The sequence below is a fragment of the Streptomyces klenkii genome (assembly GCF_003626645.1).
Classification (GTDB): domain Bacteria; phylum Actinomycetota; class Actinomycetes; order Streptomycetales; family Streptomycetaceae; genus Streptomyces; species Streptomyces klenkii.
This window is the reverse complement of record NZ_RBAM01000017.1, coordinates 57,672-108,422: the sequence shown is the minus strand read 5'-3', so window position 1 is coordinate 108,422 and position 50,751 is coordinate 57,672. Positions and strand designations below refer to the sequence as shown.

At 71.0% G+C, this 50,751-nt stretch carries 43 protein-coding genes and 2 tRNA genes; 12 read left to right on the top strand and 33 right to left on the bottom strand.

The features are described from left to right. Positions 1–260 precede the first annotated feature (260 nt). The 15 genes from obgE to folC form a co-directional block, all read right to left on the bottom strand. Complete coding sequence (gene obgE / locus D7231_RS29775; protein WP_120758712.1) at positions 261–1,697, bottom strand: GTPase ObgE; 1,437 nt, start codon at positions 1,695–1,697, stop codon at positions 261–263. 119 nt (positions 1,698–1,816) lie between these two features. Further along, a complete protein-coding gene (gene rpmA / locus D7231_RS29770; protein WP_030366504.1) occupies positions 1,817–2,071 on the bottom strand; it encodes a 50S ribosomal protein L27 in 255 nt (84 codons plus the stop codon). Positions 2,072–2,085: 14 nt separating this feature from the next. Further along, positions 2,086–2,406, bottom strand: coding sequence for a 50S ribosomal protein L21 (gene rplU, locus D7231_RS29765; protein WP_030366503.1), 321 nt, complete (start codon positions 2,404–2,406; stop codon positions 2,086–2,088). A 365-nt stretch (positions 2,407–2,771) separates the two neighbouring features. Continuing rightward, positions 2,772–7,001 (bottom strand): Rne/Rng family ribonuclease, encoded by a 4,230-nt coding sequence (locus D7231_RS29760; RefSeq protein WP_120758711.1) that lies wholly within the window; start codon positions 6,999–7,001, stop codon positions 2,772–2,774. A 224-nt stretch (positions 7,002–7,225) separates the two neighbouring features. After that, a complete protein-coding gene (locus D7231_RS29755; protein ID WP_120758710.1) occupies positions 7,226–8,011 on the bottom strand; it encodes a TIGR03936 family radical SAM-associated protein in 786 nt (261 codons plus the stop codon). Between the two features lie 140 nt (positions 8,012–8,151). Beyond that, positions 8,152–10,077 (bottom strand): TIGR03960 family B12-binding radical SAM protein, encoded by a 1,926-nt coding sequence (locus D7231_RS29750; RefSeq protein ID WP_120758723.1) that lies wholly within the window; start codon positions 10,075–10,077, stop codon positions 8,152–8,154. A 64-nt stretch (positions 10,078–10,141) separates the two neighbouring features. Continuing rightward, on the bottom strand, positions 10,142–11,692 hold the full coding sequence (locus D7231_RS29745) for a CYTH and CHAD domain-containing protein (protein WP_120758709.1): 1,551 nt from the start codon (positions 11,690–11,692) through the stop codon (positions 10,142–10,144). Positions 11,693–11,763: 71 nt separating this feature from the next. After that, positions 11,764–12,963 carry a rod shape-determining protein RodA gene (gene rodA / locus D7231_RS29740; RefSeq protein ID WP_120758708.1) on the bottom strand — a complete coding sequence of 400 codons (1,200 nt, stop codon included), beginning with the start codon at positions 12,961–12,963 and terminating at the stop codon, positions 11,764–11,766. Beyond that, on the bottom strand, positions 12,960–15,098 hold the full coding sequence (gene mrdA / locus D7231_RS29735) for a penicillin-binding protein 2 (protein ID WP_120758707.1): 2,139 nt from the start codon (positions 15,096–15,098) through the stop codon (positions 12,960–12,962). Before mrdA ends, rodA begins: the two co-directional genes overlap by 4 nt. Before the next feature lie 88 nt (positions 15,099–15,186). Further along, positions 15,187–15,825: a rod shape-determining protein MreD gene (gene mreD / locus D7231_RS29730; protein WP_120758706.1), complete on the bottom strand. Its 639-nt coding sequence runs from the start codon at positions 15,823–15,825 to the stop codon at positions 15,187–15,189. Between the two features lie 3 nt (positions 15,826–15,828). Next, on the bottom strand, positions 15,829–16,761 hold the full coding sequence (gene mreC, locus D7231_RS29725; RefSeq protein ID WP_120758705.1) for a rod shape-determining protein MreC: 933 nt from the start codon (positions 16,759–16,761) through the stop codon (positions 15,829–15,831). A gap of 239 nt (positions 16,762–17,000) precedes the next feature. Beyond that, on the bottom strand, positions 17,001–18,020 hold the full coding sequence (locus tag D7231_RS29720; RefSeq protein ID WP_004950903.1) for a rod shape-determining protein: 1,020 nt from the start codon (positions 18,018–18,020) through the stop codon (positions 17,001–17,003). A gap of 296 nt (positions 18,021–18,316) precedes the next feature. Further along, positions 18,317–18,730 carry a nucleoside-diphosphate kinase gene (gene ndk / locus D7231_RS29715; RefSeq protein WP_120758704.1) on the bottom strand — a complete coding sequence of 138 codons (414 nt, stop codon included), beginning with the start codon at positions 18,728–18,730 and terminating at the stop codon, positions 18,317–18,319. Positions 18,731–18,827: 97 nt separating this feature from the next. After that, positions 18,828–19,172 (bottom strand): DUF4233 domain-containing protein, encoded by a 345-nt coding sequence (locus tag D7231_RS29710; RefSeq protein WP_120758703.1) that lies wholly within the window; start codon positions 19,170–19,172, stop codon positions 18,828–18,830. Positions 19,173–19,174: 2 nt separating this feature from the next. Next, complete coding sequence (gene folC, locus D7231_RS29705; RefSeq protein WP_120758702.1) at positions 19,175–20,701, bottom strand: bifunctional tetrahydrofolate synthase/dihydrofolate synthase; 1,527 nt, start codon at positions 20,699–20,701, stop codon at positions 19,175–19,177. Between the two features lie 131 nt (positions 20,702–20,832). Here folC and D7231_RS29700 point away from each other — a divergent pair, with 131 nt between their 5' ends. The 5 genes from D7231_RS29700 to D7231_RS29680 all read left to right on the top strand — a co-directional run bounded on the left by D7231_RS29700 (position 20,833) and on the right by D7231_RS29680 (position 26,790). Beyond that, positions 20,833–21,963, top strand: a complete 1,131-nt coding sequence (locus D7231_RS29700) for a sensor histidine kinase (protein ID WP_241999988.1) — start codon at positions 20,833–20,835, stop codon at positions 21,961–21,963. Beyond that, positions 21,960–22,688 (top strand): response regulator transcription factor, encoded by a 729-nt coding sequence (locus D7231_RS29695; RefSeq protein WP_120758700.1) that lies wholly within the window; start codon positions 21,960–21,962, stop codon positions 22,686–22,688. Before D7231_RS29700 ends, D7231_RS29695 begins: the two co-directional genes overlap by 4 nt. 122 nt (positions 22,689–22,810) lie before the next feature. Further along, positions 22,811–23,941 carry a non-hydrolyzing UDP-N-acetylglucosamine 2-epimerase gene (gene wecB / locus D7231_RS29690; RefSeq protein WP_120758699.1) on the top strand — a complete coding sequence of 377 codons (1,131 nt, stop codon included), beginning with the start codon at positions 22,811–22,813 and terminating at the stop codon, positions 23,939–23,941. A gap of 126 nt (positions 23,942–24,067) precedes the next feature. Further along, positions 24,068–25,432 (top strand): XrtP-associated glycosyltransferase, encoded by a 1,365-nt coding sequence (locus D7231_RS29685; protein ID WP_120758698.1) that lies wholly within the window; start codon positions 24,068–24,070, stop codon positions 25,430–25,432. A 191-nt stretch (positions 25,433–25,623) separates the two neighbouring features. After that, complete coding sequence (locus tag D7231_RS29680) at positions 25,624–26,790, top strand: hypothetical protein (RefSeq protein WP_120758697.1); 1,167 nt, start codon at positions 25,624–25,626, stop codon at positions 26,788–26,790. Between the two features lie 170 nt (positions 26,791–26,960). Here D7231_RS29680 and D7231_RS29675 read toward each other — a convergent pair whose 3' ends face one another. Beyond that, entirely contained in the window at positions 26,961–29,594 is a 2,634-nt protein-coding gene (locus D7231_RS29675) for a valine--tRNA ligase (protein ID WP_120758696.1), read from the bottom strand. A 99-nt stretch (positions 29,595–29,693) separates the two neighbouring features. Here D7231_RS29675 and D7231_RS29670 point away from each other — a divergent pair, with 99 nt between their 5' ends. Together D7231_RS29670 and D7231_RS29665 are read left to right on the top strand one after the other, a co-directional pair. Beyond that, positions 29,694–30,446 carry a hypothetical protein gene (locus D7231_RS29670; protein ID WP_120758695.1) on the top strand — a complete coding sequence of 251 codons (753 nt, stop codon included), beginning with the start codon at positions 29,694–29,696 and terminating at the stop codon, positions 30,444–30,446. A gap of 128 nt (positions 30,447–30,574) precedes the next feature. Further along, on the top strand, positions 30,575–31,501 hold the full coding sequence (locus tag D7231_RS29665; RefSeq protein ID WP_120758694.1) for a hypothetical protein: 927 nt from the start codon (positions 30,575–30,577) through the stop codon (positions 31,499–31,501). A 703-nt stretch (positions 31,502–32,204) separates the two neighbouring features. Here the strand turns inward: D7231_RS29665 and D7231_RS37860 are convergent. After that, positions 32,205–32,633, bottom strand: a complete 429-nt coding sequence (locus D7231_RS37860; protein ID WP_241999990.1) for a hypothetical protein — start codon at positions 32,631–32,633, stop codon at positions 32,205–32,207. Positions 32,634–32,786: 153 nt separating this feature from the next. Between D7231_RS37860 and D7231_RS29655 the strand changes: the two genes are divergently transcribed. Next, on the top strand, positions 32,787–33,020 hold the full coding sequence (locus D7231_RS29655) for a GntR family transcriptional regulator (protein WP_030366482.1): 234 nt from the start codon (positions 32,787–32,789) through the stop codon (positions 33,018–33,020). A gap of 781 nt (positions 33,021–33,801) precedes the next feature. Here D7231_RS29655 and D7231_RS29650 read toward each other — a convergent pair. From D7231_RS29650 to D7231_RS29605, 10 genes are all read right to left on the bottom strand, one after another. Beyond that, positions 33,802–34,323, bottom strand: a complete 522-nt coding sequence (locus tag D7231_RS29650) for a DUF4232 domain-containing protein (RefSeq protein WP_158673832.1) — start codon at positions 34,321–34,323, stop codon at positions 33,802–33,804. 212 nt (positions 34,324–34,535) lie between these two features. Next, positions 34,536–34,931 carry a PIN domain-containing protein gene (locus D7231_RS29645; protein WP_120758692.1) on the bottom strand — a complete coding sequence of 132 codons (396 nt, stop codon included), beginning with the start codon at positions 34,929–34,931 and terminating at the stop codon, positions 34,536–34,538. Beyond that, on the bottom strand, positions 34,928–35,203 hold the full coding sequence (locus tag D7231_RS29640) for a hypothetical protein (protein WP_120758691.1): 276 nt from the start codon (positions 35,201–35,203) through the stop codon (positions 34,928–34,930). The genes D7231_RS29645 and D7231_RS29640 overlap by 4 nt, the downstream gene beginning before the upstream one ends. A gap of 59 nt (positions 35,204–35,262) precedes the next feature. Next, positions 35,263–35,679, bottom strand: coding sequence for an ACT domain-containing protein (locus D7231_RS29635; protein ID WP_120758721.1), 417 nt, complete (start codon positions 35,677–35,679; stop codon positions 35,263–35,265). A gap of 73 nt (positions 35,680–35,752) precedes the next feature. After that, the gene (locus tag D7231_RS29630) at positions 35,753–36,634 is read right to left on the bottom strand and encodes a hypothetical protein (protein ID WP_120758690.1); all 882 of its coding nucleotides are present in this window, start codon (positions 36,632–36,634) and stop codon (positions 35,753–35,755) included. 167 nt (positions 36,635–36,801) lie between these two features. Then, the gene (clpX, locus tag D7231_RS29625; protein ID WP_120758689.1) at positions 36,802–38,091 is read right to left on the bottom strand and encodes an ATP-dependent Clp protease ATP-binding subunit ClpX; all 1,290 of its coding nucleotides are present in this window, start codon (positions 38,089–38,091) and stop codon (positions 36,802–36,804) included. 142 nt (positions 38,092–38,233) lie between these two features. Further along, entirely contained in the window at positions 38,234–38,887 is a 654-nt protein-coding gene (locus D7231_RS29620) for an ATP-dependent Clp protease proteolytic subunit (RefSeq protein ID WP_058044444.1), read from the bottom strand. Positions 38,888–38,982: 95 nt separating this feature from the next. Further along, positions 38,983–39,588 carry an ATP-dependent Clp protease proteolytic subunit gene (locus D7231_RS29615; protein WP_120758688.1) on the bottom strand — a complete coding sequence of 202 codons (606 nt, stop codon included), beginning with the start codon at positions 39,586–39,588 and terminating at the stop codon, positions 38,983–38,985. A 400-nt stretch (positions 39,589–39,988) separates the two neighbouring features. Continuing rightward, positions 39,989–41,365 carry a trigger factor gene (gene tig / locus D7231_RS29610; RefSeq protein WP_120758687.1) on the bottom strand — a complete coding sequence of 459 codons (1,377 nt, stop codon included), beginning with the start codon at positions 41,363–41,365 and terminating at the stop codon, positions 39,989–39,991. 216 nt (positions 41,366–41,581) lie between these two features. Next, positions 41,582–41,658 (bottom strand) — tRNA-Pro (locus tag D7231_RS29605). A gap of 186 nt (positions 41,659–41,844) precedes the next feature. Here D7231_RS29605 and D7231_RS29600 point away from each other — a divergent pair. Beyond that, positions 41,845–41,918, top strand: a tRNA-Gly gene (locus D7231_RS29600). Between the two features lie 116 nt (positions 41,919–42,034). Here D7231_RS29600 and D7231_RS29595 read toward each other — a convergent pair. Next, positions 42,035–42,229, bottom strand: coding sequence for a hypothetical protein (locus D7231_RS29595; protein ID WP_058044441.1), 195 nt, complete (start codon positions 42,227–42,229; stop codon positions 42,035–42,037). 238 nt (positions 42,230–42,467) lie between these two features. Between D7231_RS29595 and D7231_RS29590 the strand changes: the two genes are divergently transcribed. Continuing rightward, on the top strand, positions 42,468–43,553 hold the full coding sequence (locus D7231_RS29590; protein WP_120758686.1) for an acyltransferase family protein: 1,086 nt from the start codon (positions 42,468–42,470) through the stop codon (positions 43,551–43,553). Positions 43,554–43,676: 123 nt separating this feature from the next. Here the strand turns inward: D7231_RS29590 and D7231_RS29585 are convergent, their stop codons facing one another. Both D7231_RS29585 and D7231_RS29580 read right to left on the bottom strand, forming a co-directional pair. Then, on the bottom strand, positions 43,677–44,123 hold the full coding sequence (locus D7231_RS29585; protein ID WP_120758685.1) for an HD domain-containing protein: 447 nt from the start codon (positions 44,121–44,123) through the stop codon (positions 43,677–43,679). Positions 44,124–44,139: 16 nt separating this feature from the next. Beyond that, a complete protein-coding gene (locus D7231_RS29580) occupies positions 44,140–45,279 on the bottom strand; it encodes a PP2C family protein-serine/threonine phosphatase (protein WP_120758684.1) in 1,140 nt (379 codons plus the stop codon). Positions 45,280–45,427: 148 nt separating this feature from the next. On the opposite strand from D7231_RS29580, the gene D7231_RS29575 reads away from it, so the two are divergent. Then, on the top strand, positions 45,428–46,657 hold the full coding sequence (locus D7231_RS29575) for a GNAT family N-acetyltransferase (protein WP_120758683.1): 1,230 nt from the start codon (positions 45,428–45,430) through the stop codon (positions 46,655–46,657). Positions 46,658–46,693: 36 nt separating this feature from the next. Here D7231_RS29575 and D7231_RS29570 read toward each other — a convergent pair whose 3' ends face one another. Both D7231_RS29570 and D7231_RS29565 read right to left on the bottom strand, forming a co-directional pair. Then, complete coding sequence (locus D7231_RS29570) at positions 46,694–47,512, bottom strand: Fpg/Nei family DNA glycosylase (protein ID WP_120758682.1); 819 nt, start codon at positions 47,510–47,512, stop codon at positions 46,694–46,696. Positions 47,513–47,681: 169 nt separating this feature from the next. After that, positions 47,682–48,170, bottom strand: coding sequence for a ribose-5-phosphate isomerase (locus tag D7231_RS29565; RefSeq protein ID WP_120758681.1), 489 nt, complete (start codon positions 48,168–48,170; stop codon positions 47,682–47,684). 189 nt (positions 48,171–48,359) lie between these two features. Between D7231_RS29565 and D7231_RS29560 the strand changes: the two genes are divergently transcribed. Further along, positions 48,360–49,778, top strand: coding sequence for an amino acid permease (locus D7231_RS29560; protein WP_228775432.1), 1,419 nt, complete (start codon positions 48,360–48,362; stop codon positions 49,776–49,778). A gap of 112 nt (positions 49,779–49,890) precedes the next feature. Here D7231_RS29560 and D7231_RS29555 read toward each other — a convergent pair whose 3' ends face one another. Further along, positions 49,891–50,493, bottom strand: coding sequence for a biotin transporter BioY (locus tag D7231_RS29555; protein ID WP_120758679.1), 603 nt, complete (start codon positions 50,491–50,493; stop codon positions 49,891–49,893). Positions 50,494–50,751 lie beyond the last annotated feature (258 nt).

The window sequence follows — 50,751 nt, the reverse complement described above, 5'->3', positions numbered from 1 at the left end:
TGAGCTGGAAGTATGCCGCCCGCTCAGCGGTCAGCTTCTTCCGTCCCTGCGGCCTCCGGTCCCCCCGGATCTGGTGGTCCATCGCATCCCCTGAGCTGGGGTGTTGCGACGACCACTAGAACGGAAGAAACCTCCTGGGGGCCTTACTCATGCCTTGTCGGTCGGCTGCGGGCCGGCACTGGTTGCTCGCGCAGTTCCCCGCGCCCCTTACGGGGCGTGCCGCACGTCGCCGTGCCGCACGCGCCCGGCGCGGGCACCCGTTAGAACGGGTTGAACTCGTCGTACTCCCGGTCCGCCTCGTCCCGCTCCGCGTCGCGGTCGCGGCGCCGCTGCGCCGCCGGCCGCGGGGCCTCCAGGCGGTGGTCCTCGCCACGGCGGCCCAGCATCTCCGCACCGGCGGCCATCGACGGCTCCCAGTCGAAGACGACCGCGTCGTCCTCGGAGCCGATGGCGACGCCGTCGCCCGCGCGGGCACCGGCCTTCAGCAGCTGGTCCTCGACGCCGAGGCGGTTGAGGCGGTCGGCCAGGTAGCCCACGGCCTCGTCGTTGTTGAAGTCGGTCTGGCGCACCCAGCGCTCCGGCTTCTCGCCGCGCACGCGGTAGAGGCCGTCCTCCTCCAGGGTGACGGTGAAGCCCGCGTCGTCGACGGCCTTCGGGCGGATGACGATGCGGGTCGCCTCCTCCTTCGGCTTCGCGGCGCGCGCCTCGGCGACGATGCCGGCCAGCGCGAAGGACAGCTCCTTCAGGCCGTGCCGGGAGACCGCGGAGACCTCGAAGATGCGGTAGCCGCGGGCCTCCAGGTCGGGGCGGATCATGTCCGCGAGGTCCTGGCCGTCGGGGATGTCGACCTTGTTGAGGACGACGATGCGCGGCCGGTCCTCCAGGCCGCCGTACTCCCGCAGCTCCGCCTCGATGACGTCGAGGTCGGTCAGCGGGTCGCGCTCGGACTCCAGCGTCGCGGTGTCCAGGACGTGCACGAGCACCGAGCAGCGCTCGACGTGGCGCAGGAACTCCAGGCCGAGGCCCTTGCCCTGGCTGGCGCCGGGGATCAGGCCGGGCACGTCGGCGATGGTGTAGACGGTCGCACCGGCCGTGACGACGCCCAGGTTCGGGACGAGCGTGGTGAACGGGTAGTCGGCGATCTTCGGCTTGGCCGCGGAGAGCACCGAGATCAGCGAGGACTTGCCGGCGCTCGGGAAGCCGACGAGGGCCACGTCGGCGACGGTCTTGAGCTCCAGGACGACGTCGCCGGTCTGGCCGGGCTCGCCGAGCAGCGCGAAGCCGGGGGCCTTGCGGCGGGCCGAGGCCAGCGCGGCGTTGCCGAGGCCGCCGCGGCCGCCCTGGGCGGCGACGTAGGTGGTGCCCTCGCCGACGAGGTCGGCCAGGACGTTGCCCTTGGCGTCCAGGATGACGGTGCCGTCCGGGACGGGCAGGACGAGGTCGGAGCCGTCCTTGCCGGAGCGGTTGCCGCCCTCGCCGGGCTTGCCGTTGGTGGCCTTGCGGTGCGGGCTGTGGTGGTACTCGAGCAGCGTGGTGACGGACTGGTCCACGACCAGGATCACGTCGCCGCCACGGCCGCCGTTGCCGCCGTCCGGGCCGCCGAGCGGCTTGAACTTCTCCCGGTGCACGGAGGCGCAGCCATGGCCTCCGTTACCCGCGGCGACGTGCAGCTCGACGCGGTCCACGAAGGTGGTCATAGCAGTGTGCCTCCAGATACGTACAGGGGATGTCTCTGTTGTAACGCAGCGAGGGCGGCCCCGCTTCCCCGCAGGGAAGGGAGGTCCGCCCTCGCTTATCGCTCTACGGAAGCCTTGGGTCAGGCAGCCGGAACGATGTTGACGACCTTGCGGCCACGGTGGGTGCCGAACTGCACCGCACCGGCCTCAAGCGCGAACAGGGTGTCGTCGCCGCCGCGACCGACACCGGCGCCCGGGTGGAAGTGGGTGCCGCGCTGGCGGACCAGGATCTCACCGGCGTTGACGAGCTGACCGCCGAAGCGCTTCACGCCGAGCCGCTGAGCGTTGGAATCGCGACCGTTCCGGGTGGACGATGCGCCCTTCTTGTGTGCCATGTCTCCTCAGTCCCTTACTTCGCAGCCGTGGGGATGCCGGTGATCTTCACCGCGGTGTACTGCTGGCGGTGACCGATGCGCTTGCGGTAACCGGTCTTGTTCTTGTACTTCAGGATGTCGATCTTGGCACCCTTGTGGTGGTCGACGATCTCGGCCGAGACCTTGATGCCGGCCAGGACCCACGGGTCGCTGGTGACGTTCTCGCCGTCGACGACGAGCAGCGTCGAGAGCTCGACCGCGTCGCCCACCTTGCCGGTGGAAATCTTGTCAACCTCGACGATGTCGCCGACAGCAACCTTGTGCTGGCGACCGCCGCTACGCACGATTGCGTACACGCGGATCTCACTCTCTCGCTAGTAAAGGGACCTCTGATGCCAGCCGCTCGCACGGGCCGGGGCCCGTGACTGTCCGAGTGGACGAGCGGCCTCTCCCGGCGGACCGGAAGGGGTTTGCTCAGTGGCGTGGTGCCGTAACAGACACCGACCGTCAAGATTACGTGCCCTTGACGAACGGGTCAAACCGGCCGATCACCGGTGCGGCCGTCTTCGCGCGTGGCACGTAGGGCCACGGTGGCCCGGCACCGCCGGACTGCGCCGCGTGGGCCGCTCGCCGTTGCGGCGGATCATTTCTGTCCGCCGCAGCGGCGAGCAACCACTACGTTGCAGTCCGGCGGTGCCCGGCCGGGCTCAGCCGGGAGTGCTTACTCCTCCGCGGAGGCAATCGCCTCCGCCGCCTTCTTCGTCGTCCGCTTGGCCGGGGCCTTCTTGGCCGCCGTCTTCGTGGCGGTCTTCTTGGCTGCCGGCGTCGCGGCCTTCTTGGCGGTCGTCGTCTTCTTGGCCGCCGCCTTCTTGGTGGCGGCCTTCTTCGCCGGAGCCTTCTTCGCAGCCGTCGCCGTCTTCTTGGCGGCCGTCTTGCGGGCGGTCTTCTTGGCCGGGGCCGCAGCCTCGGCCTCCTCGACACCCTCGGAGACGACGCCCTCGGAGACGACGCCCTCGGAAACGGGCTCGGCGACGGGCTCCGCGACCGGCGCGGCGGCCTCGGCCGCCTCCGGTGCCGGCTCGGCCGCAGCCGCGGCCGGGACGACCACGACAGCCGCCTCCGCGTCCGACGGCGAACCCGCCGGAGCCGAGACCCTGCGGGTCACCCGGCGGCGCGTACGGGCGGGAGCGGCCGGAGCCGCCTCCTCCACGGGCTCCGCGACGGGCGCGGGCTCCTCGACCGGCTCGGCGACAGCGGCAGCAGGAGCGGCAGGCGCGGGCGCCTCCACCACGACCTCCGCCGGAGCCTCGGCCGCCCGCGGCGCACCCGCCGGAGCGGACGCCTTACGGGTCGCCCGGCGGCGCGTACGGCCGCCGCGCTTGGCCGCGGCCTCCGCCTCGGACGCGCTGCCGAACCACTCCTCGTCACCGCCGACGGCCGGCTGAAGCTCGGCCTCGGTGACGGCGACGGGCTCCAGCTCGGGCGCCTCGGCGGCCTCGGCGGCCTCCTCGGCCGACGGGGCCTCCTCCGCGGCCGGAGCCGCGGCCACGGCGGCCTCGTGCACGTGCTCGTGCCCGGCCTTGCCCTTCTTCTTGCCGCGCTTGCCGCCGCCGCCACCGCCGCCGACCGACGCCGGCTGGTCCATGTGGACGATGACGCCGCGGCCGTTGCAGTGCACGCAGCCCTCGGAGAAGGACTCCAGCAGGCCCTGGCCCACCCGCTTGCGGGTCATCTGGACCAGACCCAGCGAGGTCACCTCGGCGACCTGGTGCTTCGTGCGGTCGCGGCCCAGGCACTCCAGCAGGCGCCGCAGCACCAGGTCCCGGTTGGACTCCAGCACCATGTCGATGAAGTCGATCACGATGATGCCGCCGAGGTCGCGCAGCCGCAGCTGGCGCACGATCTCCTCGGCCGCCTCCAGGTTGTTCCTGGTGACCGTCTCCTCCAGGTTGCCGCCCTGGCCGGTGAACTTGCCGGTGTTGACGTCGACGACGACCATCGCCTCGGTCCGGTCGATCACGAGCGAGCCGCCGCTCGGCAGCCAGACCTTGCGGTCCAGCGCCTTCATCAGCTGCTCGTCGATCCGGTACGTGGCGAAGACGTCGACGTCCGACGTCCACTTCTGGAGCCGGTCGGCCAGGTCGGGCGCGACGTGCGAGACGTAGCCGTGGATGGTCTCCCAGGCCCCCTCGCCGCTGACGATGACCTTGGAGAAGTCCTCGTTGAAGATGTCGCGGACGACGCGGACGGTCATGTCCGGCTCGCCGTAGAGCAGGCTCGGCGAGCTCGTCGAGATCTGCTTCGCCTTCTTCTGGATGTCCTCCCACTGCGCCTGGAGACGCTCGACGTCACGGCGCAGCTCGTCCTCGCTCGCGCCCTCGGCGGCGGTGCGCACGATGACGCCCGCGTCCTCGGGGACGATCTTCTTGAGGATGGTCTTCAGGCGCGCCCGCTCGGTGTCGGGGAGCTTGCGGCTGATGCCGGTCATCGAGCCCTCGGGCACGTACACGAGGTAGCGGCCGGGGAGGGAGACCTGGCTGGTCAGACGCGCGCCCTTGTGCCCGATCGGGTCCTTGGTGACCTGGACGAGCACGGACTGGCCGGACTTCAGCGCGGTCTCGATGCGGCGCGGGCCGTTGCCCATGCCGAGCGCCTCGAAGTTGACCTCGCCGGCGTACAGGACGGCGTTGCGGCCCTTGCCGATGTCGACGAAGGCGGCCTCCATCGACGGCAGCACGTTCTGGACCTTGCCCAGGTAGACGTTGCCGACGTAGCTGGTGGCCTGCTCCTTGTTGACGAAGTGCTCGACGAGGACGTTGTCCTCCAGCACGCCGATCTGGGTGCGCTCGCCGCTCTGGCGGACGACCATGACGCGCTCGACGGCCTCGCGGCGGGCCAGGAACTCGGCCTCGGTGATGATCGGCACGCGGCGGCGGCCCTGCTCGCGGCCCTCGCGGCGGCGCTGCTTCTTCGCCTCCATGCGGGTGGAGCCCTTGATGGACTGCACCTCGTCGAAGCCGGTACCGGGCTCGCGCTCCTCGCGCTTGCGGGGCTCGCGGACCTTGACGACCGTGCGCTCCGGCTCGTCGGCGCCCGGCTCGGTGTCGATGGCCTCGCCGCTGCGACGGCGGCGGCGACGGCGGCGACGGCTGCCGGCCGTGCCGCCGGCGGCCTCCTCGTCCTCCTCGGGCTCCTCCTCGCGGGCCTCGGCCTCTTCGGCCTCCGGCTCCTCCTCGGACTCGCCCTCGGCCTCGGCGGCCTCGCCACGGCGGCGGCGACGGCCGCCCCGGCGACGGCGGCGGGAGGGGCGGTCGCCCTGCTCCTCGTCCTCGGCGGCGGCCTCGGCCGACTCCTCGGACTCGGCCTCCGGCTCCTCCGCCTCGGCGGCGACCGGCGCGGCCTCGGCCTGCTCGGTCTCGGCGGGCTCGCCGCGGCGGCGACGACGGCGGCGGCCGGCGGCGGGCGCCTCGGCGACGACGCGCTCCTCCTCGGCCTCGGCCTCCGGCTCCTCCACCACGGCGGCCGCGGCGGCAGCTGCGGCGGCGGTCTCCGGGGTCTGGAACATCGGCTCGGTGAAGACGGGCGCCTGGAAGACGGCCGTCGGGGGGCGCACGGCGCGGCGGCGGCCACGCGCGGGAGCGGCGGCCTCCTCCGGCGCGGCCTCGGCCTCGCGGGCGCGGCTCGCCTCCTTCGCGGCTTCCAGGGCCGCGGCGGCCTGCTCGGCGTCACCCGCGGCGACACGGCGGCGCGAGCGCGTACGGGCGGGGGCCGGCTCGGCGGCGGCCTCGGCGGGCTGCTCGGCGGCGGGCGCCGCGGCGGGGGCGGTGGCCCGGCGGCGGGTGCGGCGGCCACGGGGCTCGGCGGGAGCCTCCTCGGCCTCGGCAACCGGCTCGGCAGGGGCTTCCGTCACGGCCTCGGCGGCCTGCGGGGCGCCCGCCGGGGCGGTGGCCTTACGGGTGGCACGGCGGCGCGGACGGGCCGGGGCAGCGGTCTCGGCGGCCTCGGGGGCGGCCTCGGCGACCGGAGCCTCCACGGGCTCGGCAACAGCCTCGGTCACGGCCTCGGCAGCCTGCGGCGCACCCGCCGGAGCGGACGCACGACGCACAGCACGACGACGCGGACGCGCCGGAGCGGCCGCAGCCTCCTGCGGCTCCTCGGCCTCGGGCTCGGCAGCGACCGGGGCGGCGGCCTGCGCGGGCGCCTCCACGGCGGCCTCGGCGGCCTGCGGCGCACCGGCCGGGGCAGAAGCGCGGCGCACGGCACGGCGGCGCGGACGCGCCGGGGCGGCGGTCTCAGCGGCCTCCTCGGGGGCGGCCTCGGCGACCGGAGCCTCCACGGGCTCGGCAACAGCCTCGGTCACGGCCTCGGCAGCCTGCGGCGCACCCGCCGGAGCGGACGCACGGCGCACGGCGCGGCGGCGCGGACGCGCCGGAGCGGCCGCAGCCTCCTGCACCTCCGCGACCTCTTCGGCCTCCTCCTCGACGGCGGCGGCGACGGCCGGCTCAAGCGGCTCGACGACGGCCTCGGCGCCCTTCGGGGCGCCCGCGGGGGCAGTGGCCTTACGGGTGGCACGGCGGCGCGTACGGGGAGCGGGCTCCACGGCGGGCTCCTCGACGGGCTCGGAAGTCAGGGCGACGGGCTGCGGGGACTCGGCCACCTCGGGGGCGGTCTCCACGGCGGGCTCGGCGACCTTGGGGGCGCCGGTGGGGGCCGTGGACTTGCGGGTCGCACGGCGGCGCGGGCGCGCGGGCGTCGAAGGAGCGGCCGGGGCCTCGGCCTCCGGCGCGGGGGCGGCCTCAGCGGCCTCGGGGGCCCCGGCGGCTACCGGCGGGCCCGCGGGGCGGGAAGCCGCACGGCGGCGGCGACGTGCCGGCAGGGTGTCGCCGGGTCCGTTGTCGTTGGATTCGGTCCCGGCAGGGCCGGGCTCAGCGGGCTCAATGGATTCGAGCATGCGGGCGGTTCTCCCGTCACGCTCCCGGGCGCCGCGCCGGTTCCGGCCCGCCGGTCCGCGTGATGAGCGCGGTACCGCCGTCCGGGGCGCGGTCGCCGCACGGGAGCTGTCGTCTCGCTCGCCGGGCCCGAATCTTGTCCTCGGGACCGGCGAAAGTCTCCTGGTCAGTGCGCCTGCCGCACCGGGTGGCTCCCTGGTGTCCGGCGGCGCTTCGACGGCCGTCCTTACGCGGAACCTTCCGGCACCTGCGCGCCGCCGGCGGGGCTCGGCCCGGCGGCCGTGGTGGGGAAGGCCGGGGCGGCATCGCGGTCGGGCGCGAGCGGGTCGGTCACCGTGCCGGACTCCTCATCGAGCAGCCCCTGCGCCAGCCTGGTCACCGCAGCGGGGACCGGCGGCGCCAGGTCGGCCGTAGCGCGGAGACCGGACAGGACGTCGTCGGGTCGAACGGCGGGTGTGGCGTGCCGAACAACCAGCCGCAGTATCGCACAGGGACCGTCGCCGGGCCTATCGGCCGCCGCGTCCCGCGCCTCGAGCCGGATCACGGCGCCACGTGCGTCGAAGGTCCGCAACCCGTTTTTGGTGCGGCGCTGGACGTCCACCTGCTCCGCCGCCAGGAACGCCGCTACGGCGCGCTCGGCGTCCGCGGGCTCGACGCCGTCCAGCCGCAGCTCCCAGACGGAGGCCTCCAGCCGTTCGGCGAAGGAGGACGTCCGGGCCTCGACGGCGTCCGTGATGTCCAGCCCGTCGGGCAGGGACTCGTCCAGCAGCTTGCGCAGCTGCCCGACCTCGCGGACCTCGGCGAGCTGGATCTCCAGGTACTCGGCCTCGCTGCCCGTGCCGGTGGGTGCGGCATTGGCGTACGACACCTTGGGGTGCGGGGTGAAGCCGGCCGAGTAGGCCATGGGGACCTCGGCCCGGCGCAGGGCCCGCTCGAAGGCGCGCTGGAAATCGCGGTGGCTGGTGAACCGGAGGCGGCCGCGCTTGGTGTAGCGCAGGCGGATGCGCTGCACCGCGGGTGCGGGCGGCGGGCCTTCGGGCTGTCGCTTGCCCAGTGGTCTGATTCCTTCGTGAGTGCGGTCGTACTGCTACCTAGAGTACGTGCCGTGGGGGCCCTGCCAACCCGGCAGGGCCCCCACGAGAACAAGCGTTCCTACTTGACGACGGAGAGCGGAAGCAGCTTCTTGCCCGTCGGGCCGATCTGGATGGACGTGTCCATCTGCGGGCAGACGCCGCAGTCGAAGCACGGCGTCCAGCGGCAGTCCTCGACCTCGGTCTCGTCGAGCGCGTCCTGCCAGTCCTCCCAGAGCCAGTCCTTGTCGAGACCGGAGTCCAGGTGGTCCCAGGGCAGGACCTCCTCGTACGTGCGCTCGCGCGTCGTGTACCAGGCGACGTCCACGCCCTGCCCGGGCAGCGTCGCCTCGGCGCACTTCATCCAGCGGTCGTAGCTGAAGTGCTCGCGCCAGCCGTCGAAGCGGCCGCCGTCCTCGTACACCGCGCGGATGACCGAGCCGATGCGCCGGTCACCGCGCGAGAGCAGGCCCTCGACGATGCCGGGCTTGCCGTCGTGGTAGCGGAAGCCGATCGAGCGGCCGTACTTCTTGTCGCCGCGGATCTTGTCGCGCAGCTTCTCCAGGCGGGCGTCCGTCTCCTCGGCGGAGAGCTGCGGGGCCCACTGGAACGGCGTGTGCGGCTTGGGCACGAAGCCGCCGATGGAGACGGTGCAGCGGATGTCGTTGGAGCCGGAGACCTCGCGGCCCTTGGCGATCACGTTGACCGCCATGTCGCCGATCTGGAGGACGTCCTCGTCGGTCTCGGTCGGCAGGCCGCACATGAAGTACAGCTTCACCTGGCGCCAGCCGTTGCCGTACGCCGTCGAGACGGTGCGGATCAGGTCCTCTTCCGAGACCATCTTGTTGATGACCTTGCGCATGCGCTCGGAGCCGCCCTCGGGGGCGAAGGTCAGGCCGGAGCGGCGGCCGTTGCGCGTGAGCTCGTTGGCGAGGTCGACGTTGAAGGCGTCCACGCGGGTCGACGGGAGGGACAGACCGATCTTGTCCTCCTCGTACCGGTCCGCCAGGCCCTTCGCGATGTCACCGATCTCGGTGTGGTCGGCGGAGGACAGCGACAGCAGGCCGACCTCCTCGAAGCCGGTCGCCTTGAGGCCCTTTTCCACCATCTCGCCGATGCCGGTGATGCTTCGCTCCCGCACGGGGCGCGTGATCATGCCGGCCTGGCAGAAGCGGCAGCCGCGGGTGCAGCCGCGGAAGATCTCGACGGACATGCGCTCGTGGACGGTCTCCGCGAGCGGCACGAGCGGCTGCTTCGGGTACGGCCACTCGTCCAGGTCCATGACGGTGTGCTTGGACACGCGCCACGGCACGCCGGACTTGTTGGGCACGACGCGGCCGATGCGGCCGTCCGGCAGGTACTCGACGTCGTAGAACGCCGGGACGTACACCCCGCCGGTCTTCGCGAGCCGGAACAGCAGCTCCTCGCGGCCGCCCGGGCGGCCCTCGGCCTTCCAGGCCCGGATGATCTCGGTGATCTCCAGGACGGCCTGCTCGCCGTCGCCGATGACCGCGCAGTCGATGAAGTCCGCGATCGGCTCGGGGTTGAAGGCGGCGTGGCCGCCGGCGAGCACGATCGGGTCGTCCATCGTGCGGTCCTTGGACTCCAGCGGGATGCCCGCGAGGTCCAGGGCCGTGAGCATGTTGGTGTAGCCCAGCTCGGTGGAGAAGCTCAGGCCGAAGACGTCGAACGCCTTGACGGGCCGGTGGCTGTCCACGGTGAACTGCGGCACCTTGTGCTCGCGCATGAGGTCCTCGAGGTCCGGCCACACGCTGTACGTGCGCTCGGCGAGGACGCCCTCGCGCTCGTTGAGGACCTCGTAAAGGATCATGACGCCCTGGTTGGGCAGGCCGACCTCGTACGCGTCCGGGTACATCAGTGCCCAGCGGACGTCGCACTCGTCCCAGGGCTTGACGGTGGAGTTCAGCTCGCCACCGACGTACTGAATGGGCTTCTGCACGTGCGGGAGGAGAGCTTCGAGGCGCGGGAAGACCGACTCGACAGGCATCGCAATGTCTCTCATGAGCGGAAGGGGGTGACCCTCAAGGGTAACGTGCCCGGCGAGCAGCCCCTCACGGCTGGAGATCGGCCCGGTACCGCTTGCGGGACGCCTTCGCCCATACGTCCGGAAGTTCCCGCTCGCCCTGCGCCGCGTGCTGCTCCTCACGCCCGTACAGCAGGCCCAGCGTGAACGTGCTCTCCCCCGCCGCGTGGGCCCGGATCGCCAGCGCGCGCAAGACCGTACGGGTCATGACCGTGTCCTGGTGGTCGCCGAGGAGCTCCTGGACCTCCTTCATGCGGGACCTGAAGCGCTTGGCGGGCTTGCCGAGGGCGGGCACGGCCGCCTCCGCGGCGTAGCGGGCGCGCTTGGCCGCCTTGCGGGCCTCGTGGAGGGCGGTGTCGCGCAGGGGCCCGGCCTCGGTGCCCAGGGCCGTCTCCACGCGGCCGGCCAGCCGCTCGTAGTCGTGCAGGACGGCCCCGGCCAGGACCTCCGGCGCGGGCCGGGCGGCGGCCCGCCGCAGCGGCGGGTCGGCGAGGAGGGCGTCGAGCGCGTCGAGGAGGGCGAGGTAGCGCTCGCCGTCGAGGAGCGCGAGGACGCGCTTGCGGGTGCCCCTGGCGCGGCCCGCCGCGTAGATCCGCAGGCGGGCGCGGACGGGCCCGAGGACGAGCGTGACCGGCAGCCCGGCGAGGCAGGCCTGGAGGCGGGCGGCGACGACCTCGCGGTCCCGGTCCGCGCCGAGCTCCTCGGCGAGCCACTTCAGCTCCGCGCCGAGGGGGTCGGTGACCTTGCGGTCCAGGACGCCGCCGTACGTGCGGAAGGCGCTGCGCAGGCGGCGGGTGGCGACGCGCATCTGGTGGACGGAGTCCTCGGCGTCGCGGCGGACGGCGGTGTCGTACGCGAGGAGGGCGTCGGTCTGGCGCCGCACGTAGGCGAGGACGTGGTCCCCGGCGGTGGCGGCCCCACGCTTCTCCTTCCGCTTCGGCTCCTGCCCCTGCCGCTTCGTCTCCTTCTTGCCGCCCGTCTCCTCCAGCGCCCTGGCCAGCTTCGACGGCGCGTCGGAGGGGTGCAGGCCCTCCTTGCGGAGGCGCTTCTCAACGGTGTCGAGGAAGGCGGGGTCGGTGCCGGTGCCGAGCTCGACCTCGAACTCGGTCCAGCGGGCGCTGCGGCCGCCGTCGCCGAGCCGGTCGGCCCTGACCCGGTCGGCGCTGGCCTCGGCGAGGACCGTGCCCCGCGCGTCGAGGAGCCGGCTGATCTCGCGGCGCGAGCGGATGCGGACGAGCGGGACGAGCTCGGCGTGCCGGACGCGGGCCCGGACGAGGGCGGCCAGAGCGCGCGGCACGTCCGGCGAGAGGGGTGCCTGGATCTCGTCCCGCACGCCGGGGGCGACGGGGAGCTTGAGGTGCCAGCCCGCGTCGGAGCCGCCGGTGCGGCGGCGCAGGGTGATGCCGGCCGCGGCGAGGCGCCGGTCCGCGGTGTCGTAGTAGACGGCGTCGAGTTTGTGCGTGCCTTCGCCGCTGACGGCCGCCACGCCCGCGACCCGGCTCAGGTCGGGCAGCGAGGCCGCTGCCGCGGAGGCGTCGGCTTCGTACTTCCGCTCGATCTCGCGCAGAGTGTCCGCCATAGTGCGAATGTAGTTCGCTGCCGCCTCATGCGGCAGCCCTCATCGCGCCGTGCTGCGGTCCGGGGTGACGTTCACGCCGAAACCGGTCGCTGGACCTTGATCGACTGGAGCAGGCCGATCGCGATCCACGCCGCGAACATCGACGACCCCCCGTACGACACGAACGGCAGCGGCAGGCCCGTGACCGGCATGATTCCCAGCGTCATCCCGATGTTCTCGAAGGACTGGAAGGCGAACCAGGCGATGATCCCGGCCGCCACGATCGTCCCGTAGAGCTCGGTGGTCTCGCGGGCGATGCGGCACGCGCGCCAGATGACGACGCCGACCAGGAAGATGATCGCGCCCGCGCCGACGAAGCCGAGCTCCTCGCCCGCGACGGTGAAGATGAAGTCGGTCTGCTGCTCGGGCACGAACTGGCCGGTGGTCTGGGAGCCGTGGAAGAGGCCGGAGCCCAGCAGGCCGCCGGAGCCGATGGCGATACGGGCCTGGTTGGTGTTGTAGCCGACGCCGGAGGGGTCGAGCGCGGGGTTGGCGAAGGCGGCGAAGCGGTTGATCTGGTACTCGTCCAGAACGCCGAGCTGCCAGATGAGGATGCAGCCGAGGACGCCCGTGCCGATGAGGCCGGCGATCCAGCGGTTGGACGCGCCGGAGGCGAGGAGCACGGCGAGGACGATGACGACGAGCACCATCACGGAGCCGAGGTCGGGCATCAGCAGGATGATGACGATCGGCAGGGCGGCGAGGCCGAGGGCCTCCATGACGGTGCGGTGGTCGGGGTGGAGCCGCTCGCCGGCGTCGACCTTGCCGGCGAGCATCATCGCCATGCCCAGCGCGATGGTGATCTTGGTGAATTCGGAGGGCTGGAGGGAGAAGCCGCCGCCGAGCTGGATCCAGGAGCGGGCGCCGTTGATGGTGGCGCCGAGCGGGGTGAGGACGGCGACGGTGAGCAGGACGGAGATGACGTAGAGGATGGGGACCGCGCCGCGCAGGGCCCGGTGGCCGACCCAGACGGCGCCGACGGCCAGGCCCAGGCCGATGCCGGTGTTGAGGATGTTGCGGAGCAGGAAGTAGTACGGGTCGCCCTGGTTGAGCTCGGTGCGGTTGCGGGTGGCCGAGTAGACCAGGAGGGTGCCGATGCCGGAGAGGGCGAGGGCGGACCAGACCATGACCCAGTCCAGGCGGCGGAAGACGGAGTCGCGGGCGGTCAGCCGGCCCCAGGCGGAGCGCTCGGGGCTGTAACGGCGGGCGCGGTAGCCGTCGGTGGTGGTCACGAGTCCCGCTCCTCCTTCCGGGCGGAGGGGCTCGGCGGGGGCGGCTCGATGGGCTGGGCCTCGATGGTGCCGTCCTTCTCGACCTTCGGCAGCCCGGTCTGCGGGTGGGGCAGGAGCGCCTTCTTGTCGTCGATCTTGCCCTTGTCGTCGACGCCGTAGAGGGCGTTGTAGATGTTGCGCACGGCGGGGCCGGAGGCGCCGGAGCCGGTGCCGCCCTGGGAGATCGTCATGACGACGGCGTAGTCGCCGGTGTAGGTGGCGAACCAGGAGGTGGTCTGCTTGCCGTAGACCTCGGCGGTGCCGGTCTTGGCGTGCATCGGGATCTCCTTCTGGGGCCATCCCTCGAAGCGCCAGGCGGCGGTGCCCTGGGTGGCCACGCCGGCGAGGGCGCCGTCGATCTGGTCGCGCGTCCTGCTGTCGAACGGCAGCTTGCCGTGGGACTGGGGCGCGATCTCGTGGACGGTGCGGCCATCGGGGCTGATGACGGCCTTGCCGACGGTGGGGTTCCAGAGGGTGCCGCCGTTGCTGATGCCGGCGTAGATGGTGGCCATCTGCAAGGGGGTGACGAGCGTGTCGCCCTGGCCGATGGAGTAGTTGACGGAGTCACCGGCGCGCATGCGCATGCCGGACTCGCAGTTCTCCTTGGCGATCTGCCCGGCGTAGCTGGTGTCGGTCTTGCCCTGCTTGCACCAGGTGTCCTTGTTGGCCTCCCAGTAGTTCTTCTTCCACTCGCGGTCGGGGATCCGGCCGGTGACCTCGTTGGGGAGGTCGATGCCGGTCTCCTTGCCGAGGCCGAAGTCGTGGGCGGTCCTGTAGAACCAGTCGCCGGGGTGCTTGGGGTTGTTGCCGCCGTCCTTCTGCCACTGGCGGTAGGCCAGGTCGTAGAAGACGGTGTCGCAGGAGACCTCCAGGGCGCGGCCGAGGCTGATGGGGCCGTAGCCCTTGGACTCGAAGTTCTTGAAGACCTGGTTGCCGATGCTGTACGAGGCGGAGCAGTTGTAGTTGCCGTCGAAGGCGTAGCCGGCCTTGACGGCGGCGGTGGCGGAGACGACCTTGAAGATCGAGCCGGGGGCGGCCTGGCCCTGGATGGCGCGATTGAGCAGCGGGAAGCCGGAGTCCTTGCCGGTGAGGTTCTGGTAGTCCTTCGCGGAGATGCCGCCGACCCAGGCGTTGGGGTCGTAGGTGGGGTTGGAGGCCATGGCGACGACGCGGCCGGTCTTGGCCTCCATGACGACGACGGCGCCGGCGTCGGCCTTGTAGTTGGTGCCGGTGTTCCGGTCGACTTCCTTGCGGGCGTCCTTCATCGCCTGGTCCAGCTCGCGTTCCGCTATGGCCTGCACGCGGGCGTCGATGCTGGTGACGAGGTTGGCGCCGGGGACGGCCTTGTCGCTCTTGGCCTTGCCGATGACGCGGCCGAGGTTGTCGACCTCGTAGCGGGTGACGCCGGCCTTGCCGCGCAGCTGGCTGTCGTACTGGCGCTCCAGGCCGGAGCGGCCGACCTGGTCGGAGCGGAGCAGCGGGGAGCGGCCGGCCTTGGCCTTGATGATCTCTGCGTCGGTGACGGGCGAGAGGTAGCCGAGGACCTGGGCGGTGTTGGAGCCGCCGGGGCCGGCGTAGCGGCGGACGGCGGTGGGTTCGGCGGTGATGCCGGGGAAGTCCTCGGCGCGCTCGCGGATCTGGAGGGCCTGCTGGGTAGTGGCCTCGTCGGTGATGGGGATGGGCTGGTAGGGCGAGCCGGCCCAGCAGGGCTTGGGGGTCTTGGCGTCGCAGAGCCGGACCTTGGCGGTGACGTCCTCGGGCTTCATGTTCAGGACGCCGGCGAGGCGGGTGAGGACGGTGCGGCCCCGGTCCTTCATCTTCATCAGGTCGGTGCGGCTCGCGGAGACGACGAGGCGGGTCTCGTTGTCGGCGAGGGGGACGCCGCGGGCGTCCAGTATCGAGCCGCGGGTGGCGGGGGCGACGACCTGCTGGATGTGGTTGTCGGCGGCTTCGGCGGTGTACTCGTCGCCGTTGCGGATCTGGAGGTACCAGAGGCGGCCGGCGAGGGTGAGGAGGAGGGAGAAGACGAGGATCTGGATGACGACGAGGCGGATGGTGACGCGTGAGGTCCGCCCCGAATCAGGCAGATTGGTCACCGTGCCCCCTTGGTCGCTTCTCCGCCTGCGCGGCGCAGAGGTGCGGGCATCACCGTCGGCTGCGGCCCGGCGGCCGCGCATGCGACGCTCACAGTCGCTTCACTCCCTTCACACGAGGCCGCCGCAGCCCCGTACGCATCCCGGTCCGCATACCCGTGCGCTGGCTGCTCACCCGGCTCGTCCTGCTGCCGCCCATCGTGCTGGGCCCGTCGGCGGTCAGCGGGTCGTTCTGGACGCGCCTGGCCATGGCCATGACGAGCGGGACGACGAAGGGCGCGAGCAGCAGGTCGTAGAGCGCCGCGGTGAAGACGAGGCTGGTGAGGCCGACGTTGCGGGCGGCGGTGTCACCGACGAGGGAGCCGACGCCCGCGTAGAGCAGCGTGGAGCCGACGGCCGCGGCCACGACGACGAGCATGGGCACGGTGGCCGAGCGCAGCTTGCCCGTCTCGGGCCGGGCGAGGCCGACGAGGTAGCCGATGACGGACAGCACGAGGGCGTACCGGCCGGTGGCGTGGTCGGCGGGCGGGGCCAGGTCGGCCAGCAGGCCGGCGGCGAAGCCGATGACGGCGCCGTTGGTGTGGCCGTGGACGAGGGCGAGCCCGACCACGACGAGGAGGAGCGGGTCGGGGACGGCTCCGGGCAGGTGGAGCCGGGCCAGGACGGTGACCTGCACGACGAGGGCGACGACCACGAGCGCGGTCGAGAGCAGGATCCGGTTGAGGCGCATCGGTCAGTCCTCGGGTTTGGCGCTCGCGGACGGCGTGACCGTGACGGTCACGGTGGGCGTGGGCTTGGGCGCTTCCGGTTTGGGCGGCAGCACGGTGTCGCGCGGGTCGGTGCGCGGGGGTTCGACGACGACGCCGACGATGTCGAGCTTGCTGTAGCCGACGAAGGGGCGGACCTGGAGGGTGCGGGTGAGGCTGCCGCCGGCGGGCTCGACGCGGGTGACCTCGCCTACGGGGACGCCGGGCACGAACGGCTTGTCCCGGCTGGAGCCGAAGGTGACGAGCCGGTCGCCGGGCCGGACGACGGCCTTGCCGTTGAGCAGCTCGACGCGCAGGACGCCGGCGCCCTGGCCGTTGGCGAAGCCGAGCTCGCCGCTCTTCTCCATGCGGGTGCCGACGGTGAACTTGGGGTCGTTGGCGAGCAGCACGGTCGAAGTGTCGCGGGCGACGGTGGTGACGCGGCCGACGAGGCCGTCCCCGTTGAGGACGGTCATGTCGCGCTTGATGCCGTCGCGGCTGCCGGCGTCGATGGTGACGGTCCAGGAGAAGCCCTGGGCCGCGCCTATGGCGATGACCTGGGCGCCCTTGATGCCGTACTGGCCGCGGCCGGCGGTCTTGAGCATGGCGTCGAGCTCGGCGGCCCGGCCGCGGTTGCGGTCGTCGCTGCCGAGCCGCTGCTTGAGGCCGGTGTTCTCGCGCTCCAGGGCGCTGATGCGGTTGTGCCGCTCGTCGGAGTCACGCACGGCCGCCACGGCGTTGCCCACGGGGTCGACCGCGGAGGCGACGCCCTTCTCGACGGGCCCGAAGACGGAGGCCGCCGCGTGCCGGACGCCGTCGAGCGGGGACCGCTCACCGCCACGGATGTCGACCGTGATCAGTGCGAAGGCGATGGCGACCAGCAGCACCAGCAGCAGCCGGCTCTCTCGTGTGTCCCTCACGTGCGGCGGCGTGCCCTTCTCGTAGGACCGGCGCGCTGCGGGGCGGGCCGGTCATCCGGAGCGTTGTGCCTGTATATCAGGTTGTTTCCCGGCAGCGGTGGTACGCGGGGTCGCTTTGGCGCCACCCCCTGCCAAGGGGGTGGCTACGTCCCCCGACGGGTGGAACGCGCCGGGCTCGGCGGCCCCGGGAGAGCCCCCGGGCACCGTCCCCGCGCGTCCCCGCCGGGAGGGCGCGCGCGTCAGCGCCGGGGCTGTGCGTCCAGGACCTGCTGGAGGGCCTCGAACTCCTCGACGCACTTGCCGGAGCCCAGCGCGACGGAGTCCAGTGGGTCCTCGGCGATGTGGATCGGCATGCCGGTCTCCCGGCGCAGTCGCTCGTCGAGGCCGCGCAGGAGGGCGCCGCCGCCTGTGAGAACGATGCCGCGGTCCATGACGTCACCCGAAAGCTCGGGCGGGCACTTGTCGAGGGTGGTCTTGACGGCGTCGACGATGGAGTTGACCGGCTCCTCGATGGCCTTGCGGACCTCGGCGGCGGAGATGACGACCGTCTTGGGCAGGCCGCTGACCAGGTCCCGGCCGCGGATCTCGGTGTGCTCGTCCTGCTCCAGGTCGTAGGCCGAACCGATGGTGATCTTGATCTGTTCGGCGGTGCGCTCACCGAGGAGGAGGCTGTACTCCTTCTTGATGTGCTGGATGATCGCGTTGTCGAGCTCGTCGCCCGCGACGCGGATCGACTGGGCGGTGACGATGCCGCCGAGGGAGATGACCGCGACCTCGGTGGTGCCGCCGCCGATGTCGACGACCATGTTGCCGGTGGCCTCGTGGACGGGGAGGCCGGAGCCGATCGCGGCGGCCATCGGCTCCTCGATGATGTGCACCTGGCGGGCGCCCGCCTGGGTGGACGCCTCGATGACGGCGCGGCGCTCGACGCCGGTGATGCCGGAGGGCACGCAGACCACGACGCGGGGCCGGGCCATCCACCGCCGCTTGTGGATCTTGAGGATGAAGTATCGGAGCATGCGCTCGGTGATCTCGAAGTCGGCGATCACGCCGTCCTTGAGCGGCCGGACCGCGACGATGTTGCCCGGGGTGCGCCCGATCATCTTCTTCGCCTCGGCACCCACGGCGAGGATGCCGCCGGTGTTGGTGTTGATGGCGACGACGGATGGCTCGTTGAGGACGATTCCGCGGCCTCTGACGTACACCAGCGTGTTGGCGGTCCCGAGGTCGACAGCCATGTCACGGCCGATGAACGACATGTTGTTCCCCATGAGGATACGTCTGGCCTTCCCAGCTGGAGCGAGCGATTGCTTACTTGAGGTCGGCAGGGTGGTGCGGGCGGTTGCGCCGCGGGCGCGAAGCTCTCATCGTAGTCTCGACCGGTCGAACGCGGTGCGAGGGTTCCTCCGCCATTGTCGGCGGAAGTCGAGCTCCCCCCAGTAATGGTGACGTCGTGTCGGAGTGAGAGGTTCCCTCGTTCGCCACGCATATGCCAGAGGCGACCGAAAGAAAATCGGTCGCCCCTGATCGGAAAGGCTCCGGGCCTGATGCGCTATCAGGCGAGGCCGGGAAAGAAAATCTTGATTTCCCGCTCGGCCGACTCCTCGGAGTCCGAGGCGTGGATGAGGTTCTCGCGCGTGATGGTGCCGAAGTCACCACGGATGGATCCCGGGGCGGCCGAAATCGGGTCCGTCGGGCCGGCCAGGGCGCGCACGCCCGGGATGACGCGCTCGCCCTCGACGACCATGGCGACGACGGGGCCGGAGGACATGAAGCCCATCAGCGGCTCGTAGAAGTCCCGGCCCTCGTGCTCGGCGTAGTGCTGGGCGAGGGTGTCGCGGTCGAGGGTGCGCAGCTCCAGCGCGCTGATCGTCCAGCCGGCCTTGCGCTCGATGCGGGCGATGACCTCACCGGTCAGCTTGCGCCGGACGCAGTCGGGCTTGAGAAGGACGAGGGTGCGCTGGCTCATACTGCGGCTCCTTGCGAGCGATCGTTCTGGTGGGCCAGAGGGTACAGGGGCCCGGTGGACGCGCGGCACCCGGACCGGGGCCGGGCGGCGGCCCGGGCTAGGCGGCCTCGGCCGCCTGCGCCGCGAAGCGGGCCTTCGCCTCGTCGATCTTCCGGCCGAAGTGCACCGAGGCCCACCACAGGCCGCCGAAGACCACTCCGAGGATGAACATCATCGGGACGATGAAGCCGCTCAGGACCAGCCCGATCTGGAGCAGCCAGCCCAGCTGGACGCCGCCCGGGCGGGTGAGCATGCCGCACAGCAGCACGCTCAGGGCCATCGCGGTGCCGCTGACGGCCCACACCGTGCCCGTCGGGAGGTCGGTCATCTGCATGGCGACCAGACCGGCGAATCCGATGACGAAGAATTCACCGATCAGAGTGCTGGCGCACAGCATTCTCATGATCAGCCCTTTCCGAGGAGCAGCCGGGCCTCGCCGACCGTGATCACCGAGCCGGTCACCAGGACGCCCGCGCCGGAGAACTCGGCCTCCTCCTCCGCGAGGGTGATCGCGGCCTCCAGGGCGTCGTCCAGCCGGGGCTCGACCTGGACGCGCTCGGCGCCGAAGACCTCGACGGCGATGGCCGCGAGCTCGTCGGGGTCCATGGAGCGGGGGGTGGAGTTACGGGTCACCACGACCTCGGCGAAGACCGGCTCGAAGGCCTCCAGCAGGCCGCGGACGTCCTTGTCGGCGCTGGCGCCGACGACGCCGATGAGCCGGCTGAAGCCGAACGCCTCGGTGACCGCCTCGGCCGTGACCTGCGCGCCGGCCGGGTTGTGCGCGGCGTCGAGGACGACGGTGGGGCTGCGGCGCACGACCTCCAGCCGGCCCGGGGAGCTGACCTGGGCGAAGGCGCGCCGGACGGTGTCGATGTCGAGCGTGCGGGCGTGCTGCGAGCCGATGCCGAAGAACGCCTCGACGGCGGCCAGGGCGACCGCGGCGTTGTGCGCCTGGTGGGCGCCGTAGAGCGGCAGGAAGACCTCGGGGTACTCGCCGCCGAGGCCGCGCAGCGTCAGCTGCTGGCCGCCGACGGCGACCTCGCGGGAGACGACGCCGAACTCCATGCCCTCGCGGGCGACGGTGGCGTCGACGTCGACCGCGCGCTTGAGGAGCACCTGCGCGGCGTCGACCGGCTGCTGGGCGAGGACGACGGTGGCGTCCTGCTTGACGATGCCGCCCTTCTCGCCGGCGATCTCGCCGGGGGTCGAGCCGAGGCGGTCGGTGTGGTCGAGGGAGATGGGGGTGACGACGGCGACGGAGGCGTCCACCACGTTCGTCGCGTCCCAGGTGCCGCCCATGCCGACCTCGACGACGGCCACGTCGACCGGGGCGTCGGCGAAGGCCGCGTAGGCCATGGCGGTCATGACCTCGAAGAACGACAGGCGGTGTTCCTCGCGGTCGTCGACCATCTCCACGTACGGCTTGATGTCGTGGTACGTCTCGACGAAGCGCTCGGCGGAGATCGGGGCGCCGTCGAGGCTGATGCGCTCGGTGATCGACTGGACGTGCGGGCTCGTGTACCGCCCGGTGCGCAGGTCGAAGGCGGCCAGCAGCGACTCGATCATGCGGGCCGTGCTGGTCTTGCCGTTGGTGCCGGTGATGTGGATCGCGGGGTAGGCGCGCTGCGGCTGCCCCAGGATGTCCATCAGGGCCTCGACACGCCGCAGCGAGGGGTCGAGCTTGGTCTCGGGCCAGCGGCCGGCGAGCTCGGTCTCGACCTCGCGCAGCGCGCGGTCGAGCTCGGGGTCCTCGGGGCGGGAGGGGATGTCGCCCTGCGGCGGCCCGGCCTGGGCGCGCAGGGTCCGGCTGCCGGCCTCGATGACGGCGAGGTCGGGGTCGCGGTCGGTCTCGGCATCGACAATTCCCTCGAAACGGTCATCGTCGTCGGGGCCGGTGCTGCCGTTGTCGTCGTTCAGGGGGCGCTCGCTCACGCGGACCAGTCTACGGAGGGGGTGTGACAGCGCGGGCGGCAGGCCCGGCGGCCTTGCCCTACGGTTTTTCCGGAAGAGACCTTTATTGCCCGAAGAGCCCTTTATGCACAGAAGCCGGGTGATGCCGGGTGGTGAGCGAAGACGACGGCCGGTGGCGGACGCTGCTGGGCGCGCTGCTGGAGGCGCTGCCCGCGGGCGCCGTCGTGCAGGGCCCCGACGACCGGGTGCTCGCGGCCAACCGGGAGTTCACCCGCATGTTCGGCGCCGAGGGCCGGACCGGCGAGACCCTGGCCGGCCACCACGTCCACCGGACGGCCGAGCTCCCCCTCGCCGACGGCCGCACCCTCCGCCGCGTGATCGAACCGCTCCGCCACGAGGGCGCCTACCTGGGCGCCCTGTGGACGTACGAGGACATCACCGAGCGCAAGCGGCGCGAGCGGGACCTGGAGCGCGACAACGTGGCGCTCACCGAGCTGGCCCGGCAGCGCAACGCCTTCACCGCCGCCGCCTCCCACGAGCTGCGCACGCCCCTCACCTCCGTGATCAGCTTCTGCGAGCTGCTCACCGACCCCTCCTTCGGCACCCTCACCGACGAGCAGGCCTCCTTCCTGGACGCCATCCGGCGCAACGCCGACCGCATGCAGCGGGTGATCGCCGACCTGCTGCTGACCACCCGGATGCGGGCCACCTCCGGCCTGGAGCTGGAATTCGACGGCGTGGAGGTGGACCGGATGCTGCTGGACGCCGTCCTCGACCGGATGAGCACGACGCGGGAGGCGGGATTGTTCACCGTTCTGGAGTGCGCCCCCGGGCCCGTCCTGCGCGGCGACCGGCACCGCTTGCAGAACGTCCTGGCCAATCTTCTGGAGAATGCCGCGAAATACACCCCCGCGGGTGGCCGGATCTCGGTGACGGCGGCGCCGCGCTTCGACTTCTGGGAGATCGAAGTCGCCGATACCGGAATCGGCGTCCCGGAGGAATTCCGGGAGGAGATCTTCAATGGTTTCGTACGGGCGCCGAACGCACGTACGGGCGAATATCCCGGCACCGGTCTCGGACTCGCCATCAGCCGCACGATCGTCCGGCTGCACGGCGGCACGATCACCGCCGGCGAAGCGCCGGGCGGAGGCGCCGCCTTCCTGATCCGGCTGCCGGTCGCGGGCCCTGGCGAACCCCCGGCAGGACCTGGCGAGCCCCCGGCGGCACCCGGCGACCCCCCGGCAGGCCCCGGCGAGCCCCCGCGCCGGGAGGCGGCCGCATGACCCGCGTGCTCGTCGTCGAGGACGACCCCGACCTCTCCCTCGCCCTGCGCACCCTCCTCACCCGCGCCGGCTACGAGGTCGCCCACGCCGACAACGGCCGCGAGGGCCTGCGGCTGCTGTTCGCCGAGCGCCCCGCCCTCATGCTCCTGGACATCGGGCTGCCGCAGCTCAACGGCTGGGAGGTGCTGGAGCGCACCCGCGACCTCAGCGACCTGCCCGTCCTGCTGCTGACCGCCCGCGGCGCCGAGACCGACCGCGTCCGCGGCCTGCGCGCCGGCGCCGACGACTACCTGCCCAAGCCCTTCGGCAACGACGAGCTGCTCGCCCGCGTCGAGGCGCTGCTGCGCCGCACCGCGCCCACCCGCTGGGCCGGCGACTCCTTCGACGACGGGCTGCGGCTCGTGCCCGAGCGGCGCTCGGCGGTCTGGCAGGGCCACGAGGCCCGGCTCAGCGACATCGAGTACCGGCTGCTCCAGGTGCTCGTCCGCAACCGCGGCCGGGTGATCACCACCGACCAGTTGCTCGACCGGGTCTGGGACGACCCCGAGGGCACCGGCCGCGAGCGGGTGAAGTTCGCCGTCCTGCGGCTGCGGCGCAAGCTGCGGCAGGCCGCCGGCGACGAGGCGGCGGACCCGCTGGAGGCCGTACGGGGCCTGGGCTACCGCTACCGGGCCGACGGCGGGGACGAAGGTCCTGCCCCGGACGAGGACGAAAGTCCCTTCTAGCCCCTTTTCCGCCCCGGTTCCGGTTTCGCAACCGTCGGGCAACCGAAGGCACCCCAGGGGTGCAACCGAGGCACCGCAAGGTCGTGAGCTGTCCGCAGCCCGCCGGCCCCAGGAGTCACCTCGTGCAGTCCCTGCCCGCCCGTAGCGTCGCCGTCGTCCTCGGCACCCGCCCCGAGCTGGTCAAGCTCACCGACCTCGTCCGCCTCCTGGGCCCCGCCGCCCACCTGGTGCACACCGGTCAGCACTACGACGAGGAGCTCTCCGGCCGCTTCCTGACCGAGCTGGGCCTGCCCGAGCCGACGTTCCTGACCGGGGTCGGCGGACAGCCGCGCGCCGTCCAGATCTCCAGCGCCCTCGCCCAGCTCGACGAGCTCTTCACCGCCGAGCCGCCGCTCGCCGTCGTCGTCCAGGGCGACACCAACGCGGCCCTCGCCGGCGCGCTCGCCGCGAACGCCCGCGGCATCCCGCTGCTGCACGTCGAGGCCGGCCTGCGCAGCCACGACCGCAACATGCCCGAGGAGCACAACCGCGTCCTCATCGACCGCATCGCGGACGTCCTGTGCGCCGCCACCGAGGACAACCGCGCGAACCTCCTCGCGGAGGGCGTCGCCGACGCGCGCGTCGCCGTCACCGGCAACACCGTGGTCGAGGCCGTGCACGGCCAGCTGCCGGCCGCCGCCGAGCGCGCGGAGCTGCTGCGGCTGCACGGCCTGACCGCCGACTCGTACGTCCTGGCCACGGTCCACCGCCCCGAGAACACCGACTCCCCCGAGGCCCTGCGCGCCATCTTCACCGAGCTCGCCGCGCTCGTGGCCGACGGCCGGCCGGTCGTCGTGCCGCTGCACCCGCGGACCCGGGCCCGCGTCGAGGCCGCCGGCCTGGACGGCCTGCTGGCCGGCCTGACCGTCACCCGCCCGCTCGGCTACGGCGAGTTCCTCGCCCTGGCCCGGCACGCGGCGCTGCTCGTCTCCGACTCGGGCGGCATCCAGGAGGAGTGCACGGTGCTGGGGCGGCCGCTGGTCGTCGTGCGGCGCTCCACGGAGCGGCCGGAGGCGATGGCGGACTTCGCGGACCTGGTGGAGCCGGGTGCGGAGATCGGGCGCGCCGCCCGGCGCCGCCTGGCGGAAGGCCCGAAGGGCCTGGCCCGCCTGGCCGCCCTCCCGAGCCCGTTCGGGGACGGCCTGGCGTCGGACCGCATCGTGGCACTGCTGGCGGCGATCACCGCCCCGCAGGAGCTGGCCGCGGCGGCGTAGGGGGTCTTCTCCCCAGCCCCGCCCCTTCCCGTAACCGGGGGCTTCGCCCCCCCCGGACCCCCCGTCCGCGCTGACGCGCGTCGTCCCCAAACGCCGGACGGCTGATTCTTCCCGGGAGCACCCCCCATGTTCACCAGCCCCCTCCTCCTCATATTTCCCTTCTTCCTCCTCGCCTGCTTCCTGCTCTACTGGGCCGGCGCCCGCCACGCCTACCTCCGCCGCCCCGAGGCCGAGACCGGCAACGCCGACGCCTTCGACTGGCACTTCTTCGTCCCGTGCCGGGACGAGGAGGCCGTCGTCGGCACCACCGTGGAGCGGCTGCGCGCCGACCACCCCGGCGCCCACGTGTGGGTCATCGACGACGACAGCGAGGACCGCACCGGCGCCATCGTCGCCGGGCTCGCCGAGACGGACCGCCGGGTCCACCTCGTCAGCCGGGTCCGTCCGAACGCCCGCCAGGGCAAGGGCGCCGCGCTCAACTCCGCGTACGACGAGCTGAACCAGTTCCTGTCCAAGGACACCGACCGCGAGCGCGTCGTGGTGTGCGTCATCGACGCCGACGGCCAGCTCGACCCGTACGCCCTGGAGCGCGTGAGCGGCCCCACCGGCTTCGGCGACCCGGAGACCGGCGGCGTGCAGGTCAGCGTGCGCATGCGCAACGCCGGCGACCCGCGCCCGCTCCCGGACCGCGGCCGGTTCCGCAACGCCTTCGCCCGCCTCCTGGTCCGCATGCAGGACATGGAGTTCTCCGTCTCCAACGCCGGCATGCAGCTGCTGCGCGGCCGCACCGGCTCCGTGGGCCTGGGCGGAAACGGCCAGTTCACCCGGCTCTCCGCGCTGGACCGGATCGCCGCCGCCGAGCGCCGCCCCTGGCAGCGCGGTGCGCTCCTGGAGGACTACGAGCTGGGCCTGCACATGATCCTGAACGGTGACCGGATATCCCACATAGCCGACACCTGGGTCTCCCAGGAGGGCCTGCCGCACGCCCGCCGCTTCCTCACCCAGCGCACCCGCTGGGCGCAGGGCAACCTCCAGTGCGTCCGCTACGCGCCGCGCATCGTCTCCTCGCGCCACTACGGCGGCAAGGGCGTCCTGGAGACGCTCTACACCTTCCTCCAGCCGGTCGCCCACCTGGTGACCCTCGCGCTGTGCGCGGTCATGTTCGCCCTGCTGGGCCTGACCGCGGCCGAGGACGGCTTCGGTGCCGCCTTCGGCGGCATGCTCGCGCTGTGGCCGCTGGTGCTGGGCCTGGCCGTGGTCTCCGTGCTGCCGTTCGTGCTGTGGGGCCCGGTCTACCGCCGGGACCGCGCCGCCGACAGCTCGCTGCTGTCCGCCCTGCTGTGGGGCCTCGCGCTGTGGCTGTACGCGTACCACCTCTTCCCGGCGTCGGCGCGCGGCTTCGTGCGGATGCTGCGCGGCCGCAACGGCTGGGCGAAGACGCGGCGCAACGCCGAGGCCGTCACGTCGGGCCCGATCGCGATCGAGAGCTGACGGCGGCCGGCAACAACTGACGGCAGCTGACGCCACGTCACGCAAACCGTGAACCGGGTCACACTTGCGACCCCCGGGGCAACCTCCGCTCCCGTTCCGCCATCTGACCCCCGGTGACACATGTCCGGAGCGGTTCCGGACAGCGGAACGGGAGCGTTGTGCGGGTGCGGGTACCGGAAATCAGCACACGGATGCACTTGCTGCTGCTCACGGCGTGGACCGTGCTGTGGTTCGCCGTCGTGGAACCCAACGGCGGCTTCTCCTGGCACTACCTGCGCACCGGCGGCGAGCTCATCTACGACGGGGGCGACGGCACCGGCGGGCTCAACCTCTACGCCCACCACCCCGAGCTCCAGATGGGCCCCATCAGCTTCCTGGTGGCGGGCCTGTTCAACCCGTTCTCCGAGCACACGGGCCAGTTCCTGGCGGCGGCGTTCATGTCCGTGCTGGGCCTGGTCATCATGGTGCTCGCGGGGCGCAGCGCCGCCATGCACTTCCTCGGCACGGGCACCAACCACGAGCGGCTGCGGCGGCGCGTGCTGATCGCGGGGCTGGCGTTCATCCCGATGTGGATCGAGGTGTCGGTCCGCTTCGGGCACCTGGACGACGTCCTGGCCCTGTTCTTCACCGCGCTGGCGGTCTGGTTCCTGACCCGCTGCAATCCGGCGGCCGTCGGCGCCTGCCTGGCCCTGGCCATGGACTCCAAGCCGACGGCCCTGGCCTTCGTGCCGCTGATCCTCGCCCTGCCCCGCGACCGCTGGATGCGGGCGGTCCTGTGGTGCGCGGCGCTGCTGGCGATCGCCTGGCTGCCGTTCTTCCTCGCGGCCCCGGACTCCTTCGCCGCCGCGAAGTTCACCATCCCCAACAGCCCGGCCTCCGCCCTGCGCTGGCTGGGCGGCAACACCCCGGTGACCCCCGACTGGGCCCGCCCCGCCCAGGCCGCCCTCGGCCTCACGCTGGGCGCGGTCGCGGTGTGGCGGGGCCGCTGGGCCGGGGTCGTCCTGCTGGGCGCGAACGCCCGTATCCTCCTCGACCCGAGCGTCTACACGTACTACACGGCGTCGGTGCTGCTGGGCACGCTGCTGTGGGACGTGTGCGGGCAGCGGCGCCTCGTGCCGTGGTGGAGCTGGATCGCACTGATCGTGCTGTACGGCAGCGTGTTCGCCGTACCGGACGAGTCGGCCAAGGGCCTGATCCGGCTCGGGTTCGTGGCGGTGTCGACGGCATACGTCCTGTTCTGGCCGCAGCACCGCCGCAAGCGGCGCCGCCGCCCGGCCCAGGAGGAAGAGGCCCTGGTGGAGGGCCCATGGGGCCCGATGTGGGACCCGAACCGATCAAGACCGTGGGCAGCGCGTTAGCCGCTCCGCCGGATGCGGCGCGGTGCTGGGCGCTGAACGTGCGACGTGGTGGCCGCGCCCCGTAGGGGCGCGGGGAACTGCGCGACAAGCCCCCACAGGCCCGCACCTGACATGCAAACGGCCCCCGTACCCATAGGCACGGGGGCCGCTCTGATCCCGGCGGCGCCGGATCAGCCCTTCGGCAGACCCGCCAGCTGCAAGCTGATCCGCTCAATATCCGCGTCCGCCGTCTCCAGCCGCTTACGGATCTTCTCCACGGCCGCCTCCGCCGCCTTGGCCAGGAACGCCTCGTTGCCCAGCTTCGCCGTGGACTGCGCCTTGTCCTTCTCGGCCGCGGCGAGCGCCTTCGTGAGCCGCTTCCGCTCGGCCTCGACGTCGATCGTGCCCGACAGGTCGAGGGCGACGGTCGCGCCCGCGACCGGCAGGGAGGCGGTCGCGGCGAAGCCCTCGCCGGCCGGCTGCAAGCGCAGCAGCGAACGCATCGCGTCCTCGTGCGCGGCCAGCGCCGTGCCGGTCAGGTCGAGCCGGGCCGGAACCTTCTGGCCCGGCTGGAGGCCCTGGTCGGAGCGGAAGCGGCGGACCTCGGTGACGACCTGCTGGAGCGTCGCGATCTCCTGCTCGGCGGCCGCGTCGCGGAAGCCGCTGTCCTTCGGCCAGTCGGCGATGACGACGGACTCGCGGCCCGTGAGCGTGGTCCACAGCGTCTCGGTGACGAAGGGCACGACCGGGTGCAGGAGCTTGAGGGTGACGTCGAGGACCTCGCCCAGGACGCGGCGCGAGACCTCGGCCTCGGCGCCGCCCTTCTGGAACGTGGTCTTGGACAGCTCGACGTACCAGTCGAAGACCTCGTCCCACGCGAAGTGGAACAGCGCGTCGGAGAGCTTCGCGAACTGGTAGTCGTCGTAGAGCGCGTCCACCTCGGCGACGACGGCGTTGAGGCGCGAGAGGATCCAGCGGTCGGTGGCCGACATCTGCTCGGCGGCCGGCAGGTCGCCCTCCACCGTGGCGCCGTTCATCATCGCGAACCGGGTGGCGTTCCAGATCTTGTTCGCGAAGTTGCGCGAGCCCTGGACCCAGTCCTCGCCGATCGGCACGTCGACGCCGGGGTTGGCGCCGCGGGCGAGGGTGAAGCGGACGGCGTCGGAGCCGTACTTGTCCATCCAGTCGAGCGGGTTGACCGCGTTGCCGAAGGACTTCGACATCTTCTTGCCGAACTGGTCACGGACCATGCCGTGCAGGGCGATGGTGTGGAACGGCGGGGTGCCGTCCATCGCGTACAGACCGAACATCATCATCCGGACGACCCAGAAGAAGAGGATGTCGTAGCCGGTGACGAGGACGGAGTTCGGGTAGAACTTCTCGACGCTCGCGGTCTTCTCGGGCCAGCCGAGCGTGGAGAACGGCCACAGGCCGGAGGAGAACCACGTGTCGAGGACGTCGGTCTCCTGGTGCCAGCCCTCACCGGCCGGCGGCTGCTCGTCCGGGCCGACGCAGACCATCTCGCCGTCCGGGCCGTACCAGACCGGGATGCGGTGGCCCCACCACAGCTGGCGCGAGATGCACCAGTCGTGGAGGTTGTCGACCCAGTCGAAGTAGCGCTTCTCCATCTCCTGCGGGTGGATCTTGACCTTGCCGTCGCGGACGGCGTCGGCGGCGTTCTTGGCCAGCGGGGCGGTCTTCACCCACCACTGCATGGACTGGCGCGGCTCCAGCGTCGTCTTGCAGCGGGAGCAGTGGCCCACGGAGTGGGTGTACGGGCGCTTCTCGGCGACGATGCGGCCCTCGGCGCGCAGGGCGCCGACGATCGCGGAGCGGGCCTCGAAGCGGTCCAGGCCGAGGAAGGGCCCGTGGACGGTGATGACGCCGTGCTCGTCGAGAACGGTGAGGCTCGGCAGGTCGTGCCGGCGGCCGATCTCGAAGTCGTTCGGGTCGTGGGCCGGGGTGACCTTGACGGCGCCCGTGCCGAACTCCGGGTCGACGTGCTCGTCGGCGACGACCGGGATGCGGCGGCCGGTCAGCGGCAGCTCGATCTCGGTGCCGATGAGGTGCTGGTAGCGCTCGTCCTCGGGGTGGACGGCCACGGCGGTGTCGCCGAGCATCGTCTCGGCGCGGGTCGTGGCTACGACGATGGAGGCGTCACCCTCGCCGTAGCGGATGGAGACGAGCTCGCCGTCGTCGTCCTGGTACTCCACCTCGATGTCCGAGATGGCCGTGAGGCAGCGGGGGCACCAGTTGATGATGCGCTCGGCGCGGTAGATCAGCTCGTCGTCGTAGAGCTTCTTGAAGATCGTCTGGACGGCCTTGGACAGACCTTCGTCCATGGTGAAGCGCTCACGGCTCCAGGCAACGCCATCACCCAGACGGCGCATCTGCCCGGAGATCTGCCCGCCGGACTCGCCCTTCCACTGCCAGACGCGCTCGACGAACGCCTCGCGGCCGAGGTCGTGGCGCGACTTGCCCTCCTTGGCCAGCTCGCGCTCGACCACGTTCTGCGTGGCGATGCCCGCGTGGTCCATGCCCGGCTGCCACAGGACCTCGTAGCCCTGCATGCGCTTGCGGCGCGTGAGGGAGTCGATCAGCGTGTGCTCGAAGGCGTGGCCGAGGTGGAGGGAACCGGTGACGTTCGGCGGCGGAATGACGATCGTGTAGGGCTCCTTCTCGCTCGCGGCATCGGCCTCGAAGTAGCCCCGCTCTACCCAGCGCTCGTACAGCGGCCCCTCTACGTCGGCCGGCGCGTACTGGGTCGGCAGGTCGGGGGTGCGGTCGGCGTGCCCACTGTCGGGGCGCTGAGTGTTGTCGGTCACGGGGTGAATTCTAAGGGGGCGTACGCGGGGGTTTCGAATCGATTGCCGCGGGATCGGCAAGGATGACGCCCACGCAACGAGAGAAGCGACGAGAGAACCATGAGCAAGCAGCAGGCCGGCCTGTACGAGCCGCTCCCGGTGACGCCCCGGTCCTACGCACGGCCGGGCGGCCCCGGCGGCTACGGCGCGGCCGCGTGGCCACCGCCCGTCCCGCCGCGCCGGCGGGGGAAGGGGAGGGTGGTCGCGGCCGTGGCGATCGGCTCGCTCGTGGTGATGTGCACCCTTCTGGGCGGATTCCTGATCCTCACGGGCGGCGGCAGCAAGGCGGCGGGTGGCGGCCGGTACCGGCTGACCGCGCCGGACCGCGTGGCCGGCTTCCGCATCGACTCGCCGGTCGGCCGGACGTTCCGCACGGACCACCTGAAGCGGCTGCGGAGCCTGGGGGTACGGGACGAGGGCAGCGTCACGGCCGGCTACTCGTCGGCGGGCACGGCCCGCGGAAAGCTGATGTTCAGCGGCATCTGGGGAACGGTGAAGGACCCCGAGCGGGCGGTCGACGGACTGTTCGCGTCCATGGCGGCCGGCAACGGCGCGGGGGAATCAGTCGAAGGCACCCCGGAACGGGTGAGGCCGCGGGGCGTGGGCGACGCGGTGATGAAGTGCGAATCGGTGACCTTCAGCACCCCCGGGGCGAGCCTGGCCCTCCCGTACTGCGTCTGGGCGGACCACAGCACGCTGGGCGTGGTGGGCGCGGCGCTGGGCGAGCGGACGGGGATCAGGGAGGCGGCGGAGGCGACGGGGAGGCTGAGGCGGGCGGCGCGGGTACGGGCCGAGGCGATTCGCCCGGAGTGACCACTCCTGCGTGGCAACTGTTCCGAAACCGTTGCCACCAGGCGGTAAGACCCTCTTAAGAGATCCGGAAGGATTGGGCGGACTGTCACACGAGTCCCGAGTCCCCCCACGGATCGAAGAGAGACGCGATGAGCTACAACCAGCCGGGCCCCTACGGCCAACCGCCCCAGCAGCCGGGCCCGTACGGCCAGGGCGCCCCGGCCGGCCAGCCCGGTTACGGTTACCCGCCGCCGCCCCCGCCGCCCCCGGGCACCCCGTACGGCGCCGCCCCCCAGGCGCCTCAGCAGCCCTGGGGCGTCCCCCAGCAGCCCCAGCCGGGCTACCCGGGCGGCCAGTACCCCCCGCCGGTCCCGCCCCAGGGCGGCGGCAAGGGCAAGGCGATCGGCATCACGATCGGCGCGGTGGCGGTCGTGGGCGCGCTCATCGCGGGCGCGGTGTACTTCATGGGCGGCGGCGGTGACGTGAAGCCGTACACGATCGTGATGCCGGACAAGCTGCTGGACGGGAAGTACACGAAGGCCAGCACGAGCTCTCCCGGATCGAAGCAGACGGACACGCAGGACCTGACCGACAACAAGAACGCCAAGGAGTACGGAATCTCCAACGGCACGGCGGTCTCGGGTCATTACCTCAGCGCCGAGAAGGAGACGCTCGTAGTGTCGGGCGTTTACGGCGAGCTCTCCGACCCGCAGAAGACGGTCGATGCCATGATCGCGAAGAGCGAGGAGAACCAGAAGCAGAGCTCCGCAGGTGCACAAGGGCTCAAGATCGAGACGGTCACGCCCTGGACGGAGTTCTCTCCGAGCGGCTTTGACGGCGCGGTCATGAAGTGCACGACCAAGAAGGCGACGGTCAGCATGGGCACTATCTCATCCACGAGCCAGGCAAGCACGTGCATCTGGGGCGACTCCAGCGCTGTCGGCTACGTCCGACAGTCGGCTTCACAGAGCAACAGCCCCTACGGAGCCGAGACGGCCAACGGCAAGCCGATGTCCGCCCAGGAACTGGCCGAAGCGACCGTCAAGGTCCGCAACGAGGTCCGCAAGGAAAAGTAGACAGCGCGCTGGGGCGATTCCCCCCTCCCGCCCACCAACTGGGCTGTTTCTGATGGGCAATCGCCTCAGCCCAGAACCGCTGAGCACTTCCAGCGGCAGGCCTAAAGGGTCTCTCCGCTCGTCAGCCCAACAACGACTAGTCACCCAGCCCGCGTCAACCGAGTAGATGCCAGACCCACCTAGGTCACCCCTAGCAACCTATGGCCAACACTTGGTAGGCTCCCGCAAAGTTGATCAAGGAGGTGGCTGCCACTCAGGCCGCCTCTGTCATGCGAGCTGACATAGAAATAAGAGGCCATCCGTGCGCAGGATCATGCGGCAGGCAGCCACAGCCGTGGGTGTAGTCATGGCAGCAGGGGCCCTGCAGCTTGCGGCGACCGCTCCCGCATCCGCCTCCCCCAACGCGTGCGAGAGTTACCTGAAGTGGAACGGCTACAACGTCGGGCCCAAGGTTAAGCAGGCATGCAAGGCCGCTGCTAGCGACTGGCTTGAAAACGCAAACGTTCTTGGAGGTCCCTGCCACCTGGCTTTGATGACGCTCGGGATTCCCCAGGACCGCGCCATCTATGCTTGCCAAGACCACTGAGGCACCTCGAGCATCTCCGATGAGCCCAACCTGGTCACGGATGTGAGCACACCGAACGTTGCCAAGGCCGCCACGCACTCCCCTCCGGGGTAGTCGCGGCGGCCTTCGGTATCTACGTCACCGGCCCCACCTACTGGCGGCGTTGGCGGCCTGGACCTTGGCGCTGAGGAGCTCGGCTTCGGTCGGGGTCCGGACCTCGAAGGGGTCCACCGCCCACTCCTTGCCGCCGCCGGGCAGACGCAGCAGGAGCTGCGAGCCGCCGTTGCGCATGACCTGCCCGACGGCGCCGTCCCGCTTGTCCAGGACGAACGAGCCGATGGCGGGACGCGGTTGGTGCGCCCGGTCGGCGCAGGTGCAGGTACTCAGCAGAGACTGGGGCCGAAGGTCGATGCCGTGGGCGGTGGCCCATACGTAGACACGGCAGGACGGACCGTCGGAGGTACGGGGTTCGGGCACCGGCTTCGGCGCCGGGGCGGGGGCGGGCAGCGGTTCGGGGACGGAAATCTGCCGTTCACGGCGGAACCAGCGGCGGATAAGGTTGCGCATGTCGACGCTCCTTTACGGCGTTGACCATGCCCCGGGGCCGTGTCAGCGGCCGCCGGGGTCCTTTACGTGCAAGACCTTAGCGTAGCCATGCTATAGCACGCTGGAACATGGAGTATCTCGACTAGGACGCCATGGTGTACGTAGCGTGGTCAAGTGATCGAATTCGCTCCCGACATCCCGCGCTGGCGCCAGGTGGCCGATGTAATCCGGCAACGCATCAAGGACGGCACCTACGGGCCTCGATCACGCGTGCCGTCCGTCGTCCAGCTCACCGAAGAGTTCGGCATCGCGAGCGTGACGGCCCAGAAGGTGCATCGAGCACTCCGCTCGGAGGGCCTGATCTACACCGAGCCGGGAATGGGCTCGTTCGTCACCCCGCAGCCGTAGATCGCACGGGAGGGGCCGGGGTGGTCCTGGCCCGGCAAGGGGCGTAAAGCGTGATTTGCGGAAACGCTCTGGGTTCGCCCTACGTGCGACAGAGTCCGTAAATCATGCAGCCCCGTAGGGCCTGGACCACCCCGGCCCCGGCCCCAGGCCGCACACGAAAGCGCCGCGTACCACGCGCAGTTGGCGGTTCGCCACTTCCCGACCTGACCCGGCGTCCAGCCGCTATGCTCGCCGCTTGATGACGCATTGACGCGCCGGTCTTTCCGGGGCGCCCGCAACGGTCAGCCACCCGCTCGGGGGGCTGGTTGGGGCGCGGCCACCCCGTCTCACACCGGGAGTGGCCGCGCCCATGGTCAGCCCTCCGCCTGGAGGGTCTGACCGGTGGGGTGTGTGTGCCCACCCTGGGAGAGGGGCGCGGAGATTGCGCCATCGCAAAAAGAAGAACCGGTCTCGCCTGTGGGCCCGTCTCTATCGGATCTACCGCTGGTCGGCGCCCCTAGTGGGTGCCGTACTCGTGGCTCTGCTCCGATGGTGGCTGGAGGTGAGGTTCAAGCTGTAGGCCCCCGCCAAAGCCAATAGCGGGGGACCACTCAGCAGATGGTTCTTCACAGGAGCCCGCCATCGTGTCCACCGATGGTGGGTTCCACCATTCACCGTGTCCGCTGACCGCACCTGGATGGCACGGATGCCCGGGTGCCCTTCCGGACGGACATCGGCAGCTCCTACCGTACTCGCTTCGCCCCTCCCAGGCACCGGAGAAGCACAGCCCGACGGAACCTCTTCACCACATCAGGGCACTCTCAACATCGCTCTGCCAGTACGTGACCGCCGCCTTGCTGTCGACCCACGTGCCCTTGGGGAGCTTCACCGTGCGGGCGCGGCTCTCCGTGCCGTCGCCCTCGTCGAAGCTCACGCGCAGGACGCTCGCGTAGCGCCCGTCCGTGCCGGAGCCGTCAGCCGCGGACAGGTTGATGCCGGCGTAGGCGGACTCGCCGGGCTCCAGGGTGACGACGGCCTGCGGGATGGAGTCGTCCACGACCGACACCACATTCTGCGCGGCGTCGAAGGCCAGGTGCGGGGCGCCGTAGGCGAAGCACGGCTTGGAGCTGGTGTTGGTGACGGTGAGCAGCTGGTGGTTGATCGGGCGGGGCACGTTCCGCACCGTGGTCTTGGTGTTGGCGAGGGAACAGGCCGGGACGGGCGCCGGCTCCGCCGCCTGTGCCTGAGCCGTCGTGGCGGCGGTGCCGGCGAGGAGCGCGGCCGCGAGGGTGAGGCCGGTGGCGGTGATGCGGGCGGTACGCATACGAATATCTCCAGAATCCAAAAGGCTGCGGATCGTCTCCCGGGGCGGAATGGCCCGGGGCGTGCCGTCAGCCTCCCCATTCGCCTCCGCCACCCACAAGCCCCGTTCGGGACATCCGGGACGCTGGAACACCTGCACCTCTCCGACCTGCGGAAATGTGATGCCCCTGGTACGTACAGCTGAGACATGCCGCATACGGAAGGGGCCCGGAGTCAGTGAAAGCCCAGCATCCCCGGAGAGTCGACGCTGATGGCAAGCGTTCCCGGCGGGTACCGATCCTCATCGTCGGTGAGCAGGATCGACAGACCGGTGAACTCCGCTCGGGGCAACGCGCAATACAAGGCATGACAGGTGTCCGGGCTGCCGTACCCATCGCGAATCATGGTGCCCACAGTGACGGCCGCAACCGTATCGAGGGGATCCACGGCGACACTGGGAAAGCCCAGGACGCGCCGCGCGGCCCCGTCATCGGCGGCTTCGGCCTGGGTGAGGCACAAAGCGGGGACGTGTAGCCGATCACCCGAAGCAGCCATGTTGGCTGCGAGCAGGTTGAGCGTCTTGTGTCCGTCCGCGAGGGCCCGTGCGGCCGCGGTGTCCAGAATGATCACGCGGCCGCGCTCCGCGCCTTCTTGGCCGCGATCTTGTAGATGTTGGACAGGATGTCGGGCGCCTGCTCGAACTCGGCGTCGCTGATGTCCAGGCCGATCACCTTGCGTACGTGCTCACGGGCCGCAGCGAGTCGCTGAGCTCGCTGCTCGGCCGTCGGCTCCTGTCCGGCCAGCGCTTCGACGAGCTGGCCGATGGTCAGGCCGCGCTCGCGCGCGAGCTCAGCGAGATGGTCACGGGTTTCGCGAGGGATCTGGATAGTCGTCGTCACCATAGCTCCACCATAGAGCAGCTATAGCGCTTCGATATGCCATCTCCGTAGATCCTCAGTCTCTAATCCCTCGCCTGGTCCCAGCATGCCGCCTCCGCCAGCGCCTCCAGCAGCCGCACCGCCTCCTCCGCCCGCTCGTACGGGACGAACAGGTGGTCGTGGTGGTACCCCGCCACCACGTTGCAGCTGAGGCCGGCCTGGGCCAGGGCCTGGGAGACGGCCGCTGTGAGGCCCACGGCCTCCAGCGCGGAGTGGACCCGTAGCGTGATCCACCCCGCCACGTACTCGTACGCCAGCCCGGCCGCGTCGGCTTCCTCCTGCCGCACGACCAGGGTCAGGCCCTCCGGCTCCCGCACCGTCACCACGGGGGCGACGTCCGTCGGCGGCTCCCCCTCCACCGTCACGTAGACGTACCGACCGGCGTTCAGCTCCGGCCGCATTCCGCTCAGCAACTTCGTCAGATCACGTTCTCCAGCCATGCCCGCCACCCTACGCACAGGCATGCGAAAGGGCGCCCGGCACTCGTCCGGACGCCCTCTTCCAAGCTAGCGCTCAGCTCTCCTCGACGAAGAGTTCGTCGATCGTGGAAACAGTGAGCGCGCGGTCCATCCAGCGCTCCAGAGTCGGCAGGTCGGTGCAACTGGTGATGCGCTCGCGGGCGGCGTCCGGCACGGAAACTTCCCGAGTGTCCAGGACGTGCACCACCATCTGCGCCCGGCCCTTGGCCTCACCCTTCAGGAGCGTCTCCTCGATGAGCGTGCCCCGGCCGGGGAAGTACGTGCGGATGGCCATCAGATTCCTCCAGGTCTCCCTCGCCGGGGTTTCTCCCAGGCCGATTTCCAGCAGTTCCGCGTAGTACGCGACCGACTCTTCGTCTACCGTCCCCAGAGCACGCGCCAGCGCGTCCAGTATGGCCGGAGCGTCCTGGTCCCGCCCATGCGTCATGGCCGAGAAGGTCGCCATGGCCAGGTTCTGGGCGGCTTCTTCCTCGTCGATGATCGGCGGGACGTTTCCGGGCCCCAGGACCAGAGGGTGCACGGACAGTGCTTTCCAACCCTCGGGGCCGAGCTTGAAGGGGCCTGCCGCCCATTCCGCGGTCGCCTTGTCCTGGCAGACCACCAGCAACAGTGCCGGGTGCCCGTACTTGGCCTTCAGAAACGCGAGGTAGTACGCCCAGCTGACCGCCTTGTCGCTGTCGCGGCGCCCTTGTGCCTCGATGGCCAGGAGAAAGCTCTTGCTGCTGTCACGCGGCTGGATGCGCAGCACGCTGTCCACGCGCCGCTCCAGTGGTCTGATCTCCGTGGCGTCCGGCGAGAGCACTTCGACGGACACCTCCTCCGGCAGGGGAACGCCCAGGATCCGGAACACCGGCGCGAGTAACTCCGGCCGTTCCTGGAAGATCCGGTGCGATGCCTCGTGGTTCGCTGTCACCATGATCCGACCGTAGGAACACGGACCCCGCCGCGTCCGGCAATCCCCAGCCGACCACCCGTTCGATACGCGGACCGATCACCCGTTCCACGAACCCATAAACAACAAAGAGGGGCACCCGGCCATCCAGGCCAGGCGCCCCTCCCCCACAAGCTCAGCTCAGCGCAGCGTCACGCGCTCTTCTCGTGCCGCTCGTCCTTGCCCACGATCCGCGGTTCGCGCGGCACCAGCGTGGGGTTCACGTTCGAGTGGACGACGTCCGCCGTGATGACGACGCGGGCCACGTCCTTGCGGGACGGGACCTCGTACATCACGGACATGAGGACTTCCTCCATGATGGCGCGCAGGCCGCGCGCGCCCGTGCCGCGCAGGATCGCCTGGTCGGCGATGGCCTCCAGGGCCGGGCGGTCGAACTCCAGCTCCACGCCGTCGAGTTCGAAGAGGCGCTGGTACTGCTTGACCAGGGCGTTGCGCGGCTCCACCAGGATCTGGAGGAGCGCCTCGCGGTCCAGGTTGTGCACGGAGGTGATCACCGGCAGGCGGCCGATGAACTCCGGGATCATGCCGAACTTGACCAGGTCCTCCGGCATGACCTCCTGGAACTGGTCGCTGGCCTCGATCTCCCGCTTGGAGCGGATCGTGGCGCCGAAGCCGATGCCCTTCGCGCCCGCCCGCGACTCGATGATCTTCTCCAGGCCGGAGAAGGCGCCGCCGACGATGAAGAGCACGTTCGTCGTGTCGATCTGGATGAATTCCTGGTGCGGGTGCTTGCGGCCGCCCTGGGGCGGGACCGAGGCCGTCGTGCCTTCCAGGATCTTCAGCAGGGCCTGCTGGACGCCCTCGCCCGACACGTCCCGTGTGATCGACGGATTTTCGCTCTTACGGGCGACCTTGTCGATCTCATCGATGTAGATGATGCCGGTCTCGGCCTTCTTGACGTCGTAGTCGGCGGCCTGGATCAGCTTCAGCAGGATGTTCTCGACGTCCTCGCCGACATAGCCGGCCTCCGTCAGGGCGGTGGCGTCGGCGATGGCGAAGGGGACGTTCAGCATGCGGGCCAGGGTCTGGGCCAGCAGCGTCTTGCCGGAGCCCGTGGGGCCCAGCAGGAGGATGTTGGACTTGGCGAGCTCAATGCCGTCGTCGCGGTTGTGCGCGCCGCTCTCGCCGGCCTGCACACGCTTGTAGTGGTTGTAGACGGCGACCGAGAGGGCCTTTTTCGCGGCCTCCTGGCCGACGACATAGCCTTCGAGGAACTCGTAGATTTCGCGGGGCTTGGGGAGTTCCTCCCAGCGCACCTCGCTGGTCTCCGCGAGCTCTTCCTCGATGATCTCGTTGCAGAGGTCGATGCACTCGTCGCAGATGTACACACCAGGACCCGCGATGAGCTTCTTCACCTGCTTCTGGCTCTTGCCGCAGAACGAGCACTTGAGCAGATCGCCGCCGTCACCGATGCGTGCCACGAGGTGCTTCCCCTTCGCCTGGGATCCGCCTTGCACTGCGAACCCGGGTGCTTGCCTATCGACGGTACCTTGCCGGGCCCCCCGAGCGGGCCCCCCTTGGCCTTACTCGGTCGGCACAAGGGGGATACCAGCGGCACGGCGATCAAACGTTTACGGAACTCTTGCGGGTAGAAACGATCTGGTCGACCAGGCCGTAGGCGAGCGCGTCCTCGGCAGTGAGGATCTTGTCGCGCTCGATGTCGTCCCGGATCTTCTCGATCGGCTGGGTGGAGTGCTTCGCGAGCATCTCCTCCAGCTGGGTGCGCATCCGCATGATCTCCTTGGCGGCGATCTCCAGGTCGGAGAGCTGCTCGCGGCCCGTCTGGCTGGAGGGCTGGTGGATCAGCACGCGGGCGTTGGGCAGCGCCATGCGCTTGCCCGGGGTGCCGGCCGCGAGCAGGATCGCGGCGGCGGAGGCGGCCTGGCCCATACAGACCGTCTGGATGTCCGGCTTCACGAACTGCATCGTGTCGTAGATGGCCGTGAGGGCCGTGAACGAGCCGCCGGGGCTGTTGATGTAGATCGAGATGTCGCGGTCCGGGTCCATCGACTCCAGGCACAGCAGCTGCGCCATGACGTCGTTGGCGGAGGCGTCGTCGATCTGCACGCCCAGGAAGATCACGCGCTCTTCGAAGAGCTTCGCGTACGGGTCGTACTCGCGGACGCCCTGGGAGGTGCGCTCGACGAAGCGCGGGACGACATAACGGGCCTCGGCCTGGGGGCCGGTGTACAGGCCGCTCGGGGACGAGATGTTCATGCGGGTTTCACCATCCTGGTGGCGGTCGGTGGGCCGGGAAGCGCCTTCCCGGCCCGGCTGCGGGCTGTGTGGCGGTACGTACTGCGCCGGGGGCCTCAGGCCCCGGTGCCGCCGCCGCCCGGAACGCCGGAAGCGTGGGTGATGATCTCGTCGATGATCCCGTACTCCTTGGCCTCGTCCGCGGTGAACCAGCGGTCGCGGTCACCGTCACGGATGATCGTGTCCACGGTCTGGCCGGTGTGGAGCGCGGTGATCTCGGCCATGCGCTTCTTGGTGCGCAGCAGCTGCTCGGCCTGGATCTTGATGTCCGAGGCGGTGCCGCCGAGGCCCGCGGACCCCTGGTGCATCAGGATGTCGGTGTTGGGCAGCGCGAAGCGCTTGCCCGGGGTGCCGCCGGTCAGCAGGAACTGGCCCATCGAGGCCGCGAGGCCCATGCCGATGGTGACCACGTCGTTCGGGATGTACTGCATGGTGTCGTAGACCGCCATGCCGGCCGTCACCGAGCCGCCGGGGCTGTTGATGTAGAGGAAGATGTCCTTGTCCGGGTCGGCGGCCAGGAGGAGCATCTGCGCCGTGATCTTGTTGGCGATGTCGTCGTCGACCTGCTGGCCGAGGAAGATGATCCGCTCCCCGAGCAGCCGGTTGTAGACCTGGTCGCCGAGGCCACCACCGATGGCGATCTCACCGGCGGCGGAAGGCATCAGATTCGTCACGTATCCACCTGCTCGTCTCTGACGGCAACGGGCCGTCTCCGCGTCTTCTCCGGGGACCGGGGTCCGGCCGGCGCGGCCGGACTGCTTCCGGCGGTCGCCAAGTGGTCCCCTGCCCTCGTATCTACGGACCCTAACGCGCTGTTCGGCGGGCGCCATCCCGCATCAGGAACTGTTCGCTCTGAGCGCAGGTTCGGCGCGGAGCCGGGACGGGCCCGGCGCGGGCCGAGCGCGGGATCCGCAGGTCGCGCAGGCGGGGCGGCGGGCCCCGGAGGCTCGCCGGTGACCCTCTCCGGGGACACGGACGGGCCCGGACGTGCGAACACGTCCGGACCCGTCCGTAGAGCTGCCTTCAGGGCCGCTGCGAGGCGCCTGCGCGGGCGACCGGGGCTCAGGCCTCGGTCGTGCCCTCGGCGGCCTCGACGGCCTCGGTGGCGGCCTCGACCGTCTCCTCGTCCTCGTCGTCCAGGGTGACGACCTCGCCGGCCGCGTCCTTGACGGTGGCGGCCTCGACCACGGTGGCCAGCGCCTTGCCGCGGGCGACCTCACCGACGAGCATCGGGACCTGGCCGCCCTCGACAACCGCCTGGGCGAACTGGTCGGGGCTCATGCCGGAGGACTGGGCACGGCGCATCAGGTGCTCCGTGAGCTCGTCCTGGCCGACCGAGACCTTCTCCTTGTTGACGATCTCGTCGAGGATGAACTGGGTCTTGATGCCCTTCTCGGCCTGCTCCTTGAGCTCGGCGTCGAACTCCTCGGCGGACTTGCCCTGGATCTCCAGGTACTTCGCCAGGTCCAGGCCCATCTGGCCCAGCTGGTGGTGCTCGAGGTTGTGCTTACGGGTGTTGACCTCGTCCTCGAGCAGCTTCTCCGGCATCGGGACCTCGACCAGCTTGATCAGCTCGTCGAGGACCTTCTCCTGGGCCTGCGTGGCCTGGTCGAACTTCTTCATCCGCTCAAGGCGCTTGCGGCTGTCGGCGCGCAGCTCCTCGAGGGTGTCGAACTCGCTCGCCAGCTGGGCGAAGTCGTCGTCGAGCTCCGGCAGTTCGCGGGACTTGACGGCGGTGACGTCGACCTTGACCTCGGCCTCCTTGCCCTCGGCGGAACCGCCCTTGAGCTCGGAGGTGAAGGTGGCGGTGCCGCCGGCCTCCAGGCCGGTGACGGCCTCGTCGATGCCGTCGAGCAGCTGGCCGGAGCCGATGGTGTAGTCGACGCCCTTGGCGACGCCGTCCTCCAGCACCTCGCCGTCGACCTTGGCCTCCAGGTCGACGGTGACGATGTCACCCTCGGCGGCGGCGCGCTCGACCGGAGCGGTGGTCGCGAAGCGGTCGCGCAGCTGCTCGATCGACTTCTCGATGTCCTCGTCGGTGACCTCGACGGAGTCGACGGTGACCTCGATGCCGGAGTAGTCCGGGATCTCCAGGGTCGGGCGGATGTCCACCTCGGCGGTGAAGGCCAGCAGCTCGCCGTCCTTCAGCTCCGTGATGTCGACCTCGGGCTGACCCAGCGGGTTCAGCTCGGCCTCGTTGATCGCCTCGGTGTAGAACTTCGGAAGCGCGTCGTTGACGGCCTCCTCCAGCACCGCACCGCGGCCGAAGCGCTGGTCGATGACACGGGCCGGGATCTTGCCCTGACGGAAGCCCTTCACCGTGACCTGCTGGTTGATCTTCTTGTACGCCGCGTCGAGGCTGGCCTTGAGCTCCTCGAAGGGCACCTCGACAGTGAGCCGAACCCGAGTCGGGTTCAGGGTCTCCACGGCGCTCTTCACGGTTCGGTCTCCTTGGGGCTGACTTCTGGTGATTCTGCTGAGGTTCAGCGGATCGCGCCCGGTAGGCAGACTCGGTAGTGCAGACACACGGGCGCGCAGCTTGCATAGTAACCGCAAGCAGGATGAGCCCCACAATGTGATCTTGACCGTGGCCACGTGATTCCACGTGATTCCGTGTGATTCCGGATGGCCACGGGACGGCCACGGCCGTTCATCTGGTCGGGGTGGCCGGATTCGAACCGACGACCTTCCGCTCCCAAAGCGGACGCGCTACCAAGCTGCGCCACACCCCGTAAGTGCGAGACGTAGGGTACATGCCCGCGGGGGCGAGGGTGACCTGGTTAACGTCGGCGCCCGGGAGCGCGGGGCGGCGCGGGACCGGCGCGAACGGGAGGGCCGAAGGGGTGACGTGCGGCGCACCGCCCGGACCCGCTACGATGCACACCGTGCCGTACGGCCCTTCCGGGCTCGCGGCGCGTGCGGGCGTAGCTCAATGGTAGAGCCCCAGTCTTCCAAACTGGCTACGCGGGTTCGATTCCCGTCGCCCGCTCCACCGACGCCTCCGGCTCTGCCGGGGGCGTTTGTCATGCGGCCTCGGAAGGCATGCCGCAGAGCTCGGAAGCCGTGCCGCGGAAGGCGTGCCCCGCTAGGCGTACGGCCTCGGGGACCTCAGAACTTGATGCCGTTTATCGTCTCGGCGATCGAGTTCAGGAACCTCTGGATCGACGGCGCCATTCCCGTCGAGGCGAGGAAGAAGCCGAAGAGGATGGCGACCAGGGCCGGGCCGCCCTTGATGCTGCCGGAGCGGAAGAGCACCACCAGCACGATCGCCAAGAGCAGCACCACTGACAGCGAAATGGCCACAACTGATCACACCCTCGGTCGGATACACACCGGTCCACCCACTGGTCGGCCCGGGAGTCATGCTCCCCGCGACCCTCGCCCGTCAACCATCGTGCCACCAACTTCCCTGTTTCTGTGGGCCCGTGACATTTCATCGGCACTTCGTCCAGAAACTGTCCGCAAAGCCGTGGTCAGTGGATATCGGAGGACTTGCCGGGCGGCGTGGCGGTCGCGGCTCGACGCCGCTAGGGTGCGTCGGATGTCCCCCGCCGTCACTCCTCCGGCCCGCGCGGTGACCCCCTCGGGGCAGCCCGGAGCCGCGTCCGCGCCCGCCGCCGCCCCGGCACAGCGCGATCCCTTTTTCGACAACGCGAAGTACCTCGCGATCGTCCTGGTGGCGCTGGGGCACGCATGGGAGCCGCTCTCGCACTCCAGCCGTGCCGCGATGGCGCTCTACATGACCGTGTACACCTTTCACATGCCGGCCTTCATCCTGATATCCGGCTATTTCTCCCGCGGTTTCGATCTGAGCCCGGCCAAGCTCAAGCGGCTGCTCACGGGTGTGGTCGTGCCGTACCTGGTCTTCGAAGTCGGGTACACGTACTTCCAGCACTGGGCGGAGCCCGACGCGGCGCCGGAGCCGATTTCGCTGCTCAATCCGTGGTACCTGAACTGGTTCCTCGCCGCGCTCTTCGTCTGGCGGATCACGACGCCGATCTGGAAGCTCATCCGGTGGCCCGTGCCGATCGCCTTCGCGGTGGCCGTGCTGGCCGCGGTCTCCCCCGAGATCGGCGGCGACTTCGACCTCCAGCGGGTGCTCCAGTTCCTGCCGTTCTTCGTGATCGGCCTGCACCTGCGGCGCGAGCACTTCGAGCTGGTGCGGCGGCGGTGGGTGCGGGTCGCGGCGGTGCCGGTGTTCGCGGCGGCGGTCGCGGTCGCGTACTGGCAGGCGCCCACGCTGGACACCGGCTGGTTCTACCGGAACAGCGCCGTCCAGGACCTGCACGAGCCGGCCTGGACGGCGCCGGTGATGACGCTCGCCCTCTTCCTCTGCTCGGCCGTGCTCACGGCGGGCTTCCTCGCCTGGGTCCCGCGCCGGGCCACGTGGTTCACGTCACTGGGCGCGGGGACGCTGTACGGGTACCTGCTCCACGGCTTCCTGATCAAGCTGTCGCGCTGGTGGGAGTGGTACGACGCGGCCGCGTGGATCCGTCAGCCGGTCGGCGAGGTCGTGGTCACCCTGATCGCGATCGCGGTGATGACGGCGCTGTGCACGACGCCGGTACGGCGGGTGTTCCGGTGCGTGATGGAGCCGCGGATGGAATGGGCGTTTCGTAAGAGCTGAGGTTCACCCGGCACCGCCGGTATCCGCCGCTGTGGCTGAGCGCCGCGGCGGCGGACTTTTTCCCGCCGCCGCGGCGGGCTACCACGACAGTGCTGCCCGGCGGTACCGAACCGGCCGTGTCCCCTACGCCTCGATGCCGAGCAGCGACCGCATCCGCGCGTACTTCGCCGCCAGGCGAACCCGCGTCGGCTCGTCCAGTTCCTTCGCCCGCTCGGGGTCCGAGTTGTGGGCGAGGTCCGATTCCTTGATCAGGAGGGCTCCGGGGGTGGCCAGGATGCGGGCCACGTAGGCCTCCGGGGGCTCGCCCGGGCGCTTGGTGACCGCGAGGATCATGTCCTTGACCTCCCCGGGCAGCTCCGCCGCCGCCAGCCACTCCTCGCTCACCGCGCCGTCCTCGACGGCGTCGTGCAGCCAGGCCGCGGCTATCTGCGCGTCGCTGCCGCCCCGCTGCCGCACGCCCTCGGCGACGGCCGCCAGGTGGTCGGTGTACGGGCGGCCGGCCTTGTCCGTCTGCGCGGCGTGGGCGCGCCGCGCCAGGGCCTCTACGGCGGCGAGGTCGAGAGCGGTCACGCAGGTCCTCCGAAGGTCAGTGCCGGCAGATCAGCAGCAGGGCGCGGTCGTCGTTGACGTCCTTCGCGACGGCCTCGATGAGGTGCCAGGCCGCGCCCTGGAAGCCGGCGGAGACGTAGCGGTCGGCCTCGCCGGTGAGGCGGTCCATGCCCTCGGTGAGGTCGCGCTCGGCGGTCTCGACGAGGCCGTCGGTGAAGAGCATCAGGACGTCGCCGGGCCGCAGGCTGCCCTTTATGGGGTCGAACTGGGCGCCGTCGTAGACGCCGAGGAGGGGTCCTTCCGCCGCCTTCTCCTCCCAGCGGCCGGTGCCGGCGCAGAGCTGGAGGCCGGGGAGGTGGCCGGCGGAGAACATCTCGTAGTCGCCGCTGTCGAGGTCGAGGACGAGGTGCACGGAGGTGGCGAAGCCCTCGTCCCAGTCCTGGCGGAGCAGGTAGCCGTTGGCGGCGGGCAGGAAGGCGTGGGGCGGCAGGGAGCCGAGGAGGCCGCCGAAGGCGCCGGAGAGCAGCAGGGCGCGCGAGGCGGCGTCCATGCCCTTGCCGGAGACGTCGGTGAGGACGACTTCCAGGGTGCGGCCGCCGTTCGTGCGGGCGGCGACGACGAAGTCGCCCGAGAAGGACTGGCCGCCGGCCGGCCGCAGCGCCATCTCGCGGTGCCAGCCGCGCGGCAGCTTCGGCAGCTTGCTCTGGACGCGGATGCGTTCGCGCAGGTCGAAGAGCATGGTGCCGCCGCGCCGCCAGGGCACGCCGACGCGGCTGCGGAACTGGGCGATGAGCAGCCCGAGGAAGCCGACGGCGGCGACGACGAGGATCGTGCCGGGCGTGACGCGCACGCCGTCCCCGCCGGCCTCGGCGTTCAGCACGCCGGCCTCGGCGATGAGGGCGACGGCGGAGGCCGCGTAGAGGGCGAGCAGGCTGGCGGGGCGCAGGAGCAGCCCGCCGGCGACGATGGGCAGGACGAGGGCGGTGGGCACGCACCAGGCGGGCAGCGCGATGGTGGTGAGGGCGAGCGCGGGGACGGTGAGGAGGAGGGCCGCGAGCGCGATCCAGTCGGAGCCGTCGCCGCGGAAGTAGTCCACCCCGGCTTTGCGCACGCTTGTGCGGGCCCGGTGCCATGCTTTGCGCATCCGTGCCGTCGGGGTCTCCGCACCGCCAGTCATTGCATCGTGACCTTATCCACCCATTCGGCGGCGCGTCGACTCACGCCGCGCCCGACACGGCCGCGCGCGGTACGTCCCGTGCGGCAGGGTCGGCCCCATATGTGAAATTCCTTCGCGTGCGGGGCGGGATCGCTGCTAGGGATGGGGCATGACGACGGAGTTGCGAGTCCTGCGCGATGCCGATTTCGACGGCTGGTACGCCGCCCTGGAGCTGGCGTTCGGCGGCGTTCCCGAGGCCCCTGAGGAAGTCGCCCTGTGGCGTGAACTGGCCGGGTTCGACCGGTCGATCGGGGTCTGGGACGGCCCGGAGGCGGTGGGTACGACCGGGGCGTTCGCGTTCCGGATCACGGTTCCGGGCGGGGAGCGGGTTCCCGCCGCCGGGGTGACGATGGTGTCCGTGCTGCCGACGCACCGCAGGCGGGGCCTGTTGCGGCGGATGATGCGGCGGCAGCTGGACGACGTGCGGGCCTGGGGTGAGCCGCTGGCCGTCCTGACGGCCTCCGAGCCGGACATCTACGGGCGGTTCGGCTACGGCATCGCGACCCACTCCCTGAGCGTCCGTATCGATACGGCCCGGGTGCGGCTGTCCGTCCCGCCGGGCACGGAGGGGGTGCGGCTGCGCTTGTCGGAGCCCGCTGAAGCACGCGACGCCTGCGAGGCGGTCTACGCACGCCGGGTAGCCGCCCGCCCGGGGATGCTCGCGCGGCAGCCGGGCTGGGAGGCCCTGCCGGTGCTGGACCCGGCGGCCGGCCGCGAGGGCGCGTCGCCGCTGAAGTGCGTGCTCGCCGAGGAGGACGGGCGGACGGTGGGGTACGCGCGGTACGCGGTGCGCCCGGACTGGTCCGACGCGGGCGCGAACGGCACGGTGCTGCTGCGCGACGCGGAGGCGCTGACCCCTGCCGCGTACGCCGCGCTGTGGCGCTATCTGACGGAGATCGACCTGACGTCGTACGTCTCCGCCTCCAACCGGCCCGTGGACGATCCGCTGCTGCACCTGGTCAGCGACGTGCGGCGGTGCGAGGCGCGGGTCAAGGACTCGCTGCACGTACGGCTGGTCGACGTGGGGGCGGCGCTCGCCGCGCGGACGTACCGCGGCGCGGTGGACCTGGTGCTGGAGGTCGCCGACGACTTCTGCCCCTGGAACGCGGGGCGGTGGCGGCTGACGGGCGACGCGAAGGGCGCGTCCTGCGAGCGCACGGAGGACGCGGCCGATCTGGCCCTGTCCGTACGGGAGCTGGGCTCGGCCTATCTGGGCGGGGTGTCCCTGGCCGCGCTCGCGGGGGCGGGCCGGGTGCGGGAGCTGCGCGAGGGCGCGCTGGAGGAGGCGGCGGCCGCCTTCGGCAGCGACGTGGCGCCGTGGCTGCCGCACGGCTTCTGATTCCTGTCCCGGTCCTGATGGGTGAGTGACGGGCTGTCAGCGCTGCTGGCAGCCCGGGCACCAGAAGAGGTTGCGGGCGGCGAGGCCGGCGGTGCGGATCTCCGCGCCGCAGACGTGGCAGGGCATGGCGGCCCGGCGGTAGACGTAGACCTCGCCGCCGTGGTCGTCCACGCGCGGCGGGCGGCCCATGGCCTCCGGGGTGTGCTCGGGCCGCACGGTGTCGATCCTGTTGTTGCGCACGCCCTCGCGCATCAGGGCGGCCAGGTCCGCCCACATGCCGTCCCACTCGGAGCGGGTGAGGTCGCGGCCGGTGCGGTAGGGGTCGATGCCGTGCCGGAAGAGGACCTCGGCGCGGTAGACGTTGCCGACGCCCGCGACGACCTTCTGGTCCATGAGGAGGGCGGCGATGGTGGTGCGGCTGCGGGAGACGCGCTGCCAGGCCTTGCCGGGGTCGTCGCCGGGGCGCAGCGGGTCCGGGCCGAGCCGGTCGTGTATCGCCTGCTTCTCGGCGCCGGTGATCAGGGCGCAGGTGGTGGGGCCGCGCAGGTCCGCGTAGGCGTCGGGGTTCGCCAGGCGCAGGCGGACGGTCTCGGTGGGCGGCGGCACGGGGCTGCTGCCCAGGGCGTATTTGCCGAAGAGGCCGAGGTGGATGTGGATCCAGTCGCCGCCGGGGCCGCCGCCGAAGCCGAGGAAGAGGTGCTTGCCGTGGGCCTCGGCGGTGTCGAGGACGCGGCCGTCCACGAGGGCGGCGCCGTCGGAGAACTTGCCCTGGGGGCTGGTCGCCCGGACGGTGCGGTCCGCGAAGGCTTTGTTGTGGTCCGCCGCAAGGCGGTGAATGGTATGCCCTTCAGGCACGGCGGGGTCTCCTGTGCGCTTCCGTCTGCGGGCGGGCGGTCGTCTCTCCCCTGGCCCGCCCCTTCCCGAAACCGGGGCCGCGCCCCGGACCCCGGGCCGCGCTGCGCGCGGCGTCCTCAAGCGCCGGACAGGCTGGATCTTCTGCCTGCCCGGCGCCGAGGGCGAGAGGTCAGTCCTGCTGCGGGTGGTGCGCCGGGACGGCCGGGAGCTCGCCCGTCTCCTCGTAGCGCGCCAGCATCTCGATGCGGCGGGTGTGCCGCTCCTCACCCGAGTACGGCGTGGCCAGGAAGATCTCGACGAACTTCGTCGCCTCTTCCTGCGTGTGCATGCGGCCGCCGATGCTGATGACGTTGGCGTCGTTGTGCTCGCGGCCGAGGGCGGCCGTCTGCTCGCTCCAGGCCAGGGCGGCCCGGACGCCCTTGACCTTGTTCGCGGCGATCTGCTCGCCGTTGCCGGAGCCGCCGATCACGATGCCGAGGCTGCCGGCGTCCGCGGCGGTCTTCTCCGCGGCGCGGAGGCAGAACGGCGGGTAGTCGTCCTGGGCGTCGTAGATGTGGGGACCGCAGTCCACGGGCTCGTGGCCGTGGGCCGTGAGCCACTCGACGAGGTGGTTCTTGAGTTCGTAGCCGGCATGGTCGGAGCCGAGGTACACGCGCATGCGTCCGAGTGTGGCACGTCCGCGAACGGCGATCGGCCAGCAGGTGGGTGGTAACGCTGAGTGAACACAACGAATTGGATTCGGGTCTTCCTAAAGTCGCCTTCGAAAAGTTCTAATGCGGTCACTCGTAACCCGAGAACCTAAGGAACAACCCGAAGGAACGTGCACATGAGCGCGACACCGCCGACCATGACGAAGGGGTCGACGACCGGCGATCCCGGCCACGCCCCGGAGGCGGGCGAGAACGGCCTGAAGGCCGGGCTCAAGAACCGCCACCTGTCCATGATCGCCATTGGCGGTGTCATCGGAGCGGGCCTCTTCGTGGGTTCGTCGTCCGGCATCGCCGCCGCCGGCCCCGGCATCCTCATCTCCTACGCCCTCGTCGGCACGCTCGTCGTCTTCGTGATGCGGATGCTCGGTGAGATGGCCGCGGCCAACCCGACCTCCGGGTCGTTCTCCGCCTACGCCGACCGTGCGCTCGGCCGCTGGGCCGGCTTCTCGATCGGCTGGCTGTACTGGTTCTTCTGGGTCGTGGTGCAGGCCGTGGAGGCGACCGCGGGCGCCGCGATCCTCAACGGCTGGATACCGTCCGTCCCGCAGTGGGCCTGGGCCCTGATCGTCATGCTGGTGCTGACGGCGACCAACCTCGCCTCGGTCAGCTCGTACGGCGAGTTCGAGTTCTGGTTCGCGGGCATCAAGGTCGTCGCGATCGCCGGGTTCGTGGTCATCGGCCTGCTGGCCGTCTTCGGCGTGCTGCCGGGCTCGGACAACCCGGGCGCCGGGTTCGACAACCTCACCGCGCACGGCGGTTTCCTGCCGCACGGTCCGGGCGCGATCCTCACCGGTGTGCTGATGGTCGTCTTCTCCTTCATGGGCAGCGAGATCGTCACGCTGGCCGCCGGTGAGTCCGAGGACCCGCAGCGCGCGGTCCGCCAGGCCACCAACAGCGTCATCTGGCGCATCGCCGTCTTCTACCTCGGCTCGATCTTCGTCGTGGTCAGCCTGCTGCCCTGGGACAGCAAGGCGATCGCGGAGAAGGGCAGCTACGTCGCGGCGCTCGACTCGATCGGCATCCCGCACGCCGGCCAGGTCATGAACGTCATCGTGCTGACCGCCGTGCTGTCCTGCCTGAACTCCGGCCTCTACACCGCCTCCCGCATGGCCTTCTCGCTGGGCCAGCGCGGCGACGCGCCGAAGTCCTTCGCCACGGTCAACAAGCGGGGCGTCCCGCAGGTCGCGATCCTCGCCTCGGTCGTCTTCGGCTTCGTGTCGGTGATCTTCAACTACGTGTGGCCCGACACGGTCTTCAAGTTCCTGCTGAACTCCTCGGGCGCGGTCGCCCTCTTCGTCTGGCTGGTGATCTGCTTCACCCAGCTGCGGATGCGCGGGATCATCCTGCGGGAGATGCCGGAGAAGCTGACGGTGAAGATGTGGTTCTTCCCGTACCTGACGTGGGCCACGATCGGCATGATCACCTTCGTGCTGGGCTACATGCTCTACACCGGCGGTGACAACCGGGAGACGGTGCTGGCCTCCGTCCTGGTGGGTGTGATCGTCGTGGCGATCGGCCTGGTCCTGGACCGCAAGCACGCGGCCGCTCGCCGCTGAGCAGAGCAAAATTCCCTATAACCGCGACGGGCTCGCGTCCCCTGAAGGGGACGCGAGCCCGTCGCGGTTTACAAGAGAAGAGGGACCGGCCCCCGGCCGAGGAGCGGCGCGGTCAGCCCCGACGGCCGAGAAGCCGCCACGCAGTGGGAAGCGCGCCCATGGCCAGTGCCGCCTTCAGGACGTCGCCGATGAGGAACGGCGTCAGACCGGCCGCGACGGCGTCCGCGAAGGACATGTGCGTCGCCAGGGCCAGGTACGGCACGCCGACCGCGTAGATGATCGCCGAGCCGAGGGCCATCGTGCCCGCGGTGCGCAGGACCGAGCGGTCGGCGCCGCGGCGGGCGAGGGCGCCCACGACGGTCGCGGCGAGCAGCATGCCCAGGACGTAGCCGAAGGAGGGGAACGCGGCGCCGGACTTGGCCTCGGCGAACCACGGCATGCCCGCGACGCCCGCGACGGCGTACAGGGCGAGCGAGAGGAAGCCGCGGCGGGCGCCGAGGGCGGTGCCGACCAGGAGGGCCGCGAAGGTCTGGCCGCTGACCGGGACCGGGGAGCCGGGCACGGGGAGGGCGATCTGCGCCGTGAGGCCGGTGAGGGCGGCTCCGCCGAGGATCAGGGCCGCGTCGCGCACACGGGCGCGCCCGGCGGTGGACGCGGGGAGCAGATCGGCGAGGACCGTACCGGTCCGGGGAACAGAGGCAGCGGCGGTGGCCATCGATACTCCGCAGATGTGTGGTGGGGACAAGTGACTGTGTGACGTTAGCCGAGGGCTCTCGGGCGGACAGCGCGCGGCAATGACAAAGGCGGGCCGTTCCGCTTGGAGACTTCCCAGCGCGGTTCCCTCAGCAGACGGAATTACGCGTGATGCTCGTCACTGGATTCGCCTGAGGCTTGGCTCCGGGCACCTCGCCGGGAGAATGTGGAGTCACCTATATCTCTTTGCGCCTGCTTCTTTGCTCCTGCGTAAAGATCC

Excerpts from the sequence above, each read along its gene's own strand:
- obgE (WP_120758712.1), bottom strand. The coding sequence starts at position 1,697 with ATGACCACCTTCGTGGACCGCGTCGAGCTGCACGTCGCCGCGGGTAAC.
- rpmA (WP_030366504.1), bottom strand. The coding sequence starts at position 2,071 with ATGGCACACAAGAAGGGCGCATCGTCCACCCGGAACGGTCGCGATTCC.
- D7231_RS29760 (WP_120758711.1), bottom strand. The coding sequence starts at position 7,001 with ATGCTCGAATCCATTGAGCCCGCTGAGCCCGGCCCTGCCGGGACCGAA.
- D7231_RS29750 (WP_120758723.1), bottom strand. The coding sequence starts at position 10,077 with ATGCCTGTCGAGTCGGTCTTCCCGCGCCTCGAAGCTCTCCTCCCGCAC.
- D7231_RS29745 (WP_120758709.1), bottom strand. The coding sequence starts at position 11,692 with ATGGCGGACACTCTGCGCGAGATCGAGCGGAAGTACGAAGCCGACGCC.
- mreD (WP_120758706.1), bottom strand. The coding sequence starts at position 15,825 with ATGCGCCTCAACCGGATCCTGCTCTCGACCGCGCTCGTGGTCGTCGCC.
- D7231_RS29720 (WP_004950903.1), bottom strand. The coding sequence starts at position 18,020 with ATGTCGTTCATCGGCCGTGACATGGCTGTCGACCTCGGGACCGCCAAC.
- ndk (WP_120758704.1), bottom strand. The coding sequence starts at position 18,730 with ATGAGCCAGCGCACCCTCGTCCTTCTCAAGCCCGACTGCGTCCGGCGC.
- D7231_RS29710 (WP_120758703.1), bottom strand. The coding sequence starts at position 19,172 with ATGAGAATGCTGTGCGCCAGCACTCTGATCGGTGAATTCTTCGTCATC.
- D7231_RS29695 (WP_120758700.1), top strand. The coding sequence starts at position 21,960 with ATGACCCGCGTGCTCGTCGTCGAGGACGACCCCGACCTCTCCCTCGCC.
- D7231_RS29685 (WP_120758698.1), top strand. The coding sequence starts at position 24,068 with ATGTTCACCAGCCCCCTCCTCCTCATATTTCCCTTCTTCCTCCTCGCC.
- D7231_RS29680 (WP_120758697.1), top strand. The coding sequence starts at position 25,624 with ATGCACTTGCTGCTGCTCACGGCGTGGACCGTGCTGTGGTTCGCCGTC.
- D7231_RS29670 (WP_120758695.1), top strand. The coding sequence starts at position 29,694 with ATGAGCAAGCAGCAGGCCGGCCTGTACGAGCCGCTCCCGGTGACGCCC.
- D7231_RS29665 (WP_120758694.1), top strand. The coding sequence starts at position 30,575 with ATGAGCTACAACCAGCCGGGCCCCTACGGCCAACCGCCCCAGCAGCCG.
- D7231_RS37860 (WP_241999990.1), bottom strand. The coding sequence starts at position 32,633 with ATGCGCAACCTTATCCGCCGCTGGTTCCGCCGTGAACGGCAGATTTCC.
- D7231_RS29650 (WP_158673832.1), bottom strand. The coding sequence starts at position 34,323 with ATGCGTACCGCCCGCATCACCGCCACCGGCCTCACCCTCGCGGCCGCG.
- D7231_RS29640 (WP_120758691.1), bottom strand. The coding sequence starts at position 35,203 with ATGGTGACGACGACTATCCAGATCCCTCGCGAAACCCGTGACCATCTC.
- D7231_RS29635 (WP_120758721.1), bottom strand. The coding sequence starts at position 35,679 with ATGGCTGGAGAACGTGATCTGACGAAGTTGCTGAGCGGAATGCGGCCG.
- D7231_RS29630 (WP_120758690.1), bottom strand. The coding sequence starts at position 36,634 with ATGGTGACAGCGAACCACGAGGCATCGCACCGGATCTTCCAGGAACGG.
- D7231_RS29620 (WP_058044444.1), bottom strand. The coding sequence starts at position 38,887 with ATGAACATCTCGTCCCCGAGCGGCCTGTACACCGGCCCCCAGGCCGAG.
- D7231_RS29615 (WP_120758688.1), bottom strand. The coding sequence starts at position 39,588 with ATGCCTTCCGCCGCCGGTGAGATCGCCATCGGTGGTGGCCTCGGCGAC.
- D7231_RS29590 (WP_120758686.1), top strand. The coding sequence starts at position 42,468 with ATGTCCCCCGCCGTCACTCCTCCGGCCCGCGCGGTGACCCCCTCGGGG.
- D7231_RS29580 (WP_120758684.1), bottom strand. The coding sequence starts at position 45,279 with ATGACTGGCGGTGCGGAGACCCCGACGGCACGGATGCGCAAAGCATGG.
- D7231_RS29575 (WP_120758683.1), top strand. The coding sequence starts at position 45,428 with ATGACGACGGAGTTGCGAGTCCTGCGCGATGCCGATTTCGACGGCTGG.
- D7231_RS29565 (WP_120758681.1), bottom strand. The coding sequence starts at position 48,170 with ATGCGCGTGTACCTCGGCTCCGACCATGCCGGCTACGAACTCAAGAAC.
- D7231_RS29560 (WP_228775432.1), top strand. The coding sequence starts at position 48,360 with ATGACGAAGGGGTCGACGACCGGCGATCCCGGCCACGCCCCGGAGGCG.
- D7231_RS29555 (WP_120758679.1), bottom strand. The coding sequence starts at position 50,493 with ATGGCCACCGCCGCTGCCTCTGTTCCCCGGACCGGTACGGTCCTCGCC.